The sequence below is a fragment of the Bradyrhizobium sp. genome (assembly GCF_004799405.1).
Lineage (GTDB): Bacteria > Pseudomonadota > Alphaproteobacteria > Rhizobiales > Xanthobacteraceae > Bradyrhizobium.
In genome coordinates, this window is the sequence record NZ_SSMW01000074.1 from 1 (window position 1) to 55,859 (window position 55,859).

The following is a 55,859-nucleotide window of genomic DNA, read 5'->3' on the forward strand; positions in this document are numbered from 1 at the left end:
TCCGCCCACAGATGACTGCCAGTCTCAGCATCAATAAGCTGTGTAGTGATCCGAACACGGTTACCATTACGCCGCACGCTGCCTTCAAGCACATAGCGAACGCCAAGCTCACGCCGTATCTGCTTCACGTCGACCGCGCGACCCTTGTAAGTAAAGCTCGAGTTTCGCGCGATGACAAGTAGCCACCAACTGCGCGACAACATTGTAATTATGTCCTCGGCGATTCCGTCGCCCAGGTAGTCCTGGTCTGGGTCTCCGGTCATGTTCGTGAATGACAGGACGGCGAGTGATGGCTTGTCGAGCGGCACGAGCGTCGGTCTCGGCGCTTCGGCTACGGTCACGGCCTTCGGCACCAAGTTTAACTGATAGACGCGCACAGGGCGGTCGATGTTCTTCAGACGCTGCTCGCCAAAGTCGACGAACTCAACCTCGACCCTCCCGCGCACTAGATCGTGGGCAGAAGACGAGATGCATATCCCACCCGGCTCTGCGATGCCCTCAAGGCGCGCCGCGATGTTGACGCCATCTCCGAAGATGTCGTTTTCATCGATCATAATGTCCCCGACGTGGATTCCGATGCGCAGCTCCATCCTTTGGTTTTGGAGCACCGCCGCATTTTGCTCGGCCATGCCGCGCTGGATTTCAACGGCACCGCGCGTTGCATCTACGGCACTGGCGAATTCGACCAGCATTCCGTCGCCCGTCGTTTTGACGATCCGTCCGCGATGGGCCGCGATTGTGGGGTCGACAAGAGTCTTTCTGAGCGCCTTTAGCCGGGCCAGCGTGCCTTCCTCGTCGGCACCCATGAGGCGGCTATAACCGGCGACATCCGCCGCCAGCACGGCCGCCAGCCTTCGTTCCACTCGCTCGCCGGTCAAATGATGCCCCTTAGATCGGCCACATCAGCCCGACTTACCAAAGCACGACGGACCCCGCTCGGGCTAGGGCCGACTTCCGAAGTGGGTCAGAAGCTACCCTGACGGCCCCGAAACGACACTTCCGGTCTGGCCCGATAAGCGGACGTCGCCAGACCGTCCGGTTGGTGCCAATCTGCGTCATAGGCGGCGATGTGCACCTTATTTTCTGAATGGACAAACTCGTTGAAATTGATTTGTAGCTGGCCTCATGCATGCTTAATCTGAGACCTTTCACGGAGAGGAACAGAAATGACTGCTAAAATCCTTTTGTCGCTCGCCACCGGCTGCACTCTCGCTTCAGTTTTTTTGTCGTCGGCGATGGCAACACCCGTGACCTTGGCGGATATATTACGTGGCGACGGCTCACGCTGGTGAATCCTTCGGCGGTCTGCGGGCTGGCAAATCGGGATTATTTGGATCAAACTTCGTGGCTCCATTGAGCCTAATGTCGACACGGCTGAGAAGCTCAATATATGCGTCGGCAAGTCTTGTGCGGTCATCGGACGTCCATCGACCGCGTCGGTCTATTTCGTCAATCCACCGAATGTTGTTCGCCAGGTAATCTCTCACAGGCGGAAGCCAGTCCAGACCGAGTATTCGTTGCTCGGACCAGGGAAACATCGCTGCATCAATGCCTTTGAGTTGAATATAGAAGCTCATTATTCGCTCGTAAATGAACACAATCAGAAAAACCGGGACTGGAGAGTAATATGGCATTTTGCGAAATACCTTGCTGGCGAGATGCGGATCGCTTTGAACAAGCTCAAAAATGGGCAAGACAATTTCCTGGCTCCAGCGCTCCCAAAAGCTCGGACTAGCGCACCAGAAATTGCAATAGATTGTTTGCTGGTTGGTTTGACGACCTAATTCGACAGGCAAATCAAATCCGATCGCGCGACAAACGCGCCGCATCCCATCTTCAAACCCTGGATGGCTGAGAGCAGCTTGCTCCACGCTGTGGTAACAGGTGTAAGGGACAAACGGCCGCCCATTGAAGCAATAAATTTCGCGCCCGGGATTCTGGCTTATCCAGTCTTTCACCTCGCGAGACGTGAGACTGGTCTTCGAGAAAAATTTTGGTGAAACAATTCCTGTAAGATTATGTCTTTCGAAGATACGGGACTGCGAGATGTAATGGTGGAGGGCGAGTTCCCTCAGTTCGGGAGATGGATTGTGAAGCCAGTCAAGGGTGATGAAACCCGGATCAAGATAGTCGCGGATGGCTTCATTGAAGAGGGGTTGATAGATGCCGATCGGAGAATTTAATCCGGACATTATGGGATTCCGCAGACCTTATGCCGTTGAAGAACTCGATCGACGGCGTCTAGTCGAGCGGACCACTTTCGCTTTTCCGCGACGCATGCCGCTGGGTTATTTCTTAATCTTTTGAATTCGGCTCCTCAGCTAGTGCTTTCTCGATTTCTGAGTAGAGCCTTTCGTCGCTCCAAATTTCAAAAGAAATACCAAGTAGTGACCTCATCTCCGCCACCAGTATCGGGTGTGCTATCCCAGCTCTGCTCCAATCTACCTTCTGGTCACGCGTTACCAAAATTGCACGCACAAATTTGGCTCCACTTGCCTGAGCCAATTGAAGCCCGGTTAGAAAATCAGCCCAGATGAAAAAATCACCATCACCGTCGTCCTTGAAGCCGGGCGGCGTCCTGGTTCTCTTCCTATATGCCGCAACATCTTTCAAAGCTGTGCGAGAGGCATAAGGGACCGATGCTCGGGCTTGCAACAACTCAAGGACCGCGACTGTCTTACGAACAGTCGCCTCGTCATACACGTGCCCGTGTTGTGCGCGAAACTCTTCCAGGAGTACCTCGATCTTTTCGGCGTATTCAGAAAAGAATGGTACAGCTTTTTTCAGTTCTGATTGAAACGAATCAAATTTTCTCTTCACATTGCGTTTGTCTCTGCGCCACCCGCAAGTCAAGGGGCTATGAGCCCGCTTCAACGCGCCGGCCGCAGCGCACCGCAGATCCCCGACCTGCGGGGGTTTTCTTTTGCTCAAATTGGATGGATAACCGGCGTCGCATGCCTTGCTCTCACATCCCGTGACGCGATGACCGACAGACGCCCTCTCCTGCGCGCGATCTTTGATGCCGCCGTCGCCGCCGCGCATCCCGATGTCGTGCTGGCGGCGCATCTGCGCCCGGTGCCGAAGGGACGGGTGATCTGCCTCGCCGCCGGCAAGGCCGCCGCCGCGATGGCCGCTGCGGCGGAGCGTCATTACCTCGACGCCCTCGAGATGGAACCGTCGCGTCTGCTGGGTATCGCCACCACCCGCCATGGCCACGGCGTTCCGACCCGGCGGATCAAGGTGATCGAGGCGGGTCATCCCGTTCCCGACGCGGCAGGATTAAAGGGCGCGGAGGACAGTTTGCAGCTCGCGCATCGCGCCACCGCCGACGATCTTTTACTGGTGCTGCTGTCGGGCGGCGGCTCGGCGAACTGGATCGCGCCGGCCAACGGCGTGTCGTTTGCACAGAAGCAGCAGGTGACGCGGGCGCTGTTGCGCTCGGGCGCGCCGATCGGCGAGGTCAACACCGTCCGCAAGCATCTGTCGCGGATCAAGGGCGGCCGGCTCGTGCGTGCCGGCAAGCATGCCGAAATCGTGACGCTGGCGATCTCGGACGTGCCGCACGACGATCCTTCCGCAATCGCATCGGGACCGACCGTGCCGGATCCGACCACGCTTGCGGATGCGCGCGCGATCGTCGCCAAATACGACCTGAAGCTCGATGACGCCATTGCCGATGCGCTTGAGGATGCCAGCAACGAAAGCTGCAAGCCCGGCGATCCCGTATTCGCGCGCGCGCGTTTCGAGCTGATCGCGCGGCCCAGGGCTTCGCTCGACGCCGCGATCAAACTGGCAACGGACGCCGGCTATGCCATCGTCGACCTCGGCGCCGATCTCGAAGGCGAAGCAAGAGTGGTCGCCGCCGATCACGCGCGGCTGGCGTTGCAGGCCCGCGCCGAGGGCAAGCAAACGGCGATCCTGTCGGGCGGCGAGCTCACCGTCACCGTGCGCGGCAACGGTCGCGGCGGCCCCAACCAGGAATATGCGCTGGCGCTGGCCGAACTGCTCAAGGACACATCGGGCATTTCGGCCCTGGCCGGCGACACCGACGGCGCCGACGGCGGCGCCGGCAGCGCCGACGATCCCGCGGGCGCCGTGATCGACGCGCGGACGTTTGCCAAGATGAAAACGCTCGGCCTCGATCCGAAGGCCTACCTCGACAACAACGACGCAACCGCATTCTTCACCGCCACCGGCGACCTGTTATCGACGGGCCCGACGCTGACCAATGTGAATGATATCAGGGTGATTTTGGTGGATGCGGTGTGAGGCGATCGTCGCGTGTCCCGGACGCGGTGCAGCGTTCTTCACGCTGCTCCGCAGAGTCGGGACCCAAAGCAGCCGCCCCGCTTCTAGCATGGACCCCGGATCTGCAGCGCACCGCTTCGCGCTGCGCAGCGTCCGGGGAACGCAGTCGCGCCCTAAAACTCCCGCGCAATCGTCGCCAGCATCTCGAGCAGCGCGGCGCGGTTGGCGGAACCCAGCAATTCGTTGAGACGCGCTTCGTGCTTGGCCGCCACCAGCTTCTTGGCGCGCGACAGCACCGCCCGGCCCTTGTCGGTCAGCATCAAAATATGAGAGCGGCGATCGTTGGTCGAACGCATCCGCACGCACAGGTCGCGGCTTTCGAGGCCATCGAGCATCGCCACGAAATTCGGCCGCAGGATGCCGAGGGTATTGGCGATCTCGGTCTGGTTGCGGCCCGGATTCTGGTCGAGCAAGAGCAGAACCGAGAACTGCGCCGGCGTCAGTTGCAGCGGCGCTACACACCGCAAGAAATCCTCGAAGATTTTCAACTGCGCGCGCTTGAGCGAATAGCCCAGCAATTCGGACAGTTCGCCCATCTGCAGCGGGGTGGTTTCCGCGGCAGTTTCGGCAGGCTCCTTGCGGGCAGGGCGCGCGCCCCTGGCGGGATCGGCGGCTGCGGTCTTGGAAACAGTCATCGCTTGAGGCTCGCAATCCCGCTAGTGTCTGCTCCAGCTGAACCAGACGCCGGCGGGATTTTTTGTTTGAGCGTGATCTTTTCGGAAAAACCGGTGTCCACTTTTCCGGACCATGCTCCAGGCTGGGAAAACCCGGCGAAAGCCGTCCGGGCCTTGAGATTATATTTGATAATTGTTATCCACCATACCAAATAGCGGCAGCGCTTTTCAACTGCTGTTATCGGACGGTCGCGCGGCTCTTCGGACTGCGACAGACCCGACGCAGAAGGGGAGCGCCCGGACTTGAACACGACGATCATGCTGTTCCTGGTGCAGGACGGCATCACCAACGGCGCGATCTATGCGTTGCTCGGCCTGGCGCTGGTGCTGGTATTCGCCGTCACCCGCGTGATCCTGATTCCGCAGGGCGAGTTCGTCACCTACGGCGCACTGACCTATGCCACGCTGTCGGCGGGCCAGGTACCGGGCTCCGCACGGCTGGCGGTGGCGATGGGCGTCGTGGCGTTCGGCCTCGATATGTTCGCCGGCCGAAGGTCGCTGCATCTGCGGCTGGTCGGGCGCGCGCTCGCGGTCGATATCATTCTGCCCTCGATCATCTTCGCCCTGACACTCTGGCTCGCCGGCCGACAGACCCCGATCGCAATCAATATCGCGCTGTCGCTGCTGATCGTCGCTGCGATCGGATTGTTTCTCTATCGCATCGCGTTCCAACCGATCGCCCACACCTCGGTGCTGGTGCTCCTGATCGCCTCGGTCGGTTGCCATCTCGCGCTGCAAGGCTTCGGCCTGGTGTTCTTTGGCGCCGAAGGCCAGCGCGGCCCACCCTTGTCGGATGCCGCATTCACCGTCGGCGCGCTGCGTTTTAGCGGCCAGAGCATCGCGGTCTACGCCATCACCGCCGCTTTCATCGTCGGGCTGTGGCTATTTTTCGGCTTCACGCTTTACGGCAAGGCGCTTCGCGCCACCGCCGTCAACCGCCTCGGCGCGCGCCTTGTCGGCATCCGCACCACGCTGTCGGGACAGATCGCATTCCTGCTGGCGTCGGTGATCGGGGCGATTTCCGGAATCCTGATCGTGCCGATCACGACATTGTATTACGACACCGGATTCCTGATCGGCCTGAAGGGTTTTGTCGCCGCGATCATCGGCGGCCTTGTAAGTTATCCCTTGACCGCCGTTGCGGCATTGGTGGTCGGTATCGTCGAGGCATTCTCTTCGTTCTATGCCAGCAACTTCAAGGAGGTCATCGTCTTCTTTTTGATCCTGCCGGTCCTGGTGCTGCGGTCGCTGGCCGCACCCGCGGTCGAAGAAGAGAAGGATTGACCCTTCGATGATGAAACGGTTGCCCATCATCGTGTTCGCGTGCGTCATGGCGGCGATCCCGTTCATCCCGGGCATGCCGCCATTCTGGATCGTGCTGCTCGACAATATCGGGCTATCGGCGCTGGTGGCGATGGGACTCGTGCTCCTGACCGGCGTCGGCGGCCTCACTTCGTTCGGCCAGGCCGCATTTTGCGGCTTCGGCGCCTATACCACCGCGGTGCTTGCAACGGCCTATGGCGTGTCGCCGTGGCTGACGTTGCCGCTTTCGCTGTTGGTCAGCGGCATCGCCGCGGTCGTGCTGGGCCTCGTGACGGTGCGGCTGTCAGGACACTACCTGCCGCTCGGCACCATCGCCTGGGGCATCGGGCTGTTCTACCTGTTCAGCAAGCTCGAATTCCTCGGCCGCAATGACGGCATTTCCGGCATTCCGCCGCTTTCGATCGGAAGCTTGCGGATGCTCGATCCCGGAACGATCTACTTTGCGATCTGGATCGCGGTGCTGATCTCGGCACTTCTCACCGTCAACCTTCTGGATTCCCGCACCGGCCGGGCGATCCGCGCGCTGCGGCGGGGCCACATCGCCGCCGAAGCCTTCGGCGTGCAGACGCCGCGGGCCAAGCTCCTGGTCTTCATCTATGCGGCGGTGCTGGCCGGTCTTTCCGGGTGGTTCTATGCGCATTTCGAGCGCGCCGTTAATCCGACGCCGTTCGGCGCGCAGGCCGGCATCGAATATCTCTTCATCGCGGTGGTCGGCGGCGCCGGTTATGTCTGGGGCGGCGTGCTGGGGGCGGCGATCGTCGTGGTCCTGAAAGAGGTCCTGCAGAGTTATTTGCCATATTTGTTTCACGGCGAAGGCCAGCTCGAGACTATCGTGTTCGGCATCCTGCTGGTGGTGCTACTGCAACTGGCGCCGACCGGGGTGTGGCCCTGGCTGATGACGCGATTGCCGTTCAGGCCTGGCCGCAAGCGGCCCGACACGTCGCTGGTCCTGCCGGCGCGTGCCCGGGCGGCGGCTGCCCCCTCCGTGCTGCTGGAGATCGACAATGCACGCAAGCAATTCGGCGGCGTGATCGCCGTCAATGACGTGAGCTTCGACGTCCAGGCCCGCGAAATCGTCGCATTGATCGGCCCCAATGGCGCCGGCAAGAGCACGACCTTCAACCTGATCACCGGCGTGCTCGCCTCATCCGGCGGCACCATCTCCGTGCTCGGCAGGAATATCGACCGGGCGCCGCCGCAGGAAGTGGCGAAGCTCGGCATCGCCAGAACCTTCCAGCATGTCAAGCTGGTGCCCGACATGACCGTGCTGGAAAATGTCGCGATCGGCGCGCATCTGCGCGGGCAGGCCGGCGCCCTCTCCAGCATGTTCCGGCTTGATCGCGCCGACGAGGCGAAATTGCTGGCGGAAGCGGCGCGCCAGATCGAGCGCGTCGGCCTTGCCGACCAGATCGATGCGCTGGCGGGAAGTCTGTCGCTCGGCCAGCAGCGCATCGTCGAGATCGCGCGGGCGCTGTGCGTCGACCCGATCCTGCTGTTGCTCGACGAACCCGCCGCCGGATTGCGGCATCTGGAGAAGCAGCAACTCGCAACCCTACTGCGTCAGTTGCGGGACGGCGGCATGTCGGTGCTGCTGGTGGAGCACGACATGGGATTCGTGATGGATCTGGCCGACCGCATCGTGGTGCTCGACTTCGGCACCAAGATCGCCGAGGGCACGCCGCAGGCCATCAAGACCAATCCCGAGGTGATCAAGGCCTATCTCGGAGCGGTCGCATGAATCCCGATACGCGCGCGCTGTTGACGGTGTCCGATGCGCATGTCGCCTACGGCAAGGTCGAAGCCGTGCGCGCGGTGTCGCTCGAGGTCGCCGACAACGAGATCGTCACCATCATCGGCGCCAACGGCGCCGGCAAGACCACGCTGCTGAATGCCATCATGGGCATCCTGCCGCTGAAGGGTCGCGCCAGCCTTGCCGGCGCCGACATGGCGCAGCTCGAGATCGAGGACCGGGTCGCGGCCGGCCTCAGCCTGGTGCCGGAGCACCGCGAACTCTTCAGCGCCATGAATGTCGAGGACAATCTGCAGCTCGGCGCGTTCCGGGTCGCGAAAGCGGCCGCGGCCGCAGCCTTCGAGCGAGTCTACGCGCTGTTTCCGCGGCTGAAGGAGCGGCGCAGGCAACTGGCGGGGACGCTGTCCGGCGGCGAGCAGCAGATGCTGGCGATGGGCCGCGCCTTGATGGGTGCGCCACGGCTTCTGATGCTGGACGAGCCGAGCCTCGGGCTCGCGCCGATCATCGTCGCCGATATTTTCCGCACCATCGGCGAGTTGCGCGCCGGCGGGGTGTCGGTGCTGCTGGTCGAACAGAACGCACAGGCAGCCCTGCAAATCGCCGACCGCGCCTATGTGATGGAGCTCGGCGAGTTTATCCTGAATGGCCCGGCAAAGGAGATCGCCGGCAACGATCGCGTCGCCGCGAGCTATCTCGGATTTACGCACGAGGGTGCGAGCGGGATTTAAGTCAAGCGAGCCCCGCGAACGATAGACTGTTAACCTGCCAAGAAAAAAGCCGGCCCTGCGAGGGCCGACTCATTATTCATGCAACCGCCTCGCTCACTGCGTCAGAACGTACTTGCCGTCCTTCACGGTCAGGAGGATGCGCGCGCGGTCGTCGAGGCCGTAGCGGTCCTTTTCGGTGAAGTTGTAAACGCCCTGGCTCGCGGCGATCTCATGTTCGGTGAGTAATGCCTGGCGGATAGCTTCACGGAATTCCGGCGTTCCCGGCTTTGCCGTCTTCAGCGCCACGGGAACCACGCGCTCGAGCACCTTGAAGGCATCATAGGAATGCCCGGCAAACTGGCTGCGGCTGTTGGGGCCATATTTGGCTTCATAGGCGGTGTCGAGCGCAAGACCCGGCTTCTTGGTGAGCGCGCTGTCGGGTTGATCCTCAGGATCCATCACCGGACCCGACGCCATGATCACGCCTTCGGCGGCCTTCCCCGCGATGCGGATGAAGTCCATGCTGGCGGCACCGTGGTTGTGATAAATCAACCCCTTATAGCCGCGCGCGCGCAATTCAGTCTGCGGCAATGCCGCAGCCGTGCCTGACCCGCCAACCAGGATCGCGTCCGGATTGGCGGCGATCAGCTTCAGCACCTGCCCGGTAACTGACGTGTCCGGGCGCGCATAGCGCTCCTCATCAACGATCGTCAGGCCCAGCGGCACGCCCTGCGTCTTGAGGTCGTTGAACCAGAGATCGCCATAGGAATCGGAGTAACCGATATAGCCGACGGTCTTGACGTCATGCATCTTCATGTGCGCGTACAAGCCCTTGCCCATGAGCGGCACCGGCTGCGGCATCGACACCGACCATTTGGCGCGCTCCGGCGTAATCGGAAATGGCGCGAGGCTGATATGCGGAACGCCGGCTTCATTGGCGACCGTCGACACCGCGACCGTCGGCGGCGTGGTGGACGAGCCCATGATGATGTCGGCCTTGGACTCCGTGACGAAACGCCGCGCGTTGGTGGTGGCGTTGGTCGGGTCGCCGCCGTCGTCGAGCACGATCACCTTGAGCGGCACGCCCCCGATTTCCTTGGCCACGAATTCGAGCGCGTTGCGTTCGGGAATGCCGAGTGCCGCCGCCGGTCCCGTGGTGGTGACGGTAATCCCGATCACGATTTCATTGGTTTGCGCCATGGCCGGCAACGCCGGCAGCGCCAGAGACGCCGCGATCACAGCGGCCGACAGACAGAACTTGTTCATTGATTCCTCCCTAAGGCGTTGTTTTCCATTCTAGATCAATCGAGGCCCAATTCAGCCCCTTCTTTAGGTCATGCGTCTCTTTCGGTCACGGGCTTGTTAAATCATAGGCTTGTTGAATCATAGGCTTGGCCGATTCACCCCCGCTTGAACCGTGCGACGATCTCCTCCGGCACGGCCGCGGATTTCAGCCGTGCAGGGTCGTCCGGATGCCGTCCCACCAGCACCCGGGTTTCGAACGCCTCGATCGCCAAAGCCTCCCCCTTGAACACGCGGTGGGTGACCTCGAAGCTCGAGCGGTTGAAGCTCTCGACCCGGCTCTCGATCGCGATCCAGTCGCCATGGGTCGATGCGATATGAAACTTCGCCCGCGTGTCCACCATCGGAATCCCGACCAGGCCGTATTTCCTGATGATGTCCTGCTTGGAGAACCCGGCGGCTTCGAACAGGATCGAAGTCGAATCGTCGAACATCTCGAAGTAGCGCGGGTAATAAACGATGTTGGCGGGGTCGCAGTCGCCCCACTGGATCTGTACGTCCCTGCGGTTGACGAACATGCGATGCCCTTAGCGCGGCGCCATGCGAAGCGCAGCGTCGAGTCGCACCACCTCGCCGTTCAGATAGGGATTGTCGATCATGTGCAGCGCCAATGAAGCGAATTCGTCGGCGTGGCCGAGCCGGCGCGGAAACGGGATCGCGGCGGCGAGACTGTCCTGTGCTTCCTGCGGCAAATTCGCCAATAGCGGCGTAAGAAACAGGCCCGGCGCGATGGTGAGGACGCGAATGCCGAACTGCGCCAGTTCGCGCGCGATCGGCAGCGTCATCGCGACGATGCCGCCCTTCGACGCCGCATAGGCCGACTGCCCGATCTGGCCGTCATAGGCCGCGACCGATGCGGTGCAAATCACCACGCCGCGCTCGCCGGTCGAAAGCGGCTCCAGCTTGGACATCTCCGCGGTCGCCAGCCGCAGCATGTTGAAGGTGCCGATCAGGTTGACCTTGATCACCTTGTCGAAATCGGCGAGCGGCATCGGACCCTCGCGACCGATCACCCGCTTGGCGACGCCGATGCCGGCGCAATTGACCAATACCCGCGCAGGGCCATGGGCCTTGCCAGCCGCCACGATGGCGGCCTCGGCGGAGGCTGCGTCGGCAACGTCGCAAACGATCGCAACGCCCTTGATTTCGGCGGCGACGCTTTCGGCCAATTTGGCGTTGAGGTCGCACACGGCGACCTTGGCGCCTTGCGCGGCAAGCCGGCGCGCGGTCGCGGCGCCCAATCCCGAAGCACCGCCGGTGACGATGGCGGCCTGATCCTTCAACTGCATGGTTCTCTCCCCTGGCGGCTACTTGTTCGATGTTGGCTACAGCGTTATCACCTGCGCGGTCGGCGCCGGCGAATAAAGTTCCTCGACTATATCAGCCCGATGATCCAGCACCGCGCGCTGGTTGATCGAACCCTTGTCGGTGACCTCGCCGCGATCGATCGACAGCGGCGTGTCGAGCAGCACGACGCAGGTGATTCTTGTCGACGATCCTGTCGAGGTCGCCAGAAATTTTATCAATCGTTCGCGAAATGCCTGGCGGATCACCGGATCGGCTGCTGCAGCCGCAAGATCATCTGGTGCAAGCGCCGGATTGACCAGCCGGCAGCCATCGAGATCGAGAACAACCAGCGCCGACACCTCGTCGCGGTTGATGCCCGCGATCACGGCATCGCGCACGATCGGCGCGCAGGCCGCGACAAACCGCGCGCGGAGCGGACCGACGCTGACCCAGGTGCCGCTGGCCAGCTTGAAATCCTCGGCGATGCGGCCGTCGAAATCGAAGCCGGCGCCGAGATCGCCGGGATCGGCCGGCTTGAGCGCGTCACCGAATTTGTAGAAACCTTCCTCGTCGAAGGCATTCGCAGTCAGTTCCGGCTGACGCCAATAGCCCGGCGTCACGTTCGGTCCTTTGGCGCGGACCTCCACCTTGCCGTTGTTCGGGACCAGCTTGGCATCGTTGCCCGACACCGGAAGCCCGACATGGCCGGAGCGGCTGGTGGCCGGCCGCACCGACATGAAGAACGGCGCGGTCTCGGTGGCGCCGAGGCCGGTCAGCATCGGGACGCGAACGCCGGTTTCCTGCACGGCGAGTTCGTCGAGGCTGTTCCAGACAAAGGGCGACAGCGCCGCGCCGCTGAAGAACATCGCGTGCAGGCGGTGAAAGAATTTCGCGCGCAAGGCCTTGTCGTCGCGCAAATAGGGCAGCAGCGATTCATAACCCTTGGGCACGTTGAAATAGACCGTCGGCGAAATCTCGCGAAGATTGCGCACGGTCTCCTCGATGCCGCCCGGCATCGGCTTGCCCTCGTCGAGATACATCGAGCCGCCGTTGAACAGCGTCAGCCCGATATTGTGGTTGCCGCCGAAGGTATGATTCCACGGCAGCCAGTCGACGATGACAGGCGGCTCGTCCTTGAGGAACGCCAGCGTCTCGCGCAGCATCACCTGGTTGGCGCAGATCATGCGCTGGGTATTGATGACCGCCTTGGGATTGCCGGTCGAGCCGGATGTGAGCAGGAATTTTGCGATGGTGTCCGGGCCGATGGCGTCATGCACGGCATCGAGGCGCGGATGTTCCGGCGTTTCCAGTAACTCGCTCAGCATCGTCGTGCCACGACCGGGCAGCGCGCCATGCGAGGCGACGATCTCGGTTGCTGCGGGAATATTGACGGAGAGCGCCTCGGCAAACCTGTTCGCGTCGTCGGCGAACACCAGACCGGGCGTCAGCAATTTGACGAGGTAGCCGAGCTTGCCGTAGTCCTTCGACACCAGCGAATAGGCTGGAGATACCGGGCAAAACGGAATCCCCGCATAAAGCGCGCCGAACGCGATCAAGGCGTGATCGATCGAATTGCCGGAGAGGATAACGATCGGTTTTTCGGTCGAAAGGTCGCGCGCGAGCAACGCCGACGCGATACGCCGGCTTGAATCCAGCAAATGCGCGTAGGTTAGTTGCCGCCATCCGCCGCCGGCGGCGCGTTCCGCCATGAACACGCGATCCGGCTCGGCCCTGGCCCAATGGTGCAGCCGGTCGGTAATCCGAACCGGATATTCCCCGAGTGGAATTTTCGGGCGCAGATAGATCGTGCCGTCGTCGCGGCGCTCGACCGTGACGGCGGGATCGCCGAACGAAATCGCGCGCAGCGGATACGTCTCGCTGGCCGGGACAGATATGTTGGGTCTCGCACTCATGTCACGCGGGCTTTACCTTGGCGGTCTTGCGGTCGAGGAACGCGCGGATCCGAAGCTTGGCCTCCTTGTCGCTCTGGGCAACCGTCGCCATCAGCGATTCCATCAACAGGCCGGTTTGCGGATTGGCCTCCGCGATCATCGGCAGCGCCTGCAACACCGCGAAATTCGTCAGCGGCGCATTGTTTGCCACCCGCGTGGCAAGTTCCATCGCCTTGGCGAACGCGTTGCCATCTTCGGTGAGATATTGCGCAAAGCCGTAGGACGCGCCTTCGGTCGCGGAATAGACCCTCCCCGTCAGCATCATATCGGTCATCCGCGCAACCCCGATCAGCCGCGGCAGCCGTACCGATCCGCCGCCGCCGACGAAAATGCCGCGCTGTCCCTCGGGCAGCGCGAAATAGGCCGAGGGTTCGGCGACGCGAATATGCGCCGCACAGGCAAGCTCCAGCCCGCCGCCGATCACCGCACCCTTGAGCGCTGCGATCACCGGCACGCGGCTATATTGAATCCGGTCGAACACCCGATGCCACATCTGCGAATGCCGCAAGCCGTCGGTGGCGTCGTGCTCGGTCAGTTCCGACAGGTCGAGGCCCGACGAGAAATGATCGCCGATGCCGTGGATCACCACCGCACCGATGCCGTCGGGCAGGCTGGAAAAGCAATCCTGGATCGCCAGAACAATGCCGTCGTTGAGCGCGTTGCGCTTGGCCGGGCGGTTGAGACCCACGGTCAGCACCGCGCCCACGGTCTCGATCCGGAGCAGCGCGGAGGACCCGGCGATCGCGGCGGCGGTGGCGTTTCCCATTGTTATTTTACGTCCTGTCCAGAATAGTTATGTTTTATAACGATTGGAGGGGGAGTCAATAAGCGGCTTTCTTACCCTCCCCTGGAGGGGGAGGGTCGGTTCGCATGAGCCAACGGGTCGGCGCGAAGTGCCGCCCGATGATAAACTCCGCGAAAGCGAAACGGGGTGGGGTGACAGTCGCTCAAAGCGCGCACCGTTCAAAGCGAGCGACCTTCACCCCATCCCGCCGCTCATTTCATGAGCGTCGACCCTCCCCTTCCAGGGAGGGTATAGTGATAACGATGAAATAGGCCGATTTTGACCTTTGCCCGATTTTAAAAGTCGATGTAGTGACGTCCGCTCAAGGCGCAGGTGAGGCAACTCTGGAGGGTTGGTACAATGCTGATGTTCCGCGCATCCACGATCTGTTTCAAGTGATCGTTAGCGGACCACAATGTCTTGATCGTAGACCCAGACACTCCGTAGGCCACAAGAACGTTTTTCGTTTGGCTCACCGAATTGATCAATAATGCTTTGAGGGTCAAGATCGGTCATTACCACGAACCGATAAGCAGGCCGGCGCGATAAATCAAAGCGGCTCTCCCGATATCTTGCAAGGTCATTTCCCCAAAAAAGGGCTTTTCCATCCGGCGTGATCGGATCAATCTGATATTTCCAGTCGCTCATGACTTCGATCCGCCGCGCCTGCCAAAATCCCGCCAAGCCGTCACGTAAACCAAGATCTGAAACACAAGTTGAATCGTTAATATTCCACAACGATCCGTTTGGCGCGACGCCTGTATGGAGGATCAGTGCGACCGGTACGGCAACGCTTGACCAAGAGAAAAGCGCCAACACGCCGCGATAACGCGTAAAAAGTACTGCGGTAACGGCGGCGGCCCCAAAGATGACCGGCCACCAAATCAAGGGAGTGAGATATCGATACGAGCCGCGACCCTCGTACAAAAATCCAACTGTCAAAGTTATTGCAGCCAGCATCGAGGCGGCGCCAAACATCCAATAGAAACTGACTGATTGCCGGTTACGCAAGTACAAAATTGGAACCGCACGCAAAACACGATCGCTGGCGTAATTGTTCCAACAAACGTTGATGCATCAACTTGGCTCGCGAATAGCATCACGCGAGTAGTAATATTAGAAAACTCTATTCGGGGAAGTGGCTGCTGATGTGGCAATAAGTCAGCTAAGAACCAGCCAACAATAGTACCAAGCACAATTGAGCCGATGGGTGCGAGTCCCTGACGATCATGCGGTCCTCGAATGAGGAGAACCAACAACATCGGGGCCACAAAATAAAAAACGAAGATGCGATCTGACAATACAATCATGCAGCAAACGAGACATAAGACCCCGATTCGTAACCAACTGAATGCCCTCCTTAAATTGTGGACGAGGATTGCGGCCAGAATCGAAACAATGAACGCACCCCCATGCGTTATCGGCTGTAGCGTAAGGATGTGTCGTCCGCCACCAGATTTTGCCATCTCAACAATCATAAGAACCAGTGTCACCAGCCATACCGCGGAGACCGCTTCGCGAGCCGAAAGATTGGTGATGCCACTTAAAACGGTGCCGCAGCCGTATAGCAAAGTGCAAAACCAAACCGCTGCTCCAACGAAGATAGCCGCACGCCAGGAACCCGTGATCAACTGTACAGGCACGGACGTCAGAAAGTCTGGAAACAGGCTCGGCGCCGTGGGAAACTGAAATTCCTGCCAATTGTATCGATCGAAGAATACGTGGTTAGTCCAGTCAACGATCAATAAGTTATCGCTATTGAGGAACTTGGAAACAAAACTGCTTCTCGAAAATGCAAATAACAGAAAGAGTGTTCCTCCCAAAAGCTCCCATGCAATTGGCGGATATTTTAGACCAGCGTCGACCTGCGAAGTTCGGGCAGCCATATATCGTTCATATCATGCGCAGTTCCGAGAAGTACACAAGCGCACTTCGTCCTTCGACACCCCTGAGTGCTCGTAGCGACTTCGGTGGAGTGCGGACCAATTCATTAACGTCGGCACGAACCCTTTCGATGGCCTTTTGCACTCGCTCATTTGGCGGAAGAAATTGCAGGGTCGTGATGCAGTTCGTCAGCTTGCGGCGCGACCCCCCACCCCCGACCCCTCCCCGCCGCTTCGCGGAGGGAGGGGAGAAGCAGAGAAGGAAATGAAACCTCACAGCACCTGATGCACGTCGATCACGACGCGGTCGGCGTGGCGCGCGGCCGAGCCGATGAACAAGTTCTCCATCAGCCAGCGGTACCTCGCGCTGCCGGTCTCAAAACGCGGCGCTGTGCGGAAATAGATCAGCTTGGGATCGACCGGCTCGCCGCGCTTGAGCCGCTGCAACAGTTCGACCGGGCCGAAGCGAAGTCCCTTGTTCTCGATATAGACCACCGCGCCATCGTCGGTCTCGAAGGCGTATTTCGCCTCGAGTTCGATCAACTCGTTGGGGCGGATGATCTGGAAGTCCGCGCCGAACGCACAGACCTTGCCGGTGATTTCGCCGCTCACCTCGCCGCCGATGATGGGGATGATCCGGCGCACGCCGTGCCCGATATCGCCGGCCGACGTCACCTCGCCGATCCGGGCGGTGATGGTGAAGACATATCGGGTCGAAAGCTGCGGCGTCATCGGGAACCCCCTATCTCAGCATGTGCTGCGGCAACCAGGTCGCCAATACCGGAAACGCGATCAGGATCACCAGCCGAACCAGATCGGTCGCCACGAACGGGATCACGCCCCTGAAGATTGTCGCAAACGACACGTCCTTGACCACGCTCTTGATGACGAAGACGTTCATTCCGACCGGCGGATGGATCAGGCCGAGTTCCACCGTCATCACGATGATGACGCCGAACCAGATCGGGTCGAAGCCAAGATGCGAGATCACGGGAAAGATGATCGGCACCGTCAGGATGATCATCGCCATCGCGTCCATCAGGCAGCCGAGCACCAGGTACATCACCATGATCAGGGCAAGCACGCCGTAGCTGCCGAGACCGAGGCCGGTGAGAAATTCGGTGACCTTTTGCGGGGTTTGCGTCACCGTGAGGAAATAGCCGAAGATCAACGCGCCGATCAGCACCGTGAACACGGCGGCGGCGGTGCGGGTCGCCTGCAGCAGCGAAGCGAGAATCTTTTCGCGGTCGAGCCGTCCGGTCATCACGCCGATCAGGAACGCGCCGGTGGCACCGACGCCGCCGGCTTCGGTCGGAGTGAAGCGCGGCAGAAATGGCAGGCCATAGAGTCCGCCGATGACGAACACGAACAGCAGCACCGGCGCCCAGATATCCTTCAGCCCGGCAAACCGCTCGCGCCATGTGGTCTGCGGTCCGGTTGGCAGAAAACCCGGCCGGACGTAACCGATCAGCGTGATGGTCATCATGTACATGGTCATGGCGAGAATGCCCGGAATGATGCCGGCCATGAACAGCTTGCCGATGTCCTGCTCGGTGATGATGCCGTACACCGCCAGCACCGTCGATGGCGGCAGCATCGCGCCCAGGGTGCCGCCGGCCGCGATCACGCCGGTGGCAAAGGATTGCGGATAGCCGAACCGGCGCATTTCCGGATAGGCCACGGCCGAAAAGGTCGCGGCGGTTGCCACCGAGGAGCCGCAGATGGCGGCAAAGCCGCCGCAGGCTGCGACGGTGGCAATGCCCAACCCGCCGCGCAGATGTCCGACAAAGCCGTTGGCGGCGCGGAACAGTTCGCGGCTCATGCCGGAATTGCTGACGAATGTCCCCATCAGCAGGAACATTGGAATCACACCGAAGGTATAATCCGTCACCGTACGCATCGAGGTCTGGCCGACCAGCTTGAGCGCGGGCGAGAACCCGACCAGGTAGCCGAATCCGGAGACGCCGACGAGGCCCATCGCCATGCCCACCGGCACCCGCAGCAGCATCAGCGCAAACAGGGTGACGAAGCCGAGGACGGCGACGGCGTCGGTGCTCATGCTATTCCGTGCCCTTGACCTTGGGGTCGTGCATCGCCTCCGGATTGAAAATCAGGCGATAGGTGCGGATCGCGATCAGCAGCACCGCCGAGACATCGCCGGCCCATGCCACCGCAAAGAACGGCCAGTTCGGCATGTGCATCTCGAAAGTGAGGACATTGTCGTTATAGGTGCCTCGCACCTTGTCGAACAGCGTATAAGTCTGCACCGTCACCACGAACAGCAGCACCAGGGTCGCGAACACGTCGATCATGCGCTGGTATTTCGGACCGACATTGGCCCAGATCAGGTCGACCGTGATGTGCCCGCCGCGATAGCTGGTGGCGGCGATGCCCCAGAAGATCAGGATGCCGAGCAGCATGCGTCCGATATCGAACGAATCCGGGATCGCATAGTTGAAAGTATTGCGCAGAATAACGGCCAGGAAGATGTTGGCGGCGACAAGCCCGACGAAGCCGGCGGCGATCCATTCGATCGTGTCGATGAAACGATCCATAGAAGCGCGATTCATGCCCGCTCCGGACGGCTGACGATGGCAGGAAAGACGGCGGCGGGCGATCCCGCCGCCGCATCGATCGGTTGCAAACTCTACTGCGCCAAAGCGTTGTACTTGGTGAGCGACGCACGCAATTCGGCCAGCGCCGCGTCCGGATCGACGCCTTTGGCCTTGACGCCTTCAGCCCAGGTCTTGACCAGCGGCTCGGCGGCCTTCTTCCACGACGCCGTCTGCTCCGCTGTCAGCTTGTAGACTTCGTGCCCTTCCTCCGCCTTCACCTTGTCGATACCGGCGTCTTCAAACTTGCCCCAGGGTTCTCCGACGCGGCCGGCGGCTTCGGTGTTGCAGTTGTCGTCGATTGCTTTCTTCTGCCGGTCGGACATCTGGTTGTATTTGTCCTTGTTCATCACGAAGGCGAAGGTCGTGACGTACAGCGGCGCGTCCATGTGATATTTCGTCACCTTGTCGATGCCGAACAGCACCAGCGATCCCCACGGGAAGGTGACGGCGTCGGCAACGCCGCGCTCGATGATGTCGCGGACCTCCGGCGCCGAGGATTGCACATTGGTGCCCCCAAGCAGCGTCACGAAATTCGCGATCGTGGCGTCGGCAGGACGGACCTTCATGCCCTTGATATCATCCGGCACCACGATTTTCTTGGTGCGCGAATGAAACGAGGACGGCGAATGGATAAACGCCAGGCAGAACTTGACGTCCTTCATCTCGGTCTCGGCATATTTCCGGTACCAGGCGTCGAGCCCCATCGAGCCGCCCTTGGCGTCCGACATCAGGAACGGCAATTCGCCGGCGCCGATGATCGGGAAACGGCCGGGCTGATAACCCGGATTGACGTAGGTAACGTCGGCGATACCGTCGCGCGCCATGTCATAGTGGTCGAAAGCCTTGCCAAGCTGCTGGGCGGGATAAACCTTGTAGGTAATGGTGCCGCCAGACGCCTTCTCCACCGCGGCGCCCCAGTCTTCCAGCGCCTTTTGCAACGGATGCGAGGCCGGCACCCAATGCGACAGTTTCAGCTCGAAGGTCTTTTCCTGCGCGAGCGCAGGCGTCACACTGGCGGCCAACAGCAACGCCAACAACGTTTTCCTCATCGACATCTTCTCCCTCGCGATATCAGGGCTTTAATGTCCCTTTGCGGATATTGTTATATGATATAATTATCATTGCAAGCAGCTGCGGCCACGTCCGCAACTTACGTTCAAGCCTATAACATCCAGGGGAGCAAGTATTGCGGACAAAAGTAGCAATCATTGGCGCGGGGCCGGCGGGATTGCTGCTGGGGCAACTGCTTCACAAAAGCGGAATCGACAACGTCATTCTGGAGCGCCAGACGCCGGATTACGTGCTCGGCCGCATCCGCGCCGGACTGCTCGAGGAAGGAACGGTGGCGCTGCTCGATGAAGTCGGCGCCGGCGCGCGCGCCCACCGCGAGGGCCTGGTTCACCATGGCGTCGAATTGGCGTTTGGCGGCGCGCGTCATCGCATCGACATGAAGGCCGCCACCGGCAAGACGGTGATGATCTATGGCCAGACCGAAGTGACGCTCGACCTGATGAACGCGCGCCGCGCCGCCGGTCTCACCGCGGTCTATGAAGCCGCCGACGTCCAGCCGCATGATTTCGACACCGACCATCCGCGCGTCACTTACGCCAAGGACGGCGTGACGCACGAGATTGCCTGCGATTTCATCGCCGGCTGCGACGGCTTTCACGGCGTCAGCCGCGCCAGCGTCAAGCCTTCGGCGATCGAGACGTTCGAACGGGTCTATCCGTTCGGCTGGCTCGGGATCCTGTCGGAGACGCCGCCGGTCAGCCAAGAATTGATCTACACCAACCACGCCAGGGGATTTTCGCTTTGCACCATGCGATCGATGCATCGCAGCCGCTATTACCTGCAATGTCCGCTCGACGATCACATCGATCAATGGCCGGACGAACGATTCTGGGATGAATTGAAGCGGCGGCTGGATCAAAAGGCGGTGGACAATCTGGTCGCCGGGCCTTCGATCGAAAAAAGCATCGCGCCATTGCGCAGCTTCGTCACCGAGCCGATGCGGTTCGGGCGGATGTTCCTCGCCGGCGACGCCGCCCATATCGTGCCGCCGACCGGCGCCAAGGGCCTCAACCTCGCCGCCAGCGACGTGCATTATCTCGCCGCCGCCTTGCGCGAATACTACGCCGGGAAGTCTTCCGCCGGGATCGACGGCTATTCCGCAAAGGCGCTGGCGCGGGTCTGGAAAGCGGTGCGCTTTTCCTGGTGGATGACCTCGATACTGCATCGGTTTCCGGACACCGAAGGTTTCGGCGCGCGGATTCAGCTTGCGGAGCTGGATTATCTCGTGAACTCGAAGGCGGCGACGGCATCCTTGTCGGAGAATTATGTCGGACTGCCGTATTAGGCAGCCGTCGTTGCGAGGAAGTGATGCTCACTCTCTACTTCGCGCCGGGCTCAAGTTCGATGGCGGTGCACATCGCGCTGCACGAGATCGGCGTACCCTTTGAAGGCAAGCCGATGTCGTTCAGGAATAACGACCTGCGCAGGCCGGATTATCTTGCACTCAATCCGGAAGGCAAGGTCCCCACGCTTGTCGTCGACGGGCGCCCGCTCACCGAAGTTGCCGCGATCCTCTATTATCTCGCCAAGCGTTTTCCGGATGCGGAGTTGCTGCCGCGAGACGATCTTGAGGCCGATGCGCAGGCGCTGTCGTGGATGTCGTTCATTGCCTCCACGCTGCATCCGGCACGCCGGCACGGATTGGAATACGCCAAGGGAGTCTACGGCATTGCCGACAAGCGCCTGGGAAACGGGTGGGCGCTGGGGCGCTATTCGATCGCCGATATCCACCTGTTCCGGCTGTACTGGCGGCTCGCCAATTCGCTCAGGCCCGCGCCCGAGGAATTTCCGAACCTGACTGCGCATTACGCGCGCATGATGGCCCGGCCGGCGGTGCAGCGGACCATCGAGATTGAAACCGCGGTCGGGTACGAACTGCCGGCTTGATCAACATGCCGTGCTGTAACGGTTTCAAACAACCGCTGAAATAGCGCTTTAAACTTTGTAAGCGGTGCATTTGGCTTGTGGATCGCGTTCAATAGCGAAAACGCATCTCCAACACGCGAGCCCGTTGACATGACCGACAACGATATCCCCGCAGGCTTCGAACGCCAGACCCGGCGCATTCCACTCACCGACCCGTGGGAGCCTATCTATTCGAAGCTGACGCCCGAGGCGATCATCCTGGGCTTGCGGCTCGCCTCGCCGCATACCAATGCGCGCGGGTTCGCCCACGGCGGGTTGATCGCAGCGCTGGCGGACAAGGCGATGGGACACAGCTGCGGCCGCAAGATGCGCGGCGCCTCTTCGCTGGTAACGGTCAGCATGTCAGTCGATTACATCAGCAGCGCCCAGGTCGGACAATGGCTCACGGTAGAGACCGACGTGATCAAGACCGGCAGCACGATCTGTTTCGCGCAAAGCCTGATAAAAGCCGATGACGTCGTGATCGCGCGCGCCAATGCGACGTTCCGGGTGGTGCCCAAGAAGCAATGATACGGGCCTATCGCCCGCCGAAATGCCAGTCGCTGAGCTCCACCGCGAGATCGATGAAGGTGCGCACCTTGGCCGACAACAGCCGCGAGGTCGGATAGACGATGTGGATCGGCAGCGGAGGCTGCTCGAATTTTGCCAGGACGATCTTGAGCCGGCCGGCCTTGATCGAGGCGGCCGCCTGATAGGCCATCACCCGGGTCAGGCCGCCATCCTGCTCGGCATACTGGATCGCGGCATCCGCGCTGTTGGTGATGAAACGCGGCGTGGACGCCACCCGAATCTCGCGGCCACCCTCGACAAAACGCCAGTCCGGCGGCGCGGTCATGGCGCCAAATTGAATCGTCGCGTGCGAGGCGATTGCCCCGGGCGTTTTCGGCTCGCCGCGCTGCTTGAGATAGCCCGTTGAGGCGACCACGATCCGCCGCATCTCGCCGAGCTGGCGCGCCACCAGGCTGGAATCGGCGAGGTGCCCGATCCTGACCGCGAGATCGACGCCGTCTTCCACCAGGTTGATCATGCGATCCGACAGCCGCAGTTCACCGCTAACTTCCGGATAGCGCTTGAGATAGGCCGACATCAGCGGGCTGACATGGAGCCGTCCAAATCCGATCGGCGCCGAGACCGACAGCCGCCCGCTTGGCCGCCGGCGCTCCTCCTGCGCCGATTCCTCGGCTTCCTCAAGGTCGGCAAGAATGCGCCTGATCCGCTCGAGATAGCGCGCGCCCACATCGGTCAGCGTCACCGAGCGGGTGGTCCGTTGCAGCAGCCGGGCGCCGAGATGGTCTTCGAGCGCGGCCACCAGCCGGGTCACGCCGGAAGGCGACAGCCCGAGCTTGCGCGCCGCCGGCGCAAAACCCCGGAGATCGGCCACCGTGGCAAAGGCCTGCATGGCATCGATACGGTCCATGGCATTATTTCATATATTGCAATTATCAAGTGTCAATCGAAAGGATTGCACGAATTTGGAAAAAGGCCCACTTCCAAGGCCGACACCGTCCAGCCGGAGATTTTCCGATGCCAGACATTCACAGCTCTTCCAGTGATGTGGCCTTCACCCCGGCGGTGAAAGCTGTTCAGACCCGCAAAGGGTCTCGCCTTGCCTATGCAGGGGTCGAGCAGAACGGCGGCTGGCGCACCGAGGTCGACGCCGACCTTGCCGCGTTTCTCGCCACACAGGACAGCCTGTTCATGGCGACCGCGACGGCCGACGGACAGCCCTATATCCAGCATCGCGGCGGACCGAAGGGCTTCATCAAGGTGCTGGACAGGAACACGCTGGCGTTCGCCGATTACAGCGGCAACCGGCAATACATCACTCAGGGCAATCTCACCGAAAACCCGAAGGCCTGCATTTTCCTGATGGATTATGCCCATCGCCGCCGCGTCAAGATCTGGGGCGAGGCGCGCGTGGTCGATGACGATCCGGCGCTGCTGCAATCGCTGATGCCGCAAGGCTACAAGGCGCGGCCCGAACAGGTGATCCTGTTCGGGATTTCGGCGTGGGACACCAACTGCCCGCAACATATCCCGCAGAAATTCGACGCCGCCGATGTCGCGGCGGCGCTGGCCGCGCGCGATGCGCGGATCGCCGAACTCGAGGCGGAACTGGCGACGTTGAAAGACCTGCCCTCCGCAGGCCACTGAGGTTCAGGCGGCCTGTCGCAACGGGGCCCAGGCGAAGTCCGGATAGTATTGAAGCATCATCCGATCGACATAGGCCGTGAGATTGCCGAAATGTTCGGTGCGCTCGCGCAACTGCGAGGTGAAGAACGGCGTCAGAATTCCGGCCAGCGCGCCGAACGCGGTGGCATCGGTACCGCACGGCGTGTCCCCCATCAAATACGGCTTGTCGCCAAGCTGGACCGACAGCGCAAACAACGAGCGGATCGCAAGATCGATGTCCTCGTCCGGGGCGTGGCGGCCAAGACCGCTCAACAGATAGTTCTCTGCAACGCGGAATTGCGCATCCTCGCGGAGTTTTTCCCGGACATGCTCGGGTGTACCGTCGAAGAAATGCGTCGGCCCTTTGGCAAAGTTATCGGGATCGATCCAGCGGGCTCCGACCAGCGCCCAATAGATGTGATGTTCGATCATTCGTTCGAACGCCCAGGCTTGCGCACGCGCCTGCAGGCTGAGCGGCGCGTCGAAGTCGAAGCCGTATTTGCCTTCGATATGCGCGCGAATGAAGGTGGAATCGGCAACACGATCCGCTTCATCGACAATATAGGGCAGTTGTCCCTTGGGGGAGGCCGGCGGCATCGCCTTCTCCTTGCGATAGGCAAGGCCGGCCATCCTGAGCTGGACTTCCGTCTTGGTCACAAAAGGGCTGATTTCCGGCAGGCCGAATCCGGCGCCGAAGCCATACAGGGTGATCACGTCCGCTCTCCCGATTTCTTGCCCGATCTCTTGCCGGATTTCTTGAACAGGCGTTTCAGACTAGCCATCCCCTGCTGCCACCGTGGTGTCAGCAGCGGCGACATTGCCGTCCAGAGATCGAGGCCGTACAGAATCATCATGGACAAAATCCTCTTGGTTGGAGTGTTGTCGCGGTATACTGACCCCCTGCTGCCAACATGCTGTCAGCATCGGACGGCGGCCGCTAAAACACACAAACGAGACGCTGCATGAGACGCGCCGACCGGTTGTTCCAGATCATTCAGGTGCTCCGCCGCACCGCCAAACCGCTGACGGCAGATGCGATCGCGGCCGAGCTTGAGACCTCGAAGCGGACGATCTACCGCGACATCGCGACCCTGATCGGACAGCGCGTGCCGATCCGCGGCGAGGCCGGCATGGGCTATATTCTGGAGAAGGGATTCGACCTGCCGCCGCTGATGCTCACCCCTGACGAGATCGAGGCGGCCGTGCTCGGCGCGCAATGGGTCTCGGGGCATGCCGATCCAGCGCTATCCCGTGCCGCGCAGGACCTGATTGCGAAAATCGCCGACACCGTTCCCGAACGGCTGAGACCTTTCGTGCTTGAACCCGCCAGCCGCGCCCGCCCGGGCTGGCAGGGTGAACCCGACCGCATCGACATGGCACGGACCCGGGCGCAGATTCATGAAGGGAAAAAAATCACGCTGCGCTATCGCGACGAACACGGCCGCGACAGCGAGCGCACGATCTGGCCGGTCGCCATCGGCTATCACGAGGCGGTGCGGATTCTGGCGGCATGGTGCGAACTGCGCCGGGACTTTCGCAGCTTCCGGACCGACCGCGTCGTGGACGCCGCCTATCTTGAGGAGAAATATCCCGAGCGGCGCGACCTGCTGAGGGCCAAATGGCGCAGGAGTCTGGTGTGGGAAGCTCCCAAGGATACCTGACGGCAGGAACCCCGATGGCAAGAACCGTGATAGCCCCGCGCCTCATTCCGCGCTAAGCCGCACGCATGGAACAGGGACACCCCGCCATCGACACTGAAAGCCCGTGCCAGGCTTGCGGCGCGTGCTGTTCGTATTCATCGAACTGGCCGCGGTTCACCACCGAGGACGATGCGGCGCTGGAACTGATCCCGGAAAAATTCGTCAACGATAGATTGTCGGGCATGCGCTGCGACGGCGAACGGTGCTCGGCACTATCAGGCGAGATCGGCATCGCGACCTCGTGCGGAATTTATGCCGTCCGCCCCGAAGTCTGCCGGACCTGCATGCCCGGCGATTCCGAATGCACCATGGCACGGCGCCGGCACGGGCTGCCGGCACTGGGCGTGGCGTAGAATAGTAAAAAACGGTCGGCTTACAGGCCGGCGAACAATTACGCCGTAACGGCCTGCGTGAGGTTTTCGTCGTCAAGCTCATCTTCGACCGGCGAGAACGTGCTCAGCGGCTTGGTCGAGAGCGTGATCGGCTTGCGATTGCTGTAGGACGATGACGGCGGGGTGCGGGTGGCCGGCGCTTCGCGGGAGAGCGCATAGAGGGTGGAACCGACGCGCCCGCCCAGCTGGATCAGTTCGCGCTCGCTGCAGCTTGCCGCGATCGCCAGCGCCAGCGAGTGCAGGTGGCTTCTGCGATAGCAAAACAACGCCAGCATGGCCCGGACATCGGAAGAGACGCTCTCGACCAGCCGGGGCAGGCCGTTTTCGTTGGCGCGGTACATTTCGCCAAGCAATTCATCCCGGACCGGGCAGAAATCGTTTTCATAGGCATCGCGGCTGGAAAACATGTGCAATCTCCCTTTCGGGAAGATGCAACGCAAGTCTCTAACGAAAGGTTAACCACGGGTCCCGGTAATCCAACGGGCCCCTTGAGCAGGCCAGCCGAATCAGACAGGTGCGGGCGCCGTCGTCATGGCCTGGAGTCCGTTTGCCGTCATCCACGCGGCCACCGCCCGGCCGATCGCCGGGCCGGAGTCTTCCTGGATGAAGTGCGACCCCGGCACCGTTACCTCGGTCTGGTTTTTCCAGCTCCGGCAGAAATCCCGCGACGCACCGGTCAGGATCGCGCCGGGCTCGGCGTTGACGAACAGCTTGGGCATGGCGCTTTCGGCCATCCATTGCGAATAGGCCTGCGCGATCTGCACCACATCGGCGGGCTCGCCTGCTATCGGGATCTGCCGCGGCCAGGTCAGCGTCGGCCAGCGATCCTCGCGCTGGATGAAGGGCCGGCGATATTCCGCCATCTCGGGCTCGGTCAGTTTCCGCAACACCGAGCCCGGCAGCACCCGCTCAACGAACATGTTGCGGTCGAGGATCATCGCCTCGCCCTTGTCGGAGCGAAACCCCTGGAAGATCGGCGTGGCAGCGGCACTCCATTGGTCCCAGGAGGCGATCGGCCGCACGATCGCTTCCATGTAGGCGATGCCACGGACACGATTACGGTGACGGTTGGCCCAGTCGAAACCGAGCGCCGAGCCCCAGTCGTGCACCACGAGCACGACGGGCTCGGTCCGGCCGATCACCGCATCGATGAAGCCGTCGAGATAGTCCCGGTGGGTCGTAAAGCGATAGGTGTCAGGACCGGGATTTGGCAGCTTGGCGGAATCACCCATCCCGATCAGATCCGACGCGATCAGCCGGCCGCATCCTTGCAGTTCGGGAATGACGTCGCGCCACAGATAGGACGAGGTCGGGTTGCCGTGCAAAAAAAGCACCGGCGCCCCCTCGCCGCGCTCGTGATAGGCCATGCGCGCGCCCAGCACATCGACGGTCTTTTTGGTGAGCGGCGTTTCGGTCATTTGGGTGAAGCCGGCGCGATCAATTCGCCGCCATGAAGATCGACAGGCCGAAGCCGGTGAGATGGTGCAGCGCCTGGTCGACCCCGATCAGTGTCCAGAACCAAGGGTTCTCTACCGTCACGTCGAACGTGGAGGAGCAAAGGCCCTTGGCGCGATCGACCGTGATATGAATCGCAAAATCGATGAAAGCGACGAACCAAAATCGCGGCGCGATGATCAGGATCAGCGCCAGCGACAGCGCCAGGTGCACGAGACAATGCGCCAGCAAGGGCAGCGCCCAGCCGGTCTTTTGATCCTTGCCGAGCGCCATCCAGGAACTCTGCAGCACGAAATCGGCGATGATATGCTTGAACGTCAGGACAAGCATCCACCCGACCAGCGCGGCAACCGGAACCGACGACGACATGGAGGGTAACGACAAAGCTGACGCCTTCGCTGGACTGACTTTGAACGGCACGAGGAGAACGGGAATCTAGGCTGTCAGCGTACTCAAATCCGGATAATTCGACCTGTATCGGCCATTTATGACACCTCCCGAACCGGAATGCACCTGTTGGGAACCGGAAAAACTTCGGGTGTGGCCGAACGGCGATAGCCGCCGCAATGGTCCTATGCAGGCCGCGGGAGAGCTTGGTTTGCGGACCGTCGGGGCGCGGATATGGTCGAAACCGGAAAATTACCGTTCTTTTTGAGATATTTACGATCCCGCTTGGGTGGCCCTGGGAGCCCGCATGGCGAAGCGCCCCCAAAATGGGGAATTTGCCTCGACAGAGCGCGCAAGCCCTATTCTGCCGCTTGCTCCAGATGCGGCGCGGTCCGCGATCGGCATGCTCGACATCGCCGGGTAGCTTGACGACCACATGCTTCCGAACGCGACCACATTGGTCATCGCGCTGACGATGACCGCCCGGGTCAGCGTCGATCGCAGCAGGTCGCCGCAAGATGTTTCATTAAAGATCATTCACGATATCGCGGCAGCAACCTCGACCGGCATCGTGGTCGCCGTGCTGCGAATCTCCGGCGCAATCGAGATTTCATCCGCGGCTTCGTTCTTTCAAAAGATTAATCGGCCGAACAGGACCTTGTAATGTGCGTGCTCCATATTGGCGCCAAGGGGAATCCTGGACTCAATCATGGAGATGCCATCATGGACCATCAATCGAATATCCCGCCTCACGCCCCGCGCAAAATTCTGAAACCTCGCCGGCTCGCACTGCTGGCTTCAGTAACCGGGCTCAGCATGGCCGTGCTGCTGGTCGGGCCGGGCGGATACCGGCCGTCCAATCTTCCGTCATGGGGCGCATCGGCGCAGGCCGCCGAGATGACGCAGAACCCGGCGGGATTCGGCGACCTCGTCGCCAGGGTCAAACCGGCCGTGATATCGGTCCGCGTCAAGATCGACGACAACGGCGACAACGCAGCGATCCTGCAGCGAAACGATCAGGACGGCGATTCCGGTCAATCCACTACACCGTTTGACCAGTTTTCGCGGCAGTTCGGCTTCCGCATTCCCAACGGAATGCCCGAGCGCCATCAGGTCATCACCGGTGAGGGCTCCGGCTTTTTCATCTCGCCGGACGGCTATGCCGTCACCAATAACCATGTCGTCGACCATGCCAAGTCCGTGCAGGTGACGGCGGACGATGGCACCATCTATACGGCCAAGGTCGTCGGCACCGACAAGAAGACCGATCTTGCGCTGATCAAGGTCGACGGCAAGAAGGACTTCAGTTACGTCAAGTTCGCCGACCAGCCGCCGCGCGTCGGTGACTGGGTGGTCGCCGTCGGCAATCCGTTCGGCCTCGGCGGCACCGTCACGGCCGGAATCGTTTCTGCCCGCGGCCGCGACATCGGCGCGGGACCTTATGACGATTACGTCCAGATCGACGCCCCGATCAACAAGGGCAATTCGGGCGGCCCTGCCTTCGACATGAACGGCAACGTCATCGGCGTCAACACCGTGATCTTCTCGCCCTCGGGCGGCTCGGTCGGGATCGGCTTCGACATTCCGGCCGGCACCGCGAAGCTCGTGGTGGCTCAACTCAAGGATAAGGGCTACGTCACCCGCGGCTGGCTCGGCGTGCAGGTGCAGGCGGTCACGGCGGATATCGCCAGCAGTCTCGGCATGAAGCAGGCCCGAGGCGCGCTCGTGGACAATCCGCAGGATAACAGTCCGGCGGCCAAGGCCGGCATCGAGGCCGGCGACGTCATCACCGCGGTTAACGGCGCCCCGGTCAAGGACTCCCGCGATCTGGCCCGCAACATCAGCATGATGTCGCCCGGAAACTCGGTGAAGCTCGATGTCCTGCGCAATGGCGAAGCGAAATCGATGACGCTGACCCTTGGTGAAATGCCGAACGACCGTCAGGCCAATGCGGAAGACGGGCAGTCCAAAACCGCCGCCGAAACGCCCCATCTCGGCCTGCGGCTCGCACCGGCAAGCGAGGTCGAAGGCTCGGGCCAGAGAGGCGTGGTCGTAACTGCCGTCGATCCGGAAGGGCCGGCGGCCGAGCATGGCTTCCAGGCCGGCGATGTCATTCTGGACGTTGGCGGCAAGGCGGTCGCAAATCCGGGCGACGTCCGGGCGGCGCTCAAGGAAGCCGATGCCAAAGGCACGCACAGCGTTTTGATGCGGGTGAAAACGGCAGATGCGACCCGGTTCGTCGCGATACCCCTGGCCAGGGGGTGATGCGAGCCGCGGCCTGACCAACCATCATGTCAGCATCGATCAACAAGGGGACCGGATTCCCATCCGGTCCCCTTGTGACATTACAGAGAGAACAAAACCATCGACGTTCACCCCGCCGCAACATTGCCGCCTGCGGAGGTTACCCGCGCCCTGATCTCATCAATCTTCCGCTTCAGCGCTACCTGCCGCGGATCTGGCATCGCGGCGGCACGCGCCTCGGCGACCGCGCCGGCAAGATCGGCCAGCGGCAGTGCACCATTGAAGGTCGGCTTGGCGAGGTTGTCGATCATCAGATGCCAGTCGGCGAGCCCCAGCCGGTGGGCATCGCCGTAGCCTTGCACCATGGTCGCGGTTTGCACGATCGCAGATGCAGCCGCCGGCTGTTTGGTGAGGCTGCGCTCGATCATGCGCAGCCAGCGTTCGACCCAGGCCCGCTCATCGTCATAGCGCACCGAAAATAGCCGCCATCGCCGCAGCGATGCTTCGACCTTCAGGCGGCGAAGACGGCGGAAGGAGCCTTTGACATGAGGGGCAAAGTGGCGTTTTGACAGGGATTATAGCCAATCCCGGTCGAAACGCCGGTTGCGGCGCGCCGCAAAAAGCCGGATTTTGTGACCCGGCGATAACGCTGTTTTCGGGCTGTCGTTGACGGCCTGCCGCCACCCGGGCACTTTGTCGGAGAAGCTGCGGGCAACTTTCCGCAGCCGGCCTTTTTCATCGACGGGCACCGCCGCGCAATGTCCAAGCCGCTTGTTTTCCCCGCTTTGGAGCAATTTGTGGCCGCAACGAACGGCCGCAACATGACCAGGGCGGCCTATGTCGCCGTCACGTCCGGCGTCGCCCTGATGATCCTGCTCACGGTCGATCCGGCCTATGAGGCGGCGCATCACTGGGTCGATGCGCTGTTGTGGGCCTGCCTGGCTTTCTTCGTGTTCGAATGGGTGGTCCGGCTTCGCCACGCCTTTGCAGCACAACGCACCTGGGCATACGCGTTATCGATCCGCGGGTTCGTGGACGCGATTGCGGCTGCCGCGGTACCGGTTGCCATGGTCCTTGGCACCCACCCCAAAACGGCCTGGCTGCTGGGCGTATTCTGGATGCTCAAGGTGGTCCCGGGAATTCCGGGACTGCGGCAATTGCGCCGGGTGCTGGTGCTGGAATCCGGGCCGCTGTTGAGCGTGCTGGTGATTTTCCTGATGGTGTTGTTCCTGGCTTCGGTGGCGGTGTATTATCTGGAACGCGACGCCCAGCCGGTCGCCTTCGGCAGCGTGCCGGCGGCCTTGTGGTGGGCGGTCGCAACGCTGACCACCACGGGATATGGCGACGTGGTGCCGATCACGCCGCTCGGCCGGCTGGTCGCGGCCGTCGTGATGATCTGCGGCCTCGGCGTGTTCGGTCTCTGGACCGGTATTCTCGCCACCGGCTTTGCCGCGGAAACCCGCCGCGACAATTTTCTCAAGACCTGGGAGTCGGTCAGCAAGGTGCCGTTCTTCGCAGCCCTTGGTCCAGCGGCGATCGCCGACGTGACGCATATGCTGCGCACCATGGATCTGCCAGCCCGCACCACGATCATCCGCAAGGGCCAGACCGGCGACTGCATGTATTTCATCGCCGCCGGCGAAGTCGAGGTCGACCTGCCCGGCAAGAAGGTGCCATTGGGCGAAGGCGCGTTCTTTGGCGAGATGGCGCTGCTCGGCAACAATCTGCGCTCCGCCAGCATCACCACCACGCGCGTGTCGAAGCTGTTGGTTCTCGATCTGGTGGACTTCCGCATGCTGATGGCGCGCCATCCCGATCTCGCCCAGACCATCGACGCCGAGGCCAAGCGGCGCGCGCAAGAAAATAACTGACAATGGAGAGAACCATGCCGGAAGCGGCCGAGGCGGCGAGCACGCCGGTATTCGAGCTCGACGGCGCGCGCGCCACCATCCGCCTCAACCGGCCGAAGCATCTCAACCGGCTGCAGCCCGACGATCTCGATGCACTCCTGAAACTGTTCGACCGGATCGAAGCCGATCCCGCGATCCGGGTGCTGGTGCTGACCGGCACCGGTCGCGCCTTCAGCGCCGGCTACGACCTCAACTCGGTCGCCGAACGCGCCACCGGCGCGGTGGAAGAGAAAAGCGCAGGCTCGGCGTTTGAAGTCGTCGCCAACCGGCTCGAGGATCTCAGCGTTCCCACCATCTGCCGGCTCAATGGCGGGGTCTATGGCGGCTCGACCGACCTGGCGCTGGCCTGCGATTTCCGAATCGGCATCGACACCTGCGAAATGTTCATGCCGGCGGCAAGGCTCGGGCTGCATTACTACAAGAGCGGCATCCGGCGTTACGTTTCGCGGCTCGGCGCCGACAACGCCAAGAAACTGTTCCTCACCGCGCAGAAGATCGACGCGCGCGAAATGCTGCGGATCGGCTATCTCACCGCGATGGCGCCTCCCGAGACGTTCGACGCCGAGGTCGATGAACTCGCAGGCATTCTCGCCGGCAATGCGCCGCTGGCGATGCGCGGCATGAAGCGCGCGATCAACGAATTTGCCCGCGGCAAGCTCGATGAAGAGGCCGCCGACCGGCGCGCCCGAGACAGCATGCACAGCGCCGAGATCAAGGAAGGCATCAAGGCGTTTGCCGAGAAACGTCCGCCGAAATTTTGATCGACGCAAGCGTCCCTTCTCTTACCTCTCCCCGCGAAGCGCGGGGCGAGGGAGCGGGGCGATGCAAGCTTCCGCGCGACACTACGCGTCGACAAACGTGACCGTCTCCGCAATGCTCGCGCGCGAAGTCCTGTAGCTGTTGGCCTTGTGGTCGCGGTCGGGAAAACCGAACGAAATGCCGCACACCACCCGACGGTCGTCGCCGAGACCGAAATGCTTCCGTACCAGTTCGGAATGAAACGCCAGCGCCGCCTGCGGTATGGTAGCCAGTCCGAGCGCCTGCGCGGCCAGCATGAAGCTCGTGACATAGCCGCCGCAATCGATCGCGCCGTAAACGCCAAGCGCCTCGTCGGTATGCACGATGGCGACATGCGGCGCACCGAAGAAATTGAAGTTCTGCAGCGCCTGCCTGGCGTACGCCGCCTTGTCGCCGCGCGGAATGCCCAGCGAGTTGTAAAGCTGAAAGCCGCTTTCGCGCCGCCGCTCCAGATAGATACCGCGATATTCGCGCGGAAACGGAAAGTCACCCGAATTCGGCTTGCCGCTGCTGGCGGCGCCGTAGATCGCATCCCGGAATTTCCTGGTCGCGGCACCCGAGGCGATTTCAAGCCGCCACGGCTGGCTGTTGCACCATGAGGCGGTCTTTTGCGCCGCCGTCAGGACGCGCTCGATGGTGGCGCGCGGCACCGGATCGGGCCGGAACGCGCGGCAGGAATATCGTTCGCCGAGCAACTCCTCCAGCACCCCGATCCGCTCCTCGACGCTGTGCCGGCTGACCGGCGCCTTTGTGGCCGCATCCGCCATGTTCATCGCCCTTTGGTCGGGATCTTGTTGAACGGCACATCCTTGTCGACCCGGATGTCGCCGGGCAGTCCGAGCACACGCTCGGCGATGATGTTGCGCAGGATTTCATCGGTGCCGCCGGCAATACGCATCGACGGCGAGCTCAGCAGCATCTGCTGGAACTGGCCGCTGGCCTGCTGTTCCGCGGCACCCGTCAGGACGCCGGCGGCGCCTTCCAGATCCATCGCATGCATCGCGATATCCTGCAGCATCGATCCCGCGACCAGCTTGCCGATCGAATTTTCCGGACCCGGACGCTCGCCTTTGGACAGCGCCGAGATCGCACGGTAGCTGGTGTATTTCAGCCCGCTCGCCTTCACCGCCCAACTGGCGAGCTTCGAACGGGTGGCGCGATCGTCGATCGCAAGCCCGTCCTCCGTCATCAGGTTGGTGCAGAAATCGAACATCTCGGGAAAGCCGGTCGCCAGCCGCGCGCCGATCGACATCCGCTCGTTCATCAGCGTGGTCAGTGACACGTTCCAGCCGTCGCCCACCGCGCCGAGACGCTGGCTGTCCGGAATGATGACGTCGGTAAAATAGACCTCGTTGAATTCCTGCATGCCGTTGGCCTGCTTGATCGGACGCACTTCGACACCCGGGCTCTTCATGTCGAGAAAGAACATCGTCAATCCCTTGTGCTTGGGCACATTGGGGTCGGTGCGGGTGATCAGCAGGCCGTAGTCGGAATAGTGCGCGCCGGAAGTCCAGATTTTCTGGCCGTTGACGATCCAGTTGTCGCCCTTCTTCTCGGCGCGCGTGCGAAGGCCTGCGACGTCCGATCCGCCGGCCGGCTCCGAAAACAACTGGCACCAGATCTGCTCGCCGGAGGCGAGCTTCGGCAGATAATGGCGTTTGTGCTGTTCGCTGCCGTAGGCCATCACGGTCGGCCCGCACATGCCCTCGCCGATCTGGAACGGCTGCGTCAGCTTGCCGTAAACGCCTTCTTCCTGCTGCCAGATCACCCGCTCGATCGGGGTGGCGCCGCGCCCGCCATATTCCTTGGGCCAGTGCAGGCAGGCCCAGCCGGCGGCGGCTTTCTTCTTTTGCCAGGCCTTGCCGACCTCGACGATTTCCTCCTTCTGCAGCCGGATGCGGCCAAGCGAGGCCTTCGACAGTTCGGCCTCGTATTGCTTGGGCGCGTTGGCATCGACCCATCGGCGGGCCTCGGCGCGGAACGCGGCTTCCTGCGGGGTGTCATCGAAATTCATGGCGAACCTCTCGTTTGAATTCTCGTATCTCTCTCGCCCTCATGGTGAGGAGGCGCTCTTGCGCCGTCTCGAACCATGAGCTTGCTCCATCCTTCGAGACGCCGCTCTTCGCGCGGCTCCTCAAGATGAGCCGGTGCTTATTCCCGTCCCTTCGTCGGTATCCTGTTGAACGGAACGTCCTTGTCGACCCTGATATCGCCGGGCAGGCCGAGCACGCGTTCGGCGATGATGTTGCGCATGATCTCGTCGGTGCCGCCTTCGACGCGGGTGCCGGGCGCACGCAGCAGCATCGCCTGAAATTTTCCGGCGGCTTCCGCATCCTCCGGTCCGCTCAGCACGCCGGCCGCGCCCTGCAGATCGAGCGCATAGGCCGCGACATCCTGGACCATCGAACCCGCGACCAGCTTGCCGATCGAATTCTCCGGTCCTGGACGCTCGCCCTTCGACAGCGCCGAGATCGCGCGCATGCTGGTGTATTTCAGCCCGCTTGCCTTCACCGCCCAGTTGGCGAGTTTCGAGCGCACGCCGCGGTCGTCGATTGCCGGGCCATCTTCCAGCATCAGGTTGCTGCAAAACTCGAACAGCTCCGGGAAGCCGGTCGCAACCCCGGCGCCGATCGACATGCGTTCGTTCATCAGCGTGGTCAGCGACACGTTCCAGCCGTCATTGACTTCGCCGAGCCGTTGCGCGTCGGGAATCCGGACATCGGTAAAATAGACTTCGTTGAAGTCGGACTGGCCGTTGGCCTGCTTGATCGGCTTGATCTCGACGCCGGGGCTTTTCATGTCCAGGAAGAACATGGTGAGTCCCTTGTGCTTGGCCACATTGGGATCGGTGCGCGTCAGCAGGATGCCGTAGTCGGAATAATGCGCTCCCGAAGTCCAGATCTTCTGGCCGTTGATGATCCAGTCGTCGCCCTTTTTCTCGGCGCGGGTGCGAAGTCCGGCGACATCGGATCCCCCTGCGGGTTCGGAAAACAACTGGCACCAGATCTTTTCACCCGAGGCCAGCGGCGGCAGGTATTTTCGTTTCTGGTCTTCGCCGGCGAAGGCCATCATGGTCGGCCCGCACATGCCGTGGCCGATGATGAACATGCCGCTGAGCTTGCCGAAAGCGCCCTCCTCCTGTTGCCAGATCACGCGCTCGATCGGCGTAGCGCCGCGCCCGCCGTATTCCTTCGGCCAGTGCAGGCAGGCCCAGCCGGCATCGGCCTTTTTCTTCTGCCAGGCTTTCGCGACCTCGAGGATGTTGGCGCCCTTAAGCTGGGTGCGGCCGAGCGAGGATTTGCGCAAATCCTCCTCATATTGCTTGGGCGCATTCGCCGCGATCCAGGCCCTCGCCTCGCTGCGGAACGCGGCCTCCTGCGGAGTGTCGTCGAAGTTCATTCGCGTGTCCTTACGCCGCGTTTCGTTTGCGCATCCGGTCGATCAGCGCGTCTTCCCAATAAGACAGGCTGCCGAGCGTCAGCGCGGTCGCGTTGGCGCGCCGGTAGTACATATGGCAGTCGAATTCCCAGGTGAAGCCCATCCCGCCGTGGACCTGGATGTTGTTCTTGGCGCAATGCTGGAACGCCTGCGTCGCGCTGATCCGGGCCGAGGCGGCGGCTTCCGGCAATTCGGAGGCGTTGGTCGAGAGCGCCCAGGCGCCGTAATAGCAATTCGAGCGCGCCAACGTCGCCGAGACATACATGTCGGCCAGCATATGCTTCACCGCCTGGAACGAGCCGATCGGCCGCCCGAAGGCGATGCGGTCGAGCGCATAGTCGCGGCCCATTTCCAGCGCGCGGTCGGCGCCGCCGACCTGCTCGAACGCCATCAAGACCGCAGCGCGGTCGAGCACCTGCGACAGGATGCTCCAGCCTTCATTGGCCGGGCCGAGCGGCTCGGCCTTGCAGTTCTTGAAAGTGAGTTCGGCCTGGCCGCGCGAGGGATCGACATTGGTCAATGTTTTGGCTTCGACGCCATCGGCCTTCATGTCGACCAGGAACAGCGAGACATCGGTCTCGCGTCCGCTCGATCCGGTGCGCGCGGCGACGATGGCAAAATCCGCGATCGCGCCGTCAGGCACCGGCTTCTTGACGCCGTTGAGGCTGCCGCCGGAGGCCGAGAGCTTGATCGCCTGCGGCGACGGATTGCCGTTGCCTTCGAATAGCGCCAGCGTGCCGATCGCGCCACCCGACGCGATCAAAGGCAGCCATTTCTGCTGCTGCGACTCGCTGCCCGCGAGCAAAACCGCTTCCGCCGCCAGATACACCGTCGACGAAAACGGCACCGGCGCCAATGCGCGGCCCATCTCCTCGGCGACTACGCAGAGCTCCAGATGGCCCGCACCCGCGCCGCCGAATTTTTCCGGGATCGCGACGCCGAGAAAGCCCATCTCGGCGAGGCCCTTCCACAATTCGCGGTCGTAGGCTTCCTTGCCGTCAAGCACGGTGCGCACCGCCTTGGGCGGACATTTCTCGGCGAGATATTTGCGAGCCTCGTCGCGCAGCTGCTTCTGGTCGTCGGAGAAATCGAAATTCATGGCGGGATACTACCTTTGCTTGACCGGTCAGCGGTTGAACCGAACTACCTTGGCGCCATGCGGATGGCGCCGTCGAGGCGGATGGTCTCGCCGTTGAGCATCGCGTTCTCCACGATGTGCACCGCGAGGTTGCCGTATTCGGCGGCATCGCCAAGCCGCGCCGGATGTGGCACCTGCGCGCCGAGGCTCTTGCGCGCTTCCTCGTTCAGCCCCATCAACAGCGGCGTCAGGAACAGGCCCGGCGCGATGGTGTTGACGCGTATCTTCTGGCTGGCGAGGTCGCGCGCCGCGGGAAGGGTCAGACCGACCACGCCGCCCTTCGAGGCGGCGTAGGCGATCTGGCCGATCTGGCCTTCATAGGCCGCGACGCTGGCGGTGTTGATGATGACGCCGCGCTCTTCGCCGATCGGCTCCGCCGTCACCAGGCGTTCGGCAAACAGCCGCAGGCAGTTGAAGGTGCCGATCAGGTTGACGTTGATGATGCGCACGAATTTCGCCAGCGGATAGACGCCATCCTTGCCGACGATGCGCTGCGAGCCGCCGATGCCGGCGCAGTTCATCAGCACGCGGGCGACGCCGTGGGAGGCTTCCGCCTTCGCAATCCCCTCCTTGACCTGCTCTTCACTGGTCACGTCGGCGTGGATGGCAACGCCCTTTACCTCGGCCGCGACCTTTTCGGCATTCTCCTTGCTCTGGTCGAGCACGGCGATTTTCGCACCCTTGGCAGCCATGGCGCGCGCGGTGGCGGCGCCAAGACCGGAGCCCCCGCCCGTGATGAGAACGGCAACATCTTTCAACTGCATGGATCAATCCCTCCCTTTGAACTTTTCTTCTGTACGACGAATGACGCGTAGCCAATGGATCAAGGAAACGCCGTACCTATTCGCTATTCGCCACTCGCCCCTTCAACATTCCTCCGCAAATCAGCGCTTCCATGTGCCGGATATATTGCCGGCAGACTTCGTCGGTGACGGGACCGACGCCGATCGCGCGCGACATCGCGTGCCGTCCGAAAAACAGATGGTCGCAGGCGCCGATCAGGCTGGTGTAGAACAGCACCGGATCGATGTTGCGGAATTCGCCGGCTTTGATGCCTTCCGCCAGCAGGCGGCGGTGGAAATCCAATAGCGGCGCCACAAAGAACTTCGATACCTCGTCGGCGGCCCCGGTGCTGCTTTCATGCAGCAGATAATGGATCAGCCGGTTCATATAGGGGAACTGGCGATAGGCCCGGATGATGCCAGCGATATGAAGCCTCAGTTTTTCGGTCGGCGTGATCGGCTGCGCCAGCAGATATTCCAGATGCGACACTTCGGTGGCAGCATCGCGTGCCAGCAAGGCCAGCAGCAGCCCGTCCTTGTTGCCGAAATGGTATTTCACCAGCGCCGAGTTGACGCCGGATTTCTGCGCGATGTCGCTCAAGGACACCTCGATCGAGTTACGCTCGATCATCAATTCGCTCGCCGCGATCAGCAATTTCTCCGCGGTGGAATTCTTGCCGCCCGGAAGCCTGCTCGGTACGCTGGTATTCAACTGCGTCATGCACAATCCGACTGGGACAGGCGCGCAGATAACCCGATGCGCAAGCCGTACTCAAGAGTTAATTGATTGATTGACTAAAACCTGCCTCAGCCCTTAAATCCGGCCCATCATTTCCAGTCCGAACCCAAGAACAATCAGGGAGAACGCACATGGCCGAGGCTTATATCGTCGCCGCCGCCCGCACCGCCGGCGGCCGCAAGGGAGGACGCCTCGCAGGATGGCACCCGGCCGATCTCGCCGCTTCCGTGCTGGATTCGCTGGTCGAGCGTTCGGGCGCCAATCCCGACCAGATCGAAGACGTCATCATGGGTTGCGTGATGCAGGCCGGCGAGCAGTCCAACAACATCGCGCGCAATGCGATCATGGCATCGAAACTGCCCGAAAGCGTGCCCGGCACCTCGATCGACCGCCAATGCGGCTCGTCGCAGCAGGCGCTGCATTTCGCGGCCCAGGCGGTCATGTCCGGGACCATGGATGTCGTGATCGCCGCCGGCGTCGAATCGATGACGCGGGTGCCGATGGGACTTGCCTCATCGCTGCCGGCGAAAAACGGTTTCGGCCACTACAAGAGCCCGAACATCGAGAAGCGCTATCCCAACATCCAGTTCAGCCAGTTCACCGGCGCCGAAATGATGGCGGAGAAATACGGTCTCTCCAAAGACGAACTCGATACCTACGCCTATCAAAGCCACCAGCGTGCGATCGCCGCCACCCAGGCCGGCAAGTTCAGGGACGAGATCATTCCGCTGCAGATCACTCGCGCGGACGGTTCGACCGACACCCATCACATCGATGAAGGCATTCGTTTCGACGCCAGCCTCGAGGGCATCCGCAACGTCAAGCTGATCGCCGAGAACGGTAAGCTCACCGCCGCCAGCGCCAGCCAGATCTGCGACGGCGCCTCCGGCGTGATGGTCGTCAACGAGAAGGGGCTGAAGTCGCTCGGCATCGCGCCAATGGCGCGGATCCATCACATGACCATGATGGGCGGCGATCCCGTGATCATGCTGGAGGCTCCGCTTCCGGCCACCGAGCGTGCGCTGAAGAAGGCCGGCATGTCGATCGGCGACATTGACCTGTTCGAGGTCAACGAGGCCTTTGCCTCGGTGCCGACGGCGTGGCTGAAGACCACCGGCGCCGATCCTTCACGTCTCAACGTCAACGGCGGCGCCATTGCGCTCGGTCATCCGCTCGGCGGCTCCGGCACCAAGCTGATGACGACGCTGGTTCACGCGCTCAAGCAGCGCAACAAGCGCTACGGGTTGCAGACCATGTGCGAAGGCGGCGGCATGGCCAATGTGACGATCGTGGAAAGACTGTAGGCGGCACAGTCAAACGGGTGTCGTCCCCGGCCTCTTTCCTTCTCCCCTTGCGGGAGAGGGGAAGAAGGGAGGCGCCCCGATCAACAAAGCGGCGAACTGGATGACTGAACCCCTCCCCGACATCCCGCTCCCCTCCACCATCCGCGCGCGCTTCGTCGAGAGCATCAACGGCCTGCGCATGCATGTGCTGGAAGCCGGCTACGAGACGCGCGGCCGGCCTTGCATCCTGCTGCTGCATGGTTTTCCCGAACTGGCCTATAGCTGGCGCAAGGTGATGCCGCGGTTGGCGGCAGCGGGCTATCACGTGATCGCGCCGGACCAGCGCGGCTACGGCCGCACCACCGGCTGGGATGGAAATTACGACGGCAACCTCAACTCGTTCCGGCTGCTTAATCTGGTCCGCGACGCGCTGGGCCTTGTCGCTGCGTTCGGCTATCGCAGCGTGGATGCCGTGGTCGGCCATGATTTCGGCAGTTCGGTCGCCGCCTGGTGCGCGCTGGTGCGGCCGGATGTATTTCGATCGGTCGCACTGATGAGCGCACCGTTTGCGGGGCCGCCGCCGCTGCCCTTCAACACAGCGGACGCGCCGTTCCAGCCCAAACCCGAAGACCCCGTGCATCGCGAGCTTGCGGCGCTGCCGCGTCCGCGCAAGCATTATCAATGGTATTACTCGACCCGTGAGGCCGATGCCGACATGCATCGCGCACGGCAAGGCGTGCATGATTTCCTGCGCGCCTATTACCATCACAAGAGCGCGGACTGGAAGGACAACAAGCCTTATCCGCTCAAAGGCTGGACCGCGGGCGAGTTGGCAAAACTGCCGACCTATTACGTAATGGATCTGGCCAGGAACATGGCCGAGACCGTCGCCGAGGAAATGCCGTCGGCCGCCGCGATCGCCACCAACCAATGGCTGCCCGACCGCGAACTGGCGGTCTATAGCGCCGAATATACCCGCAATGGATTCCAGGGCGGGCTGCAATGGTATCGCTGCGGCACTTCGGGTGCGTTCACCGCCGAACTCGAAACTTATTCGGGCCGCAGCATCAACGTGCCGTCCTGTTTCATCTCGGGCAAGCAGGACTGGGGAACCTACCAGCGCCCCGGCGTCTACGAGGCGATGCAGTCGACCGCCTGTACCCGGATGATCGGCTGTCATCTGGTCGATGGCGCCGGACATTGGGTGCAACAGGAGCAGCCCGAGCAGGTGAGCCGGTTGCTCATTTCGTTCCTGCAGCAAGCCCACGCGCGCGGTCGAATGGATTTGACCTCCTGACCATGCCTGCCTATATTTAGAACTATTCTAAATTGATAAAAAGGCATCGTCGTGAAGAATTTCGCCGATTTGACCGAGCGCGAAGTGCTGGCGGTTGCGATCTCCTCGGAAGAAGAAGACAGCCGGATCTACATGACGTTCGCGGAAGATCTCGCAGGACGCTATCCGGAGTCGGCCAAGATATTCGAGGAGATGGCGGAGGAGGAAACTGGCCATCGCCACCGGTTGCTGGAACTCTATCAGGAGCGTTTCGGCAAGAACCTTCCGCCGATTCGACGGGACAATGTGCGGGGATTTTTGCGCCGCCGCCCGATCTGGCTGACCAAGAACCTGTCGCTCGACACCATCCGCAAGGAAGTCGGCACGATGGAGTTCGAAGCCGAGCGATTCTATGTCAAGGCCGCCGAGCAAACCCAGGATGTCGGCGTTCGCAGGCTACTCGGCGATTTGGCGGAAGCGGAAAAAGGCCACGAGAAAGTCGCGGCCAGACTGACCGATCAGATCCTCAGTCCGGACGTGCGTGCCGAGGAGGACAAAACCCGCCGGCGCGTGTTCGTGCTGCAATATGTGCAGCCGGGTCTCGCCGGATTGATGGATGGATCGGTGTCGACGCTGGCGCCGCTGTTCGCCGCGGCCTTTGCGACCCATCAGAACTGGCAGACATTCCTGGTCGGCCTCGCCGCCTCGATCGGCGCCGGCATCAGCATGGGTTTTGCGGAAGCGCTGTCCGACGATGGATCGCTGACCGGGCGCGGTTCGCCGTGGCTGCGCGGAGCGGCCAGCGGCGTGATGACGGCGCTTGGCGGTCTCGGTCACTCCATGCCCTATCTGGTACCCGACTCCTGGGCCAATGCGTTCTGGATCGCGACCACGATTGCCGGCGTCGTGGTGTTCTTCGAATTATGGGCCATCGCCTATATTCGCGCGCGGTACATGGACACACCGTTCCTGCAGGCGGTGTTCCAGATCGTGCTCGGCGGCGTCATCGTGCTCGCCGTCGGCATTCTCATCGGGGCGGCGTAGGCGCACGCCGGAACGATCATGAAACCTTCCAGGCACGCTATGCGGTGTCAGCTCTGCCTGCTGGCCGGGGCGGCTTTGCCGGTCGCGCTGGCGCAACCGGCGAAGGCCACCGACGAAATCCAGGTCTACAATGCCGACATCGCGGCACCCGGTCAGTTCACGATCCAGCAGCATCTCAACTATGTTGCGGTCGGGCTCAAGGATCCGCCGTTTCCAGGCGGCCTCGTCTCCAATCACAGCATCAACGGGACGCCGGAATTCGCTTACGGCGTCACCGACTGGTGGGAGGTCGGACTATACTTGCCCTTCGCCATCCAGGACCGGCAATTCCTGTCGGACTCCTTCAAGCTGCGGAGCCTGTTTGTCTCGCCCAACGCCGCGCAGCGCAGTTTTTTCTATGGCGTCAACTTCGAATTCAGCAACACGACGCCGAAATTCTCGCAATCAAGATTTGGGCTGGAGATACGGCCGATTATCGGCATCCGCAACGCGGACTACGAATTTATCGTTAACCCGATCGTGGACATCAGCTTCGGAAAATATGGCGAGGCCGACTTTACGCCCGCAGCACGCCTGGCGCGAAAGCTCGTCCCGGATTTGTCGGTGGGTCTGGAGTATTATGCCGACTTCGGCGAAATCGGGCACTTCGCCAAGCTGGTCGATCAACAGCACACGCTATTCGCGGTGACCGATTTCAAGCTCGGCGTCTTTGACGTGAATTTCGGCGTTGGCTACGGCTTGACGCCGGCCTCCGATCGCTTCGTCATCAAGACGATCGTGGGATACGCGTTCCCGGTGCCCAGCGCTAATCCCGCCGCAGGCGACCGCGCCGCCGCCGGACCCGTCAATCCGATGGCGCGCCCCTCGTCACGGCTCGCTCAACCCTGACGGAACGTGTATTACGCGCCGAGCTGTCCGACGCCCTCGGAACAAACCCCGCTCATACAGCTTAGAGAACCTCATGACCGATCGTTTGCAATACGGCACCACCGCGAAGGTATTCCACTGGCTCAGTGTGGCGCTTCTGCTCGTGCAATATCTGATCGGCTGGCTAATGCCGGACATTCATCGCGGCTTGAAACCCGGTGCGCCCATGACCTTGCATATCTCGTCTGGAATCCTGATCCTGCTGCTCATCGTTTTCCGGTTTGCATGGCGGCTCACGCACCCCGTTGCCCCGGAGAGTTCGCTTCCGCCGTGGCAGCGGATGAGTTCGGAAGCCATTCATTGGCTGCTCTATGCGTTGGTATTGGCCACGACCGTCACCGGCTGGGTGTTCGCGTCGTTTCGCGGCTGGGGAGTGTCATTCTTCTATCTTTTCCCGCTGCCGATGCTGGGTTCGGAAAATGCGGCGGCCGGCGAATCGATCGACGGCCTGCATCAGGCGATGGAATGGGCGTTGCTGGCGGTGATCGGCCTCCATGCGGCGACGGCGCTGGTCCACATCTTCATCTACCGCGACCGCATCATGCAGCGGATGCTGCCGGGATAGCGGTCCTCCGCCCGCAATAGCCGTCTGGCGGCGACCGCCAGAACGGGGCATCATCTATCGCAAGCAGACGGGAAGCGGGACAAACGCCTTTGGCCAAATCGCAATGGAGCTTCAAGACGGCGACTGAATTGTTGGCAGCGCTGGCGGCAAGGAAAGTATCGGCAGTGGAGCTGGCGCAGGACGCGATCGGCCGCATCGAGCGCCACGATTCCAAAATCAATGCGGTCTGCGTTCGAGATTTCGCACGTGGTCTCGACGCCGCCCGTGCCGCCGACGCGGCCCGCGCGCGCGGCGAAAGCAAACCGCTGCTCGGCATCCCGATAACGGTGAAGGAATCCTACAACGTCGCCGGCTTGCCGACGACCTGGGGCTTCCCGGAGCACAAGGATTTCATCGCTTCCGAAGACGCGTTGTCGATCTCCCGCGTCAAGGACGCCGGCGGCGTCATCCTCGGCAAGACCAACGTGCCGGTGGGACTCGCCGACTGGCAGAGCTACAACGATATCTACGGCACCACCAATAACCCGTTCGACCTCGGCCGTACGCCCGGCGGCTCCTCCGGCGGATCGTCGGCTGCGCTCGCGGCGGGCTATGGGGCGCTGTCGCTCGGCTCCGATATCGGCGGCTCGTTGCGGGTGCCGGCGTTTCACTGCGGCGTTTATGCGCACAAACCGACGTTCAACCTCATCGCGGTCCGCGGCCACATCGCACCGCAGATGCCGCCGCTGCCGTTCGACCGCGACCTCGCCGTTATCGGACCGATGGCGCGCGGCGCGGCCGATCTCTCTCTGTTGCTGGACACCATCGCAGGACCTGATCCGCTGGACGCAGGCAAAGGCTACACGCTCGCACTGCCGCCATCGCGCCACAGTGCACTGAAAGATTTTCGTGTGCTGCTCATTGATACCGATCCGGTGATGCCGACCGACAAAGTCGTGCGTGGAAGCCTCAACACGCTGGCCGCCAATCTCGACAAGACGGGCGTCAAGGTAGATCGTCAGAGTCCGCTACTGCCGGACTTCGCCGCCTCGTCACGGCTCTATATGCGGATGCTCATGTCGTTCACCGGCGCTTTTTTCCCACCCGAGGTCTATGCGGGCGTAAAGGCCGCGGCGGAGGCGTTGCCCGCCGAAGCCATGAGCCTTGCCGCCGAGCGCCTGCGCGGCATCGCGCTTAGCCACCGCGACTGGGTCGTCGCCGACGGCGGGCGCGCACGCCTGCGGGCGCAGTGGCGCGAACTGTTCAAGAACTACGACGCGGTGATCTGCCCGATCATGCCGACGCCGGCCTATCCGCACGACCATTCGGCGGACCAGGAAACCCGCCGCATCGACATCGACGGCAGGGGATATCCATATCCCGATCAACTGGCATGGCCCGGCATCGCCACCTTGCCCGGCCTGCCGGCGACCGCGATACCGATCGGCCTGTCGCCGGGAGGCCTGCCGGTCGGCGTGCAGATTGTCGGTCCGTGGCTGGAAGATCGCACGCCGTTGAAGCTGGCCGAACTGATCGAGCGCGAATTCGGCGGGTTTGTGCCACCGCCGATGTTCGATGATTAGTGCGCGTCATTCCGGGGCAGCCCGCACGCCTGAACCCGGAATGCATAATTTACTACACGAAATTCCGGGTTCGCGCTAACGCGCGCCCCGCAATGACGAAGAAAGAAAAATCCATGAGCAACGACATCGACGAACTGACGAAGCTCAATCGCGATTACGTCGCCTCGGTGCAGAATTCGGACGTCAAACGCTTCGACGAAATTCTGGCGCAGGATTTCTATTGCTCGAATCCCGACAAGTCTCTGGTCGACCGCGCCGGTTTTCTCAAGCAGACCGCAATCCCCGTGACGATCAGGAATCTCGTCGCCGATGAAGTCAAGATTCGCGTGATGGGCGACTTCGCCATCATCCACGCACGCACCAGCTATACGACCCCGGACGGAAAGCCGGCCTCGGGCCGTTACACCGACTGCTGGGCCAGGCAGAACGGCCGCTGGCTGGCGGTATCGGCGCATGTTTCGCGGTAGCCTGTCATTGCCGGGCTTGACCCGGCAAACCATCGCGCTTCGAAGGACTCTTTACGAAGATTGATGGATGCGCGGGTCAAGCCCGCGCATGACGATAGAGCAGGCTACGCATCGAACATGATCACGCTGCGTACGGTCTTGCCGGCCTTCATCGCGGCAAAGCCTTCGTTGATCTCGGACAGCTTCAGCTTCGCCGAAATCCAGTCCTCCAGATGCAGCCTGCCGCGCATGTAGAATTCGATCAGCCGTGGCATGTCGACGCGGAAGTGGTTCGAGCCCATCGACGAGCCCTGGATCTTGCGCTCGCGCAGGAAGTCGAAGCCGTGCAGCTCGATCTTCTGGCCGAACGGGATCATGCCTACGATGGTCGCGGTACCCCCGGGCGCCAGCATCGCAAAGGCCTGCTCGGCGGTTTCCTTGCGGCCGAGCACCTCGAACGAGTGATGCACGCCGCCATTGGTGAGATTGCGCACCTGCTGCACCACGTCGCCGTTGCGGGGATCGACGATGTCGGTGGCGCCGAGCTTGGTGGCCAGTTGCAGCTTCGCCGGGTTGGTGTCGACCGCGATGATGCGGCCGGCGCCGGCGATCTGCGCGCCGTTGATCGCGGCCATGCCGACCCCGCCGCAGCCGATCACCACCACGGTCTCGCCGGGCGCGACCTTGGCGGTATTGACCACGGCGCCATAGCCGGTGATGACGCCGCAGCCGATCAGCGCCGCCAGTTCCAGCGGCATGTCCTTGCGGATTTTGACGATGGCGTTCTCGTGCACCAGCATCTGCTCGGCGAACGACGACAGGTTGAGAAACTGGTTCAGTTTTTCCGAGCGCGCCCACGACAACCGGTTGGATTGCCCCGGCAACATCTTCACCGTGGTGTCGGTGCACAGCACCGGCCGCCCGGTCGAGCAATTGTCGCAGGTGCCGCAAAACACTGACAGGCACGTCACCACGTGATCGCCGGGTTTGACGTAAGTCACGTCGGACCCGACCTGTTCGACGACGCCTGCGGACTCGTGACCGAGCACCGCCGGCAGCGGATGCGGATAGAGCCCTTCCATGAAATGCAGGTCGGAGTGACAGAGCCCGGCGACGGAGGTGCGGATCAGGACCTCGCGCGGGCCGGGCTTCGTCAGGCTGACATCCTCGATCACCAGCGGCTTGTTGACTTCATGCAGGACAGCGGCCTTCATCGGTGTTTCCTCTTTTTTACGTTTTGTAACACAACTACTTGAATAGCGGCGGTGGGCGACTTCTCTCCTTGTGGGAGAGGTAAAGTGAGCCTACGCCGCAACGAGCAATTCGCCAACCTCGGCGATGCCGGCGGCGCGGTCGCCGAGCAGATGGTCCGCTATCGCGCGCTGAACTGCATTTTCCGTGAGCCGGAACGGATCTTTCGCCGACACGCGATGATCGATCACCATGCGCGACAGCAGCAGCCGGCGGGCATCGCCGCGCATCGCGTGGATGCGTCCGCCCTCCCACGCCAGCGCCACCGCACTGGCGACATGATAGAGCAGGCTGGTGGCGCGCCGCGCCTCGGCTTCATTGTCGGCGCGGGCGGCCACCTCGCGGGCAAAGCCGATGGCCCGGTCGGTCAGTTCGCGCAAACGATCGCGCCAGGCCTGCGGCACATTGGCGCTGTCGTCGAGACGGGCGTGCAGGTCGGCAGCCAGCGCCGCATCGGCGCCGTGGCGGCCGACCGCGCGCTTGAGCGCGTCGAGCGCCACGATGTTGCCGGTGCCTTCCCAGATCGAGCCGAGATGGGCGTCGCGTAGCAGCCGGGCGGTAGCGAATTCCTCGATATAGCCGATGCCGCCGCGCATCTCCAACGCGTCGCCGCAGACCTTGCGCGCGTCGCGGGTGGCGCGGAATTTCAACGTCGGCGTCAGGATGCGCAACAAGGCCGCCGCGTCCTGGCTGCCGGCCTCGGCGCGGTCGAGCGCGTCCGCGGTGAGAAAACTCATCGACAGCGCCTGCTCGGTCGCCAGCATGATCTTCATCAACTGCCGCCGCGCCAGCGGCAGGTCGATGATGCGCTGTCCGAACACCACGCGGTTTTGCGCCACCGTCATCGCATCATGATGGGCGCGGCGCATTAGCGCGGTCGATTTGACGCCGTTGGAAAGCCGCGACGAGTTGACCATCTCGGCCATCTGCACAAAACCGCGATCGAGCCTGCCGACCGCGTAGCCGACAGCGCCTTCCAGCTTGATCTCGCCCGACGCCATCGAGCGGGTGCCGAGCTTGTCCTTGAGACGCACGATCCGGTAGTGGTTGGGCGAACCGTCCTCCAGCCGTCGCGGCATCAGAAACAGGCCGACGCCGCGGGTGCCGCCGACGGCGCCTTGCGGCCGCGCCAGCAACATCACGACTTCGGCGTCCGCGTTGGAGCAGAACCACTTCTCGCCCGACAGACGCCAGTGATCGCCTTCCCGCACGGCGGTCGTGGTGAGCTTGCCGACGTCGGAGCCGCCTTCCTTCTCGGTCATGAACTGGCCGCCCTGGGTCAACTTGCCCATGTCGGTTTGCGTGAGACCATCGAGGTATTTCGCCTTCAGCGCCTCGTCGCCGAATTTCGACAATAGCTTGGCGCACCCGTCGGTAACGTTGATCGGACATCCCAGACCGAACTCGGCCTGGTTGAACAGAAACGTAAAGGCGTGCTTGGCTACCACCGGATACGGTTCCGGCCAGCCGAGAATGCCTTTGCGGACCGACATCGCGTGAATGCCGAATTCACCGAAGGCATTGCGCTCCAGTTCGCGATAGGCCGGATGGTACTCGATCCATTGGGCGTCGCGGCCGAAGCGGTCGCGCTGGTGCAGCACCGGGGTGTGCCGGTCGGCAAGCCGCGCGCATTCGTCGAGATGACCACCGGCGAGCGCGCCCAGCCGGTCGAGATGCGGCTCGATATGACGAAACAGCACGTCCGGCAGATGGATACGAAGCAGATCCGTCAGCGCCGCATCGGCCCGGTAGAAATTCATGCCCGACGTATCCGGTGCAAGCAGTCCCGGCTGATCGGCTAAAGACGTCACATCGTCGTTGCTGGCTCGTTGATGCATTTGCCGCTCTTGTTCGTTCCGCTCGGTGGTTTAGATGATATAGATCATCCCCTGGATAAAACAGGCGATAAAGCCGTCGAGAGCATATCGGGAGGGTCGCCCCATGGCAGAAGGCTATCGCATCTTCGGCGCCGAGATGTCGCCCTATTCGGTCAAGGTGCGCTCCTATTTTCGCTACAAAGCCATTCCCTATCAATGGATTTTGCGAAACGCCGACAGCCAGGCGGAATACGAGAAATACGCCAAAATGCCGATTATCCCGCTGGTGGTGACGCCCGACGGTACCGGTGTCCAGGACTCGACGCCGATCATCGACAGAACCGAAAAACTTCATCCGGAGCCGTCGATCCATCCCGATGATCCCGTCGCGCGCTTTGTTTCCGTGTTGATCGAGGAATTCGGTGACGAGTGGGGCAATAAATGGATGTTTCACTACCGCTGGGCCCGCGATGTCGACCAGATCAGTTCGGCCGGACGCATCGCGCGGATGCGCGGTCCCAGGGCCAGCGAACAGGAACATCAAGCGCTCGCCGGTCAGGTGCGGGCCCGCATGGTGGACAGGATCTGGTTCGTCGGCTCCAACGCGGTGACCGCGCCGCAGATCGAGGCCGGCTTCCTCGATATGCTTCGGCTGCTGGATAATCGTCTTGCGAGCCGGCCCTATTTGTTTGGCGGCCGGCCGGCGCTGGGTGATTTCGGCCTATGGGGACAGATCTACGAAATGTGGACCGATCCGACCGCCGGCGCCCTGATCGGCGGCGGCGCGCCGCATGTGCTGGACTGGGTGCACCGCATGCTGTGGCCAAAGGCCGAAGGTCCGTTCGAGACCTGGTCCACGCTTGAACCGACGCTGATGCCGATCCTGACGAAGCATGTCGGCCGGCAATTCATGCCGTGGACATGCGCCAACGAGAAAGCGCTTGCCGAAGCAAAGGAGGAATTCAGCGTAAAGCTCGGCGACAATACCTGGACCCAGAAACCGCAAAAATATCACGCCCGGTCGCTCGGCGTGTTGCGCGCGAAATACGCCGAGGTCGCCGACAAGACCGCGCTCGATCCCGTTCTGGAGGCTGCCGGTTGTCTGACCGGACTGCGCGGCTGAAACTGCCATTCAAGACAAGGAAACGCCCATGGAAATCCCGAAATATAAAACCGCCCTCATTGTCGGCGCCGGCGAGGGCCTCAGTGCTTCGCTGGCGCGGCTGTTTGCCCGCGAAGGCATCCGGGTTGCGCTGGCGGCGCGCAAGATCGAAAAGCTCGGCGCGCTCTGCAGCGAGACCGGCGCACGCGCGTTTGCCTGCAACGCGACCGAGCCCGACGAGGTCGAGCGCCTCTTCGGGCTGGTCGAGCGGGAAGTCGCGGTGCCCGACCTCGTCGTCTACAATGCCAGCGGGCGGGCGCGCGGCGCCTTCGTCGACCTGGTCGCCGCCGACGTCGCACAGGCGATTGCCGTCAGCGCCTATGGCGGATTCCTGGTGGCGCAGCAGGCCGCGAGGCGGATGCTGCCCAACAATCATGGTGCGATCCTGTTCACCGGCGCCTCCGCCAGCGTCAAGGGCTATCCGCAATCAGCCCCCTTCGCGATGGGCAAGTTCGCGCTGCGGGGTCTTGCGCAGAGCATGGCCCGCGAATTGTCGCCGCAGGGAATTCACGTCGCGCATTTTGTCATCGACGGCGGCATCCGCAGTGCTGCGCGCACCGAACCTGCCGACCGGCCGGATTCGATGCTCGATCCCGACGCCATCGCCTTGAGTTACTGGAACGTGCTGCGGCAACCGCGCAGTGCCTGGACCTGGGAACTGGAATTGCGGCCTTGGGTCGAGAAGTTTTGACATCGGGGTCGATGATGCAACCACATATACCGATGTCATCATCCGCGTAGGCGGATGATCCAGTGGGCCGCGGCACCGGAGACCTTCTCGGAATGCCGGCGATTACTGGATACCCGCCTTCGCGGGGTATGACGACCGGTTTTACTGAAGGCGAGCGCGCACGGGAGCGACGACATGACCACCGAAATCACCATCGATACCGGCACCAGTGAATTGCTGTGCACCATCCGTGACCGCGTCGCCGGCGTTGCGCACCATGATCAAGGCCTGCGGCGAGAACCCGGACGTCGGCGCGCTGCTGATCACCGGCGCCGGATCGGCGTTCTGCGCCGGCGGCAACGTCAAGGGCATGGGCGCGCATCGCGACAAGAAAAAGCTCGAAATGTCCTATGACGAGAAGGTCGCGGACCTGCAGGAACGCCAGCGTCTCCTCACCGGCGCGCTGGTCTCGGTGCGCAAGCCAACCATCGCGGCATTGCCCGGCCCCGCGGTGGGTGCCGGCCTCGCCATCGCCATGGCTTGCGATATCCGTATCGCCGCGGAATCGGCGTTCGTTTCCACCGGCTACCTGCGGGTGGGCTTGAGCGGCGACTATGGCATCGCGTGGCTGTTGACCCGGCTGGTCGGCACCTCGCGGGCACGGGAGTTGATGTTCACCGCCGACAAGGTCGATGCCATCAGATGCGAGGCGATCGGGCTCGTCAACCGCGTGGTGCCGGACGGCAAACTTCAGGACGAAGCTTTCACGCTCGCCAAATCGATGGCGGAAGGGCCGACCGTTGCGCTGCGCTACATGAAGGACAATCTCGACGAAGCGTTGCTGTTCGATTTCGCCACTGCGCGCGACCATGAGGCGGAACGCCTGATCCGTACCACCATGACCGCGGATCACCGCGAAGCGGTGCAGGCGTTTATCGAAAAGCGGAAAGGGCTGTTCAAGGGCAGCTAAATCAAATCGCGGCCTGATGCGCGATCCGCTCCGCCGCAAGCCGCCAGCTTGCGCAGGGAATGTCTTGCGGAGCTGCGTCGATGTGTTTCTCGAAACGCACCAGCTTCCAGTCGCCGGGCGTCGGCGCAAAGGCAAACCCTGATTTGCGGGCAAGCCCGATCATGACATCATTGGACCGCAAGGTATCGCCGAACACGAGTTCTGCGCCCAGCGCCGCGGCGCGGCATTCCAGGTTCCGCAACAATGCCGAACCGATGCCCTGGCCCTGCCAGCGGTCGTCGACCGACAGCCCGAACTCGAAACGCCTGGTATCGGCTTCGAACCCGTAACGGGCCTCGCCAACGACGGTCTCGATGCCATCGATCGTCATGACCGCGATCACGCTGAAACGATCGTCCTCGCCGGCATGGATGAAATGACCGAGCAAGGTTTGCGGAAGCTCGCGGATTGCTCCGAGGAAACGATTATAGCGGGAGCGGGTCGAGAGCGCGCGGAAGTAGGCTTGCAGGATTTCGGCATCTCCGGGCTCGACAAAGCGCAGCGTCAGCGATTTGCCGGTGCGCAACCGCAGGATATCCGAATGTTGCCGGAGGTCATCGAGACGAAGCGCGGTCATCGCAAGCTCCCGTCGGTTTCGAAAAAGAACGGCCGGCGTCCCCTCGAGGGCAACGCCGGCCTCGGCTGCGTTTACGCCCGCCAAAACGGCTTTTCGGCCTCGTGAACGATATCGCTCCAGGAAAGGCCGACGTCGTGCAGGTCGCGGTCGGTCCACTGGGCCAATTCCTGACGCTGGCGCCGACGGTCACGCCAGATATGGAGCTTTTCGCTGATTTGCGCCAAAAGCCCCGAACCATGATGATTTATCATCGATTGATGTGAAAGCGTGGACATTTTCATCTCCTAAAGCTAATCTCTTACAGTCAACATCTGCGTTTCAGGGGCTTTCGACAAACGACACTTTGTGCCGTATCAGATGATATAAACTCATGTATCAACAGACCCGAAAATGACCGCCCGACTGCCATCGCTGAACGGATTGCGGGCGTTCGAGGCTGCCGCCCGGCACCTGAGCTTCACCAATGCGGCGTCCGAACTGAACGTCACGCAAACCGCGATCAGCCACCAGATCCGCAGGCTCGAAGAAGAGTTGGGGATCAGCCTGTTCATCCGGCAGAATCGCGCGCTGGCGCTGACGCCGGAGGCCAAGGAATATCTGCCGGGCATCCGCGCGGCGTTCAACGACCTGCGACTCGCCACCGACCGGCTGTTGCGCAAGGACAACGAGCGCGTGCTGACCGTCAGCACGCTGGCGTCGCTCGCGGCGAAGTGGCTTTTGCCGCGGCTTTCCGCATTCCAGGAAGCCCATCCCGGCATTGACGTCCGCATCACCACCTCGACCGCGCTGGTCGATTTCAAAAGCGGCGACGTCGATGCGGCAATCCGCTATGGCCGCGGCCAATGGCCCGGCCTGCGCGCCGATTGGCTGATGGCCGACCAGTTGTTTCCGGTCTGCAGCCCGGCGCTGCTTGAGGGACCGAGGCCGCTGCAGTGCGCGGAAGATCTGGCCCATCAGACGCTGTTGCATACCAGCGGAGGCTATGACGACGACTGGCGGTTGTGGCTTACGGCGGCAGGGCTGCCGGCGAGCATCTCCAAGTCACCCGGGCTGACCTTCGACCTGATCTTGATGACGGTTCAGGCCGCGCTCGATGGAATCGGCGTGGCGATGGGCCGAACCTCCTATGTGGAGGCCGATATCGCCAAGGGCCGCCTCGTGGTTCCCTTCAAGATCACCTTGCCGGCCGACGCCGGCTTCTATCTCGTCTCGCCCGCGGCGCGGGCGGACTCGCCGAAACTCTCGGCATTCCGGCAATGGCTGATCGCTTCGGTGCAGAACAAAGCCTGAAGATATCGCCTGCGTGCGGCGCGATATCGGGCCCAATGCGCGTTTTTCGGTTGGTCGCGCCGGGCGGACATGGCAAATTGGCGCTCAAGAACAGCAATTGTCGGCCAGCGAGAAACCTTTCCGCACCGGCTCTATCGACACGGGGAGAAACTCGCAATGTCGCAAACGTCAACCTCACAACCGCCGCAGATCAAGTCACGCATCGGCGCCATTCTGCGCGCGACCAGCGGCAACTTCCTCGAGCAGTTCGATTTCTTCCTGTTCGGCTTTTATGCCCCCTTGATCGCCAAGGCGTTCTTTCCGTCGCAGGATGAGACCGCCGCATTGCTCAATACCTTCGGGGTATTCTGGCTGGGCGCCCTGATGCGCCCCGTCGGCGCCGTGGTGCTCGGCGCCTATATCGACCGGATCGGCCGCCGCCTCGGCCTGATCGTCACGCTGGCGATCATGGCCATGGGCACGATCATCATCGCGTTCTGTCCGACCTATGCCACCATCGGCGTTGCCGCACCGATCATCGTGCTGATCGGCCGTTTGCTGCAGGGATTTTCGGCCGGCGTCGAACTTGGCGGCGTGTCGGTCTATCTCTCCGAGATCGCCACGCCCGGTAACAGGGGTTTCTATACCTCGTTCCAGTCCTCGAGCCAGCAGGTCGCGATTTTCGTCGCCGCCATCATCGGCTTTACCCTGAACGCGATGATGCCAGCGGATACGATCGCGGCATGGGGCTGGCGGATTCCGTTCTTCATCGGCTGTCTGATCATTCCCTTTATCTTCGTGCTGCGCCGGACGCTGGAAGAAACCCCGGCGTTCCTGTCGATGAAGAAGCATCCGACCACGTCGGAAGTGTTCAATTCGGCGGCGGTCAACTGGAAGATCATCCTGCTTGGAATGATGCTGGCGGTCATGACCACCGTGACCTTCTACTTCGTCACCGTCTATACGCCGTCCTTTGGCAAGGAGCTGAAACTATCCGCCCAGGACAGCCTCTTGGTCACCCTCATGGTGGCCGTGACCAACTTCATCTGGAATCCGGTCGGCGGCGCGGTGTCCGACCGGATCGGCCGCAAGCCGGTGTTGCTGACGATTGCATGCCTGTCGTTCCTGACCGCCTATCCAGCGTTGCTCTGGCTTACCGCCGCGCCGACGTTTGGCAAGTTGCTGGCCGTCGAACTGATGTTTTCGTTCTACTTCGGCGTCTACAGCGGCACCATGCTGGGCGCGCTGGTTGAAATCGTGCCGGCGCATGTCCGAACCACCTGTTTCTCGCTGGCCTTTGCGCTGGCCGCAGCCCTGTTCGGCACCTTCACGCCGTTTGCGGCAACCAAGCTGATCGCGATGACCGGCGACAAGGCATCGCCCGGCTTCTGGCTGATGTGCGCCGCGGCAAGCGGTGCCATCGCCGCACTTTTGATCTATCGCGAGAACGCCGTCGCCGCGCGGGCAGCGGTCGCGGCGTAGCTGGCCTCCCTGCCCTGAGGAGCGACCGCGTGAGCGCGCTCCTCAGGATGAGGGCCGCGGCCGGCCGCTACAAATCCACCACCACGTAGTCGCTTTCGACGGACACCGCGAGCGTTTCTGCCACATAGGGGCCCTTCACCACGCTGGAGCCCGGCTCGACATTGACGGGATAGGCCTTGGCGCGAAAGCGTTTCGGGTCGCAGTAGGATTGTCCGGTGCGGATATCGAATTCCCAGCCGTGCCAGGGACAGCGGATGATCTCGCCGAGCCTGGTATATTCGATGTCGCCGGGATTGGACGACTGCGCGAGCCCGATCAGCGGCCCCTCGCACAGCGCAGCACCTTGATGCGGGCAGCGGTTCAGGAGGCCGAAAAACTCGCCGTTGATATTGAAGACCGCAATGGGGCGCTCATCGATGGTGAGGAATTTGCGCGTGCCCGGCGGCAACTGGTCCACCGGGGCGATCACGTGACGCGTCATGTTATTCTCTGACGCACGATCTTTGGACAAACGAAGCCGCTTGTCCGGGAAAACCGGTTCCCACTTTTCCGGATCATGCTATGCGAGCCCGTAAAGCTTCCGCGCATTGCCGAGATAAAACGCTTCGCGGTTGGCGTCGCTGACGCCGGCGGGGAGCACGCGCGACGGCTCGTCATAATCCCAATGCGGATAATCGGTCGCGAACAGCAATTTGTCCCAGCCGACCCAGTCGATCACGTCGAACAGATGATCGCGCCTTTCAGGGTCTTCCATCGGTTGCGTGGTCCACCAGATGTGGTCG

59 protein-coding genes and 2 pseudogenes (1 of these 61 running past the window's edge) are annotated in these 55,859 nt (G+C 62.1%); 26 read left to right on the forward strand and 35 right to left on the reverse strand.

What is annotated here, in order from left to right; genetic code table 11:
* The 3 genes from E7813_RS11240 to E7813_RS11250 all read right to left on the reverse strand — a co-directional run.
* The coding region (locus tag E7813_RS11240) for an adenylate/guanylate cyclase domain-containing protein (RefSeq protein ID WP_291573802.1) at positions 1–878 on the reverse strand (878 nt) is incomplete at its 3' end.
* 402 nt (positions 879–1,280) lie between these two features.
* Positions 1,281–2,192, reverse strand: coding sequence for a hypothetical protein (locus E7813_RS11245; RefSeq protein WP_291573803.1), 912 nt, complete (start codon positions 2,190–2,192; stop codon positions 1,281–1,283).
* 103 nt (positions 2,193–2,295) lie between these two features.
* Positions 2,296–2,820, reverse strand: a complete 525-nt coding sequence (locus E7813_RS11250) for a PIN-like domain-containing protein (protein ID WP_291573804.1) — start codon at positions 2,818–2,820, stop codon at positions 2,296–2,298.
* 162 nt (positions 2,821–2,982) lie between these two features.
* Here E7813_RS11250 and E7813_RS11255 point away from each other — a divergent pair, with 162 nt between their 5' ends.
* Positions 2,983–4,269 carry a glycerate kinase gene (locus tag E7813_RS11255; RefSeq protein WP_291573806.1) on the forward strand — a complete coding sequence of 429 codons (1,287 nt, stop codon included), beginning with the start codon at positions 2,983–2,985 and terminating at the stop codon, positions 4,267–4,269.
* Between the two features lie 152 nt (positions 4,270–4,421).
* Here E7813_RS11255 and E7813_RS11260 read toward each other — a convergent pair whose 3' ends face one another.
* Positions 4,422–4,943, reverse strand: coding sequence for a MarR family transcriptional regulator (locus E7813_RS11260; protein ID WP_291573807.1), 522 nt, complete (start codon positions 4,941–4,943; stop codon positions 4,422–4,424).
* Positions 4,940–5,242, reverse strand: coding sequence for a hypothetical protein (locus E7813_RS11265; RefSeq protein ID WP_291573809.1), 303 nt, complete (start codon positions 5,240–5,242; stop codon positions 4,940–4,942). Before E7813_RS11265 ends, E7813_RS11260 begins: the two co-directional genes overlap by 4 nt.
* On the opposite strand from E7813_RS11265, the gene E7813_RS11270 reads away from it, so the two are divergent.
* The 3 genes from E7813_RS11270 to E7813_RS11280 are packed head-to-tail and all read left to right on the forward strand — an operon-like array spanning position 5,226 to position 8,783.
* Positions 5,226–6,266 (forward strand): branched-chain amino acid ABC transporter permease, encoded by a 1,041-nt coding sequence (locus E7813_RS11270; RefSeq protein ID WP_291573812.1) that lies wholly within the window; start codon positions 5,226–5,228, stop codon positions 6,264–6,266. The two genes, E7813_RS11265 and E7813_RS11270, sit on opposite strands and share 17 nt — an antisense overlap.
* Positions 6,267–6,273: 7 nt before the next feature.
* Entirely contained in the window at positions 6,274–8,043 is a 1,770-nt protein-coding gene (locus E7813_RS11275) for a branched-chain amino acid ABC transporter ATP-binding protein/permease (RefSeq protein WP_291573814.1), read from the forward strand.
* Entirely contained in the window at positions 8,040–8,783 is a 744-nt protein-coding gene (locus E7813_RS11280) for an ABC transporter ATP-binding protein (protein WP_291573817.1), read from the forward strand. Before E7813_RS11275 ends, E7813_RS11280 begins: the two co-directional genes overlap by 4 nt.
* Before the next feature lie 93 nt (positions 8,784–8,876).
* On the opposite strand, the gene E7813_RS11285 is transcribed toward E7813_RS11280, so the two are convergent.
* The 11 genes from E7813_RS11285 to E7813_RS11335 form a co-directional block, all read right to left on the reverse strand.
* Complete coding sequence (locus E7813_RS11285; protein ID WP_291573819.1) at positions 8,877–10,028, reverse strand: ABC transporter substrate-binding protein; 1,152 nt, start codon at positions 10,026–10,028, stop codon at positions 8,877–8,879.
* A gap of 134 nt (positions 10,029–10,162) precedes the next feature.
* Positions 10,163–10,582 (reverse strand): thioesterase family protein, encoded by a 420-nt coding sequence (locus E7813_RS11290; protein ID WP_291573820.1) that lies wholly within the window; start codon positions 10,580–10,582, stop codon positions 10,163–10,165.
* Between the two features lie 9 nt (positions 10,583–10,591).
* On the reverse strand, positions 10,592–11,353 hold the full coding sequence (locus E7813_RS11295; protein WP_291573822.1) for an SDR family NAD(P)-dependent oxidoreductase: 762 nt from the start codon (positions 11,351–11,353) through the stop codon (positions 10,592–10,594).
* A 36-nt stretch (positions 11,354–11,389) separates the two neighbouring features.
* Positions 11,390–13,264 carry a feruloyl-CoA synthase gene (locus E7813_RS11300; RefSeq protein WP_291573826.1) on the reverse strand — a complete coding sequence of 625 codons (1,875 nt, stop codon included), beginning with the start codon at positions 13,262–13,264 and terminating at the stop codon, positions 11,390–11,392.
* Between the two features lies 1 nt (position 13,265).
* Positions 13,266–14,075, reverse strand: coding sequence for a crotonase/enoyl-CoA hydratase family protein (locus E7813_RS11305; protein ID WP_291573972.1), 810 nt, complete (start codon positions 14,073–14,075; stop codon positions 13,266–13,268).
* 414 nt (positions 14,076–14,489) lie between these two features.
* Entirely contained in the window at positions 14,490–15,047 is a 558-nt protein-coding gene (locus E7813_RS11310) for a hypothetical protein (RefSeq protein ID WP_291573828.1), read from the reverse strand.
* Positions 15,032–15,973, reverse strand: coding sequence for a hypothetical protein (locus E7813_RS11315; protein WP_291573830.1), 942 nt, complete (start codon positions 15,971–15,973; stop codon positions 15,032–15,034). The genes E7813_RS11310 and E7813_RS11315 overlap by 16 nt, the downstream gene beginning before the upstream one ends.
* Before the next feature lie 270 nt (positions 15,974–16,243).
* The gene (locus E7813_RS11320) at positions 16,244–16,702 is read right to left on the reverse strand and encodes a DUF3237 domain-containing protein (RefSeq protein ID WP_291573832.1); all 459 of its coding nucleotides are present in this window, start codon (positions 16,700–16,702) and stop codon (positions 16,244–16,246) included.
* Between the two features lie 10 nt (positions 16,703–16,712).
* Positions 16,713–18,029: a TRAP transporter permease gene (locus tag E7813_RS11325; protein ID WP_291573835.1), complete on the reverse strand. Its 1,317-nt coding sequence runs from the start codon at positions 18,027–18,029 to the stop codon at positions 16,713–16,715.
* Position 18,030: 1 nt separating this feature from the next.
* Complete coding sequence (locus E7813_RS11330) at positions 18,031–18,540, reverse strand: TRAP transporter small permease (RefSeq protein WP_291573838.1); 510 nt, start codon at positions 18,538–18,540, stop codon at positions 18,031–18,033.
* 77 nt (positions 18,541–18,617) lie between these two features.
* Positions 18,618–19,634 (reverse strand): TRAP transporter substrate-binding protein, encoded by a 1,017-nt coding sequence (locus tag E7813_RS11335; RefSeq protein ID WP_291573973.1) that lies wholly within the window; start codon positions 19,632–19,634, stop codon positions 18,618–18,620.
* Positions 19,635–19,771: 137 nt separating this feature from the next.
* Here E7813_RS11335 and pobA point away from each other — a divergent pair, with 137 nt between their 5' ends.
* From pobA to E7813_RS11350, 3 genes are all read left to right on the forward strand, one after another.
* Positions 19,772–20,941, forward strand: coding sequence for a 4-hydroxybenzoate 3-monooxygenase (gene pobA / locus E7813_RS11340; protein WP_291573839.1), 1,170 nt, complete (start codon positions 19,772–19,774; stop codon positions 20,939–20,941).
* A gap of 23 nt (positions 20,942–20,964) precedes the next feature.
* Entirely contained in the window at positions 20,965–21,543 is a 579-nt protein-coding gene (locus E7813_RS11345) for a glutathione S-transferase family protein (protein WP_291573841.1), read from the forward strand.
* Between the two features lie 129 nt (positions 21,544–21,672).
* Positions 21,673–22,092: a PaaI family thioesterase gene (locus tag E7813_RS11350; RefSeq protein ID WP_291573843.1), complete on the forward strand. Its 420-nt coding sequence runs from the start codon at positions 21,673–21,675 to the stop codon at positions 22,090–22,092.
* 7 nt (positions 22,093–22,099) lie between these two features.
* On the opposite strand, the gene E7813_RS11355 is transcribed toward E7813_RS11350, so the two are convergent.
* Positions 22,100–22,999 (reverse strand): LysR family transcriptional regulator, encoded by a 900-nt coding sequence (locus E7813_RS11355; protein WP_291573845.1) that lies wholly within the window; start codon positions 22,997–22,999, stop codon positions 22,100–22,102.
* A gap of 107 nt (positions 23,000–23,106) precedes the next feature.
* On the opposite strand from E7813_RS11355, the gene E7813_RS11360 reads away from it, so the two are divergent.
* A complete protein-coding gene (locus E7813_RS11360) occupies positions 23,107–23,736 on the forward strand; it encodes a pyridoxamine 5'-phosphate oxidase family protein (RefSeq protein WP_291573847.1) in 630 nt (209 codons plus the stop codon).
* A 3-nt stretch (positions 23,737–23,739) separates the two neighbouring features.
* Here E7813_RS11360 and E7813_RS11365 read toward each other — a convergent pair whose 3' ends face one another.
* Positions 23,740–24,468: a glutathione S-transferase family protein gene (locus tag E7813_RS11365; RefSeq protein ID WP_291573850.1), complete on the reverse strand. Its 729-nt coding sequence runs from the start codon at positions 24,466–24,468 to the stop codon at positions 23,740–23,742.
* Positions 24,465–24,608, reverse strand: coding sequence for a hypothetical protein (locus E7813_RS11370; protein WP_291573852.1), 144 nt, complete (start codon positions 24,606–24,608; stop codon positions 24,465–24,467). Before E7813_RS11370 ends, E7813_RS11365 begins: the two co-directional genes overlap by 4 nt.
* 108 nt (positions 24,609–24,716) lie before the next feature.
* Between E7813_RS11370 and E7813_RS11375 the strand changes: the two genes are divergently transcribed.
* Positions 24,717–25,415: a YafY family protein gene (locus E7813_RS11375; protein WP_291573854.1), complete on the forward strand. Its 699-nt coding sequence runs from the start codon at positions 24,717–24,719 to the stop codon at positions 25,413–25,415.
* A gap of 65 nt (positions 25,416–25,480) precedes the next feature.
* Positions 25,481–25,807 (forward strand): YkgJ family cysteine cluster protein, encoded by a 327-nt coding sequence (locus E7813_RS11380; protein WP_291573881.1) that lies wholly within the window; start codon positions 25,481–25,483, stop codon positions 25,805–25,807.
* A gap of 38 nt (positions 25,808–25,845) precedes the next feature.
* Here the strand turns inward: E7813_RS11380 and E7813_RS11385 are convergent, their stop codons facing one another.
* The 3 genes from E7813_RS11385 to E7813_RS11395 form a co-directional block, all read right to left on the reverse strand.
* Positions 25,846–26,253, reverse strand: coding sequence for a hypothetical protein (locus tag E7813_RS11385; RefSeq protein WP_291573885.1), 408 nt, complete (start codon positions 26,251–26,253; stop codon positions 25,846–25,848).
* Between the two features lie 99 nt (positions 26,254–26,352).
* Positions 26,353–27,264, reverse strand: coding sequence for a haloalkane dehalogenase (locus E7813_RS11390; RefSeq protein ID WP_291573888.1), 912 nt, complete (start codon positions 27,262–27,264; stop codon positions 26,353–26,355).
* A 19-nt stretch (positions 27,265–27,283) separates the two neighbouring features.
* The gene (locus tag E7813_RS11395; protein ID WP_291573974.1) at positions 27,284–27,631 is read right to left on the reverse strand and encodes a DUF3307 domain-containing protein; all 348 of its coding nucleotides are present in this window, start codon (positions 27,629–27,631) and stop codon (positions 27,284–27,286) included.
* Between the two features lie 493 nt (positions 27,632–28,124).
* Here E7813_RS11395 and E7813_RS11400 point away from each other — a divergent pair, with 493 nt between their 5' ends.
* Complete coding sequence (locus E7813_RS11400) at positions 28,125–28,352, forward strand: hypothetical protein (RefSeq protein WP_291573890.1); 228 nt, start codon at positions 28,125–28,127, stop codon at positions 28,350–28,352.
* Positions 28,353–28,411: 59 nt separating this feature from the next.
* Entirely contained in the window at positions 28,412–29,953 is a 1,542-nt protein-coding gene (locus E7813_RS11405) for a Do family serine endopeptidase (protein WP_291573891.1), read from the forward strand.
* 107 nt (positions 29,954–30,060) lie between these two features.
* Here the strand turns inward: E7813_RS11405 and E7813_RS11410 are convergent.
* Positions 30,061–30,465: pseudogene (locus E7813_RS11410) on the reverse strand (DUF6537 domain-containing protein); the annotation flags it as partial.
* A gap of 225 nt (positions 30,466–30,690) precedes the next feature.
* Here E7813_RS11410 and E7813_RS11415 point away from each other — a divergent pair.
* Positions 30,691–31,803: a cyclic nucleotide-gated ion channel gene (locus E7813_RS11415; RefSeq protein WP_291573892.1), complete on the forward strand. Its 1,113-nt coding sequence runs from the start codon at positions 30,691–30,693 to the stop codon at positions 31,801–31,803.
* Between the two features lie 14 nt (positions 31,804–31,817).
* Positions 31,818–32,603 (forward strand): enoyl-CoA hydratase/isomerase family protein, encoded by a 786-nt coding sequence (locus E7813_RS11420; RefSeq protein ID WP_291573894.1) that lies wholly within the window; start codon positions 31,818–31,820, stop codon positions 32,601–32,603.
* A gap of 81 nt (positions 32,604–32,684) precedes the next feature.
* On the opposite strand, the gene E7813_RS11425 is transcribed toward E7813_RS11420, so the two are convergent.
* The 6 genes from E7813_RS11425 to E7813_RS11450 all read right to left on the reverse strand — a co-directional run bounded on the left by E7813_RS11425 (position 32,685) and on the right by E7813_RS11450 (position 38,719).
* Positions 32,685–33,407, reverse strand: a complete 723-nt coding sequence (locus tag E7813_RS11425) for a nitroreductase (protein ID WP_291573897.1) — start codon at positions 33,405–33,407, stop codon at positions 32,685–32,687.
* Between the two features lie 2 nt (positions 33,408–33,409).
* Positions 33,410–34,654, reverse strand: coding sequence for an acyl-CoA dehydrogenase (locus E7813_RS11430; protein WP_291573899.1), 1,245 nt, complete (start codon positions 34,652–34,654; stop codon positions 33,410–33,412).
* 137 nt (positions 34,655–34,791) lie between these two features.
* A complete protein-coding gene (locus E7813_RS11435; RefSeq protein WP_291573900.1) occupies positions 34,792–36,039 on the reverse strand; it encodes an acyl-CoA dehydrogenase in 1,248 nt (415 codons plus the stop codon).
* Positions 36,040–36,049: 10 nt separating this feature from the next.
* Positions 36,050–37,177: an acyl-CoA dehydrogenase family protein gene (locus E7813_RS11440; protein ID WP_291573902.1), complete on the reverse strand. Its 1,128-nt coding sequence runs from the start codon at positions 37,175–37,177 to the stop codon at positions 36,050–36,052.
* A 44-nt stretch (positions 37,178–37,221) separates the two neighbouring features.
* Entirely contained in the window at positions 37,222–37,980 is a 759-nt protein-coding gene (locus tag E7813_RS11445) for an SDR family NAD(P)-dependent oxidoreductase (protein ID WP_291573905.1), read from the reverse strand.
* A 76-nt stretch (positions 37,981–38,056) separates the two neighbouring features.
* Positions 38,057–38,719: a TetR family transcriptional regulator gene (locus tag E7813_RS11450; protein WP_291573907.1), complete on the reverse strand. Its 663-nt coding sequence runs from the start codon at positions 38,717–38,719 to the stop codon at positions 38,057–38,059.
* A gap of 149 nt (positions 38,720–38,868) precedes the next feature.
* On the opposite strand from E7813_RS11450, the gene E7813_RS11455 reads away from it, so the two are divergent.
* The 7 genes from E7813_RS11455 (at position 38,869) to E7813_RS11485 (ending at position 45,861) form a co-directional block, all read left to right on the forward strand.
* The gene (locus tag E7813_RS11455) at positions 38,869–40,041 is read left to right on the forward strand and encodes an acetyl-CoA C-acetyltransferase (protein WP_291573909.1); all 1,173 of its coding nucleotides are present in this window, start codon (positions 38,869–38,871) and stop codon (positions 40,039–40,041) included.
* 100 nt (positions 40,042–40,141) lie between these two features.
* The gene (locus E7813_RS11460; protein ID WP_291573910.1) at positions 40,142–41,317 is read left to right on the forward strand and encodes an alpha/beta hydrolase; all 1,176 of its coding nucleotides are present in this window, start codon (positions 40,142–40,144) and stop codon (positions 41,315–41,317) included.
* 51 nt (positions 41,318–41,368) lie between these two features.
* Positions 41,369–42,340 carry an iron exporter MbfA gene (gene mbfA / locus E7813_RS11465; protein WP_291573912.1) on the forward strand — a complete coding sequence of 324 codons (972 nt, stop codon included), beginning with the start codon at positions 41,369–41,371 and terminating at the stop codon, positions 42,338–42,340.
* Between the two features lie 18 nt (positions 42,341–42,358).
* Positions 42,359–43,228: a hypothetical protein gene (locus E7813_RS11470; RefSeq protein WP_291573914.1), complete on the forward strand. Its 870-nt coding sequence runs from the start codon at positions 42,359–42,361 to the stop codon at positions 43,226–43,228.
* Positions 43,229–43,301: 73 nt separating this feature from the next.
* Positions 43,302–43,832: a cytochrome b gene (locus E7813_RS11475; RefSeq protein ID WP_291573916.1), complete on the forward strand. Its 531-nt coding sequence runs from the start codon at positions 43,302–43,304 to the stop codon at positions 43,830–43,832.
* 89 nt (positions 43,833–43,921) lie between these two features.
* Positions 43,922–45,394: an amidase gene (locus E7813_RS11480; RefSeq protein ID WP_291573918.1), complete on the forward strand. Its 1,473-nt coding sequence runs from the start codon at positions 43,922–43,924 to the stop codon at positions 45,392–45,394.
* Positions 45,395–45,507: 113 nt separating this feature from the next.
* Positions 45,508–45,861, forward strand: a complete 354-nt coding sequence (locus tag E7813_RS11485) for a nuclear transport factor 2 family protein (protein WP_291573919.1) — start codon at positions 45,508–45,510, stop codon at positions 45,859–45,861.
* A gap of 104 nt (positions 45,862–45,965) precedes the next feature.
* Here the strand turns inward: E7813_RS11485 and E7813_RS11490 are convergent, their stop codons facing one another.
* On the reverse strand, positions 45,966–47,054 hold the full coding sequence (locus E7813_RS11490) for a Zn-dependent alcohol dehydrogenase (protein ID WP_291573920.1): 1,089 nt from the start codon (positions 47,052–47,054) through the stop codon (positions 45,966–45,968).
* 90 nt (positions 47,055–47,144) lie between these two features.
* On the reverse strand, positions 47,145–48,929 hold the full coding sequence (locus E7813_RS11495; protein WP_291573922.1) for an acyl-CoA dehydrogenase family protein: 1,785 nt from the start codon (positions 48,927–48,929) through the stop codon (positions 47,145–47,147).
* Between the two features lie 103 nt (positions 48,930–49,032).
* Here E7813_RS11495 and E7813_RS11500 point away from each other — a divergent pair, with 103 nt between their 5' ends.
* The 3 genes and pseudogenes from E7813_RS11500 to E7813_RS11510 all read left to right on the forward strand — a co-directional run bounded on the left by E7813_RS11500 (position 49,033) and on the right by E7813_RS11510 (position 51,710).
* Entirely contained in the window at positions 49,033–50,031 is a 999-nt protein-coding gene (locus E7813_RS11500) for a glutathione S-transferase family protein (protein ID WP_291573924.1), read from the forward strand.
* Between the two features lie 28 nt (positions 50,032–50,059).
* Positions 50,060–50,761, forward strand: a complete 702-nt coding sequence (locus E7813_RS11505; protein ID WP_291573926.1) for an SDR family NAD(P)-dependent oxidoreductase — start codon at positions 50,060–50,062, stop codon at positions 50,759–50,761.
* A 174-nt stretch (positions 50,762–50,935) separates the two neighbouring features.
* Positions 50,936–51,710, forward strand: a pseudogene (locus E7813_RS11510) (enoyl-CoA hydratase).
* 1 nt (position 51,711) lies between these two features.
* On the opposite strand, the gene E7813_RS11515 reads toward E7813_RS11510, so the two are convergent.
* Positions 51,712–52,326, reverse strand: coding sequence for a GNAT family N-acetyltransferase (locus E7813_RS11515; RefSeq protein ID WP_291573928.1), 615 nt, complete (start codon positions 52,324–52,326; stop codon positions 51,712–51,714).
* A gap of 71 nt (positions 52,327–52,397) precedes the next feature.
* Positions 52,398–52,601 (reverse strand): DUF1127 domain-containing protein, encoded by a 204-nt coding sequence (locus tag E7813_RS11520; RefSeq protein ID WP_291573930.1) that lies wholly within the window; start codon positions 52,599–52,601, stop codon positions 52,398–52,400.
* A gap of 115 nt (positions 52,602–52,716) precedes the next feature.
* On the opposite strand from E7813_RS11520, the gene E7813_RS11525 reads away from it, so the two are divergent.
* Both E7813_RS11525 and E7813_RS11530 read left to right on the forward strand, forming a co-directional pair.
* Positions 52,717–53,616 carry a transcriptional regulator GcvA gene (locus E7813_RS11525; protein WP_291573932.1) on the forward strand — a complete coding sequence of 300 codons (900 nt, stop codon included), beginning with the start codon at positions 52,717–52,719 and terminating at the stop codon, positions 53,614–53,616.
* 156 nt (positions 53,617–53,772) lie between these two features.
* Positions 53,773–55,077, forward strand: coding sequence for an MFS transporter (locus E7813_RS11530; protein WP_291573933.1), 1,305 nt, complete (start codon positions 53,773–53,775; stop codon positions 55,075–55,077).
* Between the two features lie 67 nt (positions 55,078–55,144).
* On the opposite strand, the gene E7813_RS11535 is transcribed toward E7813_RS11530, so the two are convergent.
* The gene (locus E7813_RS11535; protein ID WP_291573935.1) at positions 55,145–55,558 is read right to left on the reverse strand and encodes a Rieske (2Fe-2S) protein; all 414 of its coding nucleotides are present in this window, start codon (positions 55,556–55,558) and stop codon (positions 55,145–55,147) included.
* Between the two features lie 78 nt (positions 55,559–55,636).
* Positions 55,637–55,859, reverse strand: partial view of an amidohydrolase family protein gene (locus E7813_RS11540; protein WP_291573937.1) — the 3' portion only. It continues 887 nt past the right edge of the window; the window shows 223 of its 1,110 coding nt (coding positions 888–1,110); its start codon lies off the right edge, out of view; the stop codon is at positions 55,637–55,639.

Excerpts from the sequence above, each read along its gene's own strand:
- E7813_RS11245 (WP_291573803.1), bottom strand. The coding sequence starts at position 2,192 with ATGTCCGGATTAAATTCTCCGATCGGCATCTATCAACCCCTCTTCAAT.
- E7813_RS11255 (WP_291573806.1), top strand. The coding sequence starts at position 2,983 with ATGACCGACAGACGCCCTCTCCTGCGCGCGATCTTTGATGCCGCCGTC.
- E7813_RS11260 (WP_291573807.1), bottom strand. The coding sequence starts at position 4,943 with ATGACTGTTTCCAAGACCGCAGCCGCCGATCCCGCCAGGGGCGCGCGC.
- E7813_RS11265 (WP_291573809.1), bottom strand. The coding sequence starts at position 5,242 with ATGATCGTCGTGTTCAAGTCCGGGCGCTCCCCTTCTGCGTCGGGTCTG.
- E7813_RS11275 (WP_291573814.1), top strand. The coding sequence starts at position 6,274 with ATGATGAAACGGTTGCCCATCATCGTGTTCGCGTGCGTCATGGCGGCG.
- E7813_RS11280 (WP_291573817.1), top strand. The coding sequence starts at position 8,040 with ATGAATCCCGATACGCGCGCGCTGTTGACGGTGTCCGATGCGCATGTC.
- E7813_RS11285 (WP_291573819.1), bottom strand. The coding sequence starts at position 10,028 with ATGAACAAGTTCTGTCTGTCGGCCGCTGTGATCGCGGCGTCTCTGGCG.
- E7813_RS11290 (WP_291573820.1), bottom strand. The coding sequence starts at position 10,582 with ATGTTCGTCAACCGCAGGGACGTACAGATCCAGTGGGGCGACTGCGAC.
- E7813_RS11295 (WP_291573822.1), bottom strand. The coding sequence starts at position 11,353 with ATGCAGTTGAAGGATCAGGCCGCCATCGTCACCGGCGGTGCTTCGGGA.
- E7813_RS11300 (WP_291573826.1), bottom strand. The coding sequence starts at position 13,264 with ATGAGTGCGAGACCCAACATATCTGTCCCGGCCAGCGAGACGTATCCG.
- E7813_RS11310 (WP_291573828.1), bottom strand. The coding sequence starts at position 15,047 with ATGCTGGCTGCAATAACTTTGACAGTTGGATTTTTGTACGAGGGTCGC.
- E7813_RS11315 (WP_291573830.1), bottom strand. The coding sequence starts at position 15,973 with ATGGCTGCCCGAACTTCGCAGGTCGACGCTGGTCTAAAATATCCGCCA.
- E7813_RS11320 (WP_291573832.1), bottom strand. The coding sequence starts at position 16,702 with ATGACGCCGCAGCTTTCGACCCGATATGTCTTCACCATCACCGCCCGG.
- E7813_RS11325 (WP_291573835.1), bottom strand. The coding sequence starts at position 18,029 with ATGAGCACCGACGCCGTCGCCGTCCTCGGCTTCGTCACCCTGTTTGCG.
- E7813_RS11330 (WP_291573838.1), bottom strand. The coding sequence starts at position 18,540 with ATGAATCGCGCTTCTATGGATCGTTTCATCGACACGATCGAATGGATC.
- E7813_RS11335 (WP_291573973.1), bottom strand. The coding sequence starts at position 19,634 with ATGAGGAAAACGTTGTTGGCGTTGCTGTTGGCCGCCAGTGTGACGCCT.
- E7813_RS11345 (WP_291573841.1), top strand. The coding sequence starts at position 20,965 with ATGCTCACTCTCTACTTCGCGCCGGGCTCAAGTTCGATGGCGGTGCAC.
- E7813_RS11350 (WP_291573843.1), top strand. The coding sequence starts at position 21,673 with ATGACCGACAACGATATCCCCGCAGGCTTCGAACGCCAGACCCGGCGC.
- E7813_RS11355 (WP_291573845.1), bottom strand. The coding sequence starts at position 22,999 with ATGGACCGTATCGATGCCATGCAGGCCTTTGCCACGGTGGCCGATCTC.
- E7813_RS11360 (WP_291573847.1), top strand. The coding sequence starts at position 23,107 with ATGCCAGACATTCACAGCTCTTCCAGTGATGTGGCCTTCACCCCGGCG.
- E7813_RS11370 (WP_291573852.1), bottom strand. The coding sequence starts at position 24,608 with ATGATGATTCTGTACGGCCTCGATCTCTGGACGGCAATGTCGCCGCTG.
- E7813_RS11375 (WP_291573854.1), top strand. The coding sequence starts at position 24,717 with ATGAGACGCGCCGACCGGTTGTTCCAGATCATTCAGGTGCTCCGCCGC.
- E7813_RS11380 (WP_291573881.1), top strand. The coding sequence starts at position 25,481 with ATGGAACAGGGACACCCCGCCATCGACACTGAAAGCCCGTGCCAGGCT.
- E7813_RS11385 (WP_291573885.1), bottom strand. The coding sequence starts at position 26,253 with ATGTTTTCCAGCCGCGATGCCTATGAAAACGATTTCTGCCCGGTCCGG.
- E7813_RS11390 (WP_291573888.1), bottom strand. The coding sequence starts at position 27,264 with ATGACCGAAACGCCGCTCACCAAAAAGACCGTCGATGTGCTGGGCGCG.
- E7813_RS11395 (WP_291573974.1), bottom strand. The coding sequence starts at position 27,631 with ATGCTTGTCCTGACGTTCAAGCATATCATCGCCGATTTCGTGCTGCAG.
- E7813_RS11400 (WP_291573890.1), top strand. The coding sequence starts at position 28,125 with ATGCTTCCGAACGCGACCACATTGGTCATCGCGCTGACGATGACCGCC.
- E7813_RS11405 (WP_291573891.1), top strand. The coding sequence starts at position 28,412 with ATGGACCATCAATCGAATATCCCGCCTCACGCCCCGCGCAAAATTCTG.
- E7813_RS11415 (WP_291573892.1), top strand. The coding sequence starts at position 30,691 with ATGTCCAAGCCGCTTGTTTTCCCCGCTTTGGAGCAATTTGTGGCCGCA.
- E7813_RS11420 (WP_291573894.1), top strand. The coding sequence starts at position 31,818 with ATGCCGGAAGCGGCCGAGGCGGCGAGCACGCCGGTATTCGAGCTCGAC.
- E7813_RS11425 (WP_291573897.1), bottom strand. The coding sequence starts at position 33,407 with ATGGCGGATGCGGCCACAAAGGCGCCGGTCAGCCGGCACAGCGTCGAG.
- E7813_RS11430 (WP_291573899.1), bottom strand. The coding sequence starts at position 34,654 with ATGAATTTCGATGACACCCCGCAGGAAGCCGCGTTCCGCGCCGAGGCC.
- E7813_RS11435 (WP_291573900.1), bottom strand. The coding sequence starts at position 36,039 with ATGAACTTCGACGACACTCCGCAGGAGGCCGCGTTCCGCAGCGAGGCG.
- E7813_RS11440 (WP_291573902.1), bottom strand. The coding sequence starts at position 37,177 with ATGAATTTCGATTTCTCCGACGACCAGAAGCAGCTGCGCGACGAGGCT.
- E7813_RS11445 (WP_291573905.1), bottom strand. The coding sequence starts at position 37,980 with ATGCAGTTGAAAGATGTTGCCGTTCTCATCACGGGCGGGGGCTCCGGT.
- E7813_RS11450 (WP_291573907.1), bottom strand. The coding sequence starts at position 38,719 with ATGACGCAGTTGAATACCAGCGTACCGAGCAGGCTTCCGGGCGGCAAG.
- E7813_RS11455 (WP_291573909.1), top strand. The coding sequence starts at position 38,869 with ATGGCCGAGGCTTATATCGTCGCCGCCGCCCGCACCGCCGGCGGCCGC.
- E7813_RS11460 (WP_291573910.1), top strand. The coding sequence starts at position 40,142 with ATGACTGAACCCCTCCCCGACATCCCGCTCCCCTCCACCATCCGCGCG.
- E7813_RS11470 (WP_291573914.1), top strand. The coding sequence starts at position 42,359 with ATGAAACCTTCCAGGCACGCTATGCGGTGTCAGCTCTGCCTGCTGGCC.
- E7813_RS11475 (WP_291573916.1), top strand. The coding sequence starts at position 43,302 with ATGACCGATCGTTTGCAATACGGCACCACCGCGAAGGTATTCCACTGG.
- E7813_RS11485 (WP_291573919.1), top strand. The coding sequence starts at position 45,508 with ATGAGCAACGACATCGACGAACTGACGAAGCTCAATCGCGATTACGTC.
- E7813_RS11490 (WP_291573920.1), bottom strand. The coding sequence starts at position 47,054 with ATGAAGGCCGCTGTCCTGCATGAAGTCAACAAGCCGCTGGTGATCGAG.
- E7813_RS11495 (WP_291573922.1), bottom strand. The coding sequence starts at position 48,929 with ATGCATCAACGAGCCAGCAACGACGATGTGACGTCTTTAGCCGATCAG.
- E7813_RS11500 (WP_291573924.1), top strand. The coding sequence starts at position 49,033 with ATGGCAGAAGGCTATCGCATCTTCGGCGCCGAGATGTCGCCCTATTCG.
- E7813_RS11505 (WP_291573926.1), top strand. The coding sequence starts at position 50,060 with ATGGAAATCCCGAAATATAAAACCGCCCTCATTGTCGGCGCCGGCGAG.
- E7813_RS11515 (WP_291573928.1), bottom strand. The coding sequence starts at position 52,326 with ATGACCGCGCTTCGTCTCGATGACCTCCGGCAACATTCGGATATCCTG.
- E7813_RS11520 (WP_291573930.1), bottom strand. The coding sequence starts at position 52,601 with ATGTCCACGCTTTCACATCAATCGATGATAAATCATCATGGTTCGGGG.
- E7813_RS11525 (WP_291573932.1), top strand. The coding sequence starts at position 52,717 with ATGACCGCCCGACTGCCATCGCTGAACGGATTGCGGGCGTTCGAGGCT.
- E7813_RS11530 (WP_291573933.1), top strand. The coding sequence starts at position 53,773 with ATGTCGCAAACGTCAACCTCACAACCGCCGCAGATCAAGTCACGCATC.
- E7813_RS11535 (WP_291573935.1), bottom strand. The coding sequence starts at position 55,558 with ATGACGCGTCACGTGATCGCCCCGGTGGACCAGTTGCCGCCGGGCACG.